57 protein-coding genes, 1 tRNA gene and 1 riboswitch (1 of these 59 only partly in view) are annotated in these 56,256 nt (G+C 69.7%); of the genes, 16 read left to right on the plus strand and 42 right to left on the minus strand.

Annotation, left to right across the window (positions count from 1 at the left end):
* Positions 1 to 572: 572 nt before the first annotated feature.
* The 8 genes from ACA511_RS37885 to ACA511_RS37920 form a co-directional block, all read right to left on the minus strand.
* On the minus strand, positions 573 to 929 hold the full coding sequence (locus ACA511_RS37885; RefSeq protein WP_375029560.1) for a hypothetical protein: 357 nt from the start codon (positions 927 to 929) through the stop codon (positions 573 to 575).
* Positions 930 to 990: 61 nt separating this feature from the next.
* Positions 991 to 1,578 (minus strand): phospholipid scramblase-related protein, encoded by a 588-nt coding sequence (locus ACA511_RS37890; RefSeq protein WP_375029561.1) that lies wholly within the window; start codon positions 1,576 to 1,578, stop codon positions 991 to 993.
* Positions 1,579 to 2,191: 613 nt separating this feature from the next.
* Positions 2,192 to 4,372, minus strand: coding sequence for a DUF4132 domain-containing protein (locus ACA511_RS37895; RefSeq protein WP_375029562.1), 2,181 nt, complete (start codon positions 4,370 to 4,372; stop codon positions 2,192 to 2,194).
* 145 nt (positions 4,373 to 4,517) lie between these two features.
* A complete protein-coding gene (gene groL / locus ACA511_RS37900) occupies positions 4,518 to 6,149 on the minus strand; it encodes a chaperonin GroEL (RefSeq protein ID WP_375029563.1) in 1,632 nt (543 codons plus the stop codon).
* 430 nt (positions 6,150 to 6,579) lie between these two features.
* Positions 6,580 to 6,987: a DUF5959 family protein gene (locus ACA511_RS37905; protein WP_375029564.1), complete on the minus strand. Its 408-nt coding sequence runs from the start codon at positions 6,985 to 6,987 to the stop codon at positions 6,580 to 6,582.
* 76 nt (positions 6,988 to 7,063) lie between these two features.
* Positions 7,064 to 7,339 carry a MoaD/ThiS family protein gene (locus tag ACA511_RS37910; RefSeq protein ID WP_375029565.1) on the minus strand — a complete coding sequence of 92 codons (276 nt, stop codon included), beginning with the start codon at positions 7,337 to 7,339 and terminating at the stop codon, positions 7,064 to 7,066.
* Between the two features lie 13 nt (positions 7,340 to 7,352).
* On the minus strand, positions 7,353 to 8,597 hold the full coding sequence (gene thrC, locus ACA511_RS37915) for a threonine synthase (protein WP_375029566.1): 1,245 nt from the start codon (positions 8,595 to 8,597) through the stop codon (positions 7,353 to 7,355).
* A gap of 16 nt (positions 8,598 to 8,613) precedes the next feature.
* Positions 8,614 to 8,755: riboswitch (SAM riboswitch) on the minus strand.
* Positions 8,756 to 8,872: 117 nt separating this feature from the next.
* Positions 8,873 to 9,811: a cation diffusion facilitator family transporter gene (locus tag ACA511_RS37920; protein ID WP_375029567.1), complete on the minus strand. Its 939-nt coding sequence runs from the start codon at positions 9,809 to 9,811 to the stop codon at positions 8,873 to 8,875.
* A 131-nt stretch (positions 9,812 to 9,942) separates the two neighbouring features.
* Between ACA511_RS37920 and ACA511_RS37925 the strand changes: the two genes are divergently transcribed.
* Positions 9,943 to 11,442: a trehalose-6-phosphate synthase gene (locus tag ACA511_RS37925; RefSeq protein ID WP_375029568.1), complete on the plus strand. Its 1,500-nt coding sequence runs from the start codon at positions 9,943 to 9,945 to the stop codon at positions 11,440 to 11,442.
* Positions 11,443 to 11,502: 60 nt separating this feature from the next.
* Here the strand turns inward: ACA511_RS37925 and ACA511_RS37930 are convergent, their stop codons facing one another.
* Positions 11,503 to 12,525, minus strand: coding sequence for a sulfotransferase (locus ACA511_RS37930; protein WP_375029569.1), 1,023 nt, complete (start codon positions 12,523 to 12,525; stop codon positions 11,503 to 11,505).
* An 85-nt stretch (positions 12,526 to 12,610) separates the two neighbouring features.
* Positions 12,611 to 13,162 carry an RNA polymerase sigma factor gene (locus ACA511_RS37935; protein WP_371946335.1) on the minus strand — a complete coding sequence of 184 codons (552 nt, stop codon included), beginning with the start codon at positions 13,160 to 13,162 and terminating at the stop codon, positions 12,611 to 12,613.
* On the opposite strand from ACA511_RS37935, the gene ACA511_RS37940 reads away from it, so the two are divergent.
* Positions 13,156 to 15,318, plus strand: coding sequence for a serine/threonine-protein kinase (locus tag ACA511_RS37940; protein ID WP_375029570.1), 2,163 nt, complete (start codon positions 13,156 to 13,158; stop codon positions 15,316 to 15,318). The genes ACA511_RS37935 and ACA511_RS37940 overlap by 7 nt on opposite strands.
* A gap of 460 nt (positions 15,319 to 15,778) precedes the next feature.
* Positions 15,779 to 16,384, plus strand: a complete 606-nt coding sequence (locus tag ACA511_RS37945) for a PadR family transcriptional regulator (protein WP_375029571.1) — start codon at positions 15,779 to 15,781, stop codon at positions 16,382 to 16,384.
* Positions 16,385 to 16,436: 52 nt separating this feature from the next.
* On the opposite strand, the gene ACA511_RS37950 is transcribed toward ACA511_RS37945, so the two are convergent.
* The 3 genes from ACA511_RS37950 to ACA511_RS37960 form a co-directional block, all read right to left on the minus strand.
* Entirely contained in the window at positions 16,437 to 17,600 is a 1,164-nt protein-coding gene (locus ACA511_RS37950; RefSeq protein WP_375029572.1) for a hypothetical protein, read from the minus strand.
* A gap of 181 nt (positions 17,601 to 17,781) precedes the next feature.
* Positions 17,782 to 18,603, minus strand: a complete 822-nt coding sequence (gene otsB, locus ACA511_RS37955; RefSeq protein WP_375029573.1) for a trehalose-phosphatase — start codon at positions 18,601 to 18,603, stop codon at positions 17,782 to 17,784.
* A gap of 19 nt (positions 18,604 to 18,622) precedes the next feature.
* Positions 18,623 to 18,961: a DUF3263 domain-containing protein gene (locus ACA511_RS37960; protein WP_375029574.1), complete on the minus strand. Its 339-nt coding sequence runs from the start codon at positions 18,959 to 18,961 to the stop codon at positions 18,623 to 18,625.
* Between the two features lie 323 nt (positions 18,962 to 19,284).
* Here ACA511_RS37960 and ACA511_RS37965 point away from each other — a divergent pair, with 323 nt between their 5' ends.
* Positions 19,285 to 19,899 (plus strand): MarR family winged helix-turn-helix transcriptional regulator, encoded by a 615-nt coding sequence (locus ACA511_RS37965; protein ID WP_375029575.1) that lies wholly within the window; start codon positions 19,285 to 19,287, stop codon positions 19,897 to 19,899.
* Between the two features lie 40 nt (positions 19,900 to 19,939).
* Here ACA511_RS37965 and ACA511_RS37970 read toward each other — a convergent pair whose 3' ends face one another.
* The 7 genes from ACA511_RS37970 to ACA511_RS38000 form a co-directional block, all read right to left on the minus strand.
* Positions 19,940 to 20,239, minus strand: coding sequence for an SHOCT domain-containing protein (locus ACA511_RS37970; protein WP_375029576.1), 300 nt, complete (start codon positions 20,237 to 20,239; stop codon positions 19,940 to 19,942).
* A 109-nt stretch (positions 20,240 to 20,348) separates the two neighbouring features.
* Complete coding sequence (locus tag ACA511_RS37975) at positions 20,349 to 22,457, minus strand: S8 family serine peptidase (RefSeq protein ID WP_375029577.1); 2,109 nt, start codon at positions 22,455 to 22,457, stop codon at positions 20,349 to 20,351.
* Between the two features lie 208 nt (positions 22,458 to 22,665).
* Positions 22,666 to 24,330, minus strand: coding sequence for a cation acetate symporter (locus tag ACA511_RS37980; protein ID WP_375029579.1), 1,665 nt, complete (start codon positions 24,328 to 24,330; stop codon positions 22,666 to 22,668).
* Entirely contained in the window at positions 24,327 to 24,614 is a 288-nt protein-coding gene (locus tag ACA511_RS37985) for a DUF485 domain-containing protein (RefSeq protein WP_375029580.1), read from the minus strand. The genes ACA511_RS37980 and ACA511_RS37985 overlap by 4 nt, the downstream gene beginning before the upstream one ends.
* A gap of 106 nt (positions 24,615 to 24,720) precedes the next feature.
* Complete coding sequence (locus tag ACA511_RS37990; protein WP_375029720.1) at positions 24,721 to 26,712, minus strand: TerD family protein; 1,992 nt, start codon at positions 26,710 to 26,712, stop codon at positions 24,721 to 24,723.
* A 199-nt stretch (positions 26,713 to 26,911) separates the two neighbouring features.
* Positions 26,912 to 27,196: a GlsB/YeaQ/YmgE family stress response membrane protein gene (locus ACA511_RS37995; protein WP_375029581.1), complete on the minus strand. Its 285-nt coding sequence runs from the start codon at positions 27,194 to 27,196 to the stop codon at positions 26,912 to 26,914.
* A 30-nt stretch (positions 27,197 to 27,226) separates the two neighbouring features.
* Positions 27,227 to 27,886 (minus strand): TetR/AcrR family transcriptional regulator, encoded by a 660-nt coding sequence (locus tag ACA511_RS38000; protein WP_375029582.1) that lies wholly within the window; start codon positions 27,884 to 27,886, stop codon positions 27,227 to 27,229.
* 184 nt (positions 27,887 to 28,070) lie between these two features.
* Between ACA511_RS38000 and ACA511_RS38005 the strand changes: the two genes are divergently transcribed.
* Positions 28,071 to 29,258, plus strand: a complete 1,188-nt coding sequence (locus ACA511_RS38005) for an FAD-binding oxidoreductase (protein ID WP_375029583.1) — start codon at positions 28,071 to 28,073, stop codon at positions 29,256 to 29,258.
* A 42-nt stretch (positions 29,259 to 29,300) separates the two neighbouring features.
* Positions 29,301 to 30,749, plus strand: coding sequence for a DHA2 family efflux MFS transporter permease subunit (locus ACA511_RS38010; protein WP_375029584.1), 1,449 nt, complete (start codon positions 29,301 to 29,303; stop codon positions 30,747 to 30,749).
* Between the two features lie 65 nt (positions 30,750 to 30,814).
* Here ACA511_RS38010 and ACA511_RS38015 read toward each other — a convergent pair whose 3' ends face one another.
* Positions 30,815 to 32,038 (minus strand): cytochrome P450, encoded by a 1,224-nt coding sequence (locus tag ACA511_RS38015; RefSeq protein ID WP_375029585.1) that lies wholly within the window; start codon positions 32,036 to 32,038, stop codon positions 30,815 to 30,817.
* A gap of 420 nt (positions 32,039 to 32,458) precedes the next feature.
* Entirely contained in the window at positions 32,459 to 33,001 is a 543-nt protein-coding gene (locus ACA511_RS38020) for a hypothetical protein (RefSeq protein WP_375029586.1), read from the minus strand.
* Positions 33,002 to 33,186: 185 nt separating this feature from the next.
* On the opposite strand from ACA511_RS38020, the gene ACA511_RS38025 reads away from it, so the two are divergent.
* Together ACA511_RS38025 and ACA511_RS38030 are read left to right on the plus strand one after the other, a co-directional pair.
* Complete coding sequence (locus ACA511_RS38025; RefSeq protein ID WP_375029587.1) at positions 33,187 to 34,062, plus strand: helix-turn-helix domain-containing protein; 876 nt, start codon at positions 33,187 to 33,189, stop codon at positions 34,060 to 34,062.
* A 59-nt stretch (positions 34,063 to 34,121) separates the two neighbouring features.
* Positions 34,122 to 34,194: transfer RNA gene (locus tag ACA511_RS38030), tRNA-Thr, on the plus strand.
* 69 nt (positions 34,195 to 34,263) lie between these two features.
* Here the strand turns inward: ACA511_RS38030 and xerC are convergent.
* From xerC to ACA511_RS38075, 9 genes are all read right to left on the minus strand, one after another.
* Positions 34,264 to 35,592, minus strand: a complete 1,329-nt coding sequence (xerC, locus tag ACA511_RS38035) for a tyrosine recombinase XerC (protein ID WP_375029588.1) — start codon at positions 35,590 to 35,592, stop codon at positions 34,264 to 34,266.
* A complete protein-coding gene (locus ACA511_RS38040) occupies positions 35,592 to 35,774 on the minus strand; it encodes a helix-turn-helix domain-containing protein (RefSeq protein WP_375029589.1) in 183 nt (60 codons plus the stop codon). The genes xerC and ACA511_RS38040 overlap by 1 nt, the downstream gene beginning before the upstream one ends.
* Positions 35,768 to 37,153: a replication initiator gene (locus tag ACA511_RS38045; RefSeq protein ID WP_375029590.1), complete on the minus strand. Its 1,386-nt coding sequence runs from the start codon at positions 37,151 to 37,153 to the stop codon at positions 35,768 to 35,770. Before ACA511_RS38045 ends, ACA511_RS38040 begins: the two co-directional genes overlap by 7 nt.
* Positions 37,154 to 37,275: 122 nt before the next feature.
* Complete coding sequence (locus ACA511_RS38050) at positions 37,276 to 37,431, minus strand: hypothetical protein (protein WP_375029591.1); 156 nt, start codon at positions 37,429 to 37,431, stop codon at positions 37,276 to 37,278.
* Positions 37,432 to 37,598: 167 nt separating this feature from the next.
* Positions 37,599 to 38,042, minus strand: coding sequence for a hypothetical protein (locus ACA511_RS38055; RefSeq protein ID WP_375029592.1), 444 nt, complete (start codon positions 38,040 to 38,042; stop codon positions 37,599 to 37,601).
* 19 nt (positions 38,043 to 38,061) lie between these two features.
* A complete protein-coding gene (locus ACA511_RS38060) occupies positions 38,062 to 38,895 on the minus strand; it encodes a DUF2637 domain-containing protein (RefSeq protein ID WP_375029593.1) in 834 nt (277 codons plus the stop codon).
* A complete protein-coding gene (locus ACA511_RS38065; RefSeq protein ID WP_375029594.1) occupies positions 38,892 to 39,089 on the minus strand; it encodes a hypothetical protein in 198 nt (65 codons plus the stop codon). The genes ACA511_RS38060 and ACA511_RS38065 overlap by 4 nt, the downstream gene beginning before the upstream one ends.
* A gap of 219 nt (positions 39,090 to 39,308) precedes the next feature.
* The gene (locus tag ACA511_RS38070) at positions 39,309 to 40,649 is read right to left on the minus strand and encodes an FtsK/SpoIIIE domain-containing protein (protein WP_375029596.1); all 1,341 of its coding nucleotides are present in this window, start codon (positions 40,647 to 40,649) and stop codon (positions 39,309 to 39,311) included.
* A 14-nt stretch (positions 40,650 to 40,663) separates the two neighbouring features.
* Entirely contained in the window at positions 40,664 to 41,041 is a 378-nt protein-coding gene (locus tag ACA511_RS38075) for a hypothetical protein (protein ID WP_375029597.1), read from the minus strand.
* A gap of 137 nt (positions 41,042 to 41,178) precedes the next feature.
* Between ACA511_RS38075 and ACA511_RS38080 the strand changes: the two genes are divergently transcribed.
* The 3 genes from ACA511_RS38080 (at position 41,179) to ACA511_RS38090 (ending at position 43,460) form a co-directional block, all read left to right on the plus strand.
* Positions 41,179 to 41,574, plus strand: coding sequence for a GntR family transcriptional regulator (locus ACA511_RS38080; protein ID WP_375029598.1), 396 nt, complete (start codon positions 41,179 to 41,181; stop codon positions 41,572 to 41,574).
* A 270-nt stretch (positions 41,575 to 41,844) separates the two neighbouring features.
* Complete coding sequence (locus ACA511_RS38085; protein ID WP_375029599.1) at positions 41,845 to 42,879, plus strand: AAA family ATPase; 1,035 nt, start codon at positions 41,845 to 41,847, stop codon at positions 42,877 to 42,879.
* Positions 42,876 to 43,460, plus strand: coding sequence for a guanylate kinase (locus tag ACA511_RS38090; RefSeq protein ID WP_375029600.1), 585 nt, complete (start codon positions 42,876 to 42,878; stop codon positions 43,458 to 43,460). Before ACA511_RS38085 ends, ACA511_RS38090 begins: the two co-directional genes overlap by 4 nt.
* Before the next feature lie 242 nt (positions 43,461 to 43,702).
* On the opposite strand, the gene ACA511_RS38095 is transcribed toward ACA511_RS38090, so the two are convergent.
* A complete protein-coding gene (locus tag ACA511_RS38095; RefSeq protein WP_375029601.1) occupies positions 43,703 to 44,041 on the minus strand; it encodes a hypothetical protein in 339 nt (112 codons plus the stop codon).
* A gap of 89 nt (positions 44,042 to 44,130) precedes the next feature.
* Positions 44,131 to 44,373 (minus strand): hypothetical protein, encoded by a 243-nt coding sequence (locus tag ACA511_RS38100; RefSeq protein ID WP_375029602.1) that lies wholly within the window; start codon positions 44,371 to 44,373, stop codon positions 44,131 to 44,133.
* 280 nt (positions 44,374 to 44,653) lie between these two features.
* Here ACA511_RS38100 and ACA511_RS38105 point away from each other — a divergent pair, with 280 nt between their 5' ends.
* The gene (locus ACA511_RS38105; protein ID WP_375029603.1) at positions 44,654 to 45,460 is read left to right on the plus strand and encodes an AAA family ATPase; all 807 of its coding nucleotides are present in this window, start codon (positions 44,654 to 44,656) and stop codon (positions 45,458 to 45,460) included.
* Positions 45,461 to 45,626: 166 nt separating this feature from the next.
* On the opposite strand, the gene ACA511_RS38110 is transcribed toward ACA511_RS38105, so the two are convergent.
* Together ACA511_RS38110 and ACA511_RS38115 are read right to left on the minus strand one after the other, a co-directional pair.
* Positions 45,627 to 45,875: a hypothetical protein gene (locus ACA511_RS38110; protein WP_375029604.1), complete on the minus strand. Its 249-nt coding sequence runs from the start codon at positions 45,873 to 45,875 to the stop codon at positions 45,627 to 45,629.
* A gap of 37 nt (positions 45,876 to 45,912) precedes the next feature.
* Positions 45,913 to 46,368, minus strand: coding sequence for a hypothetical protein (locus ACA511_RS38115; protein ID WP_375029605.1), 456 nt, complete (start codon positions 46,366 to 46,368; stop codon positions 45,913 to 45,915).
* Positions 46,369 to 47,395: 1,027 nt separating this feature from the next.
* On the opposite strand from ACA511_RS38115, the gene ACA511_RS38120 reads away from it, so the two are divergent.
* The 3 genes from ACA511_RS38120 (at position 47,396) to ACA511_RS38130 (ending at position 50,290) form a co-directional block, all read left to right on the plus strand.
* Positions 47,396 to 47,503 carry a transposase gene (locus ACA511_RS38120; protein WP_375029606.1) on the plus strand — a complete coding sequence of 36 codons (108 nt, stop codon included), beginning with the start codon at positions 47,396 to 47,398 and terminating at the stop codon, positions 47,501 to 47,503.
* Positions 47,504 to 47,953: 450 nt separating this feature from the next.
* Positions 47,954 to 48,907, plus strand: a complete 954-nt coding sequence (locus tag ACA511_RS38125; protein ID WP_375029607.1) for a hypothetical protein — start codon at positions 47,954 to 47,956, stop codon at positions 48,905 to 48,907.
* An 849-nt stretch (positions 48,908 to 49,756) separates the two neighbouring features.
* Complete coding sequence (locus ACA511_RS38130) at positions 49,757 to 50,290, plus strand: hypothetical protein (RefSeq protein ID WP_375029608.1); 534 nt, start codon at positions 49,757 to 49,759, stop codon at positions 50,288 to 50,290.
* 397 nt (positions 50,291 to 50,687) lie between these two features.
* Here ACA511_RS38130 and ACA511_RS38135 read toward each other — a convergent pair whose 3' ends face one another.
* The 7 genes from ACA511_RS38135 to ACA511_RS38165 form a co-directional block, all read right to left on the minus strand.
* On the minus strand, positions 50,688 to 50,936 hold the full coding sequence (locus ACA511_RS38135; RefSeq protein ID WP_375029609.1) for a tyrosine-type recombinase/integrase: 249 nt from the start codon (positions 50,934 to 50,936) through the stop codon (positions 50,688 to 50,690).
* A complete protein-coding gene (locus ACA511_RS38140) occupies positions 50,924 to 51,442 on the minus strand; it encodes a tyrosine-type recombinase/integrase (protein WP_375029610.1) in 519 nt (172 codons plus the stop codon). The genes ACA511_RS38135 and ACA511_RS38140 overlap by 13 nt, the downstream gene beginning before the upstream one ends.
* Before the next feature lie 83 nt (positions 51,443 to 51,525).
* Positions 51,526 to 52,368, minus strand: a complete 843-nt coding sequence (locus ACA511_RS38145) for a protein phosphatase 2C domain-containing protein (protein ID WP_375029611.1) — start codon at positions 52,366 to 52,368, stop codon at positions 51,526 to 51,528.
* Between the two features lie 10 nt (positions 52,369 to 52,378).
* Positions 52,379 to 53,224 (minus strand): sigma factor-like helix-turn-helix DNA-binding protein, encoded by an 846-nt coding sequence (locus ACA511_RS38150; protein WP_375029612.1) that lies wholly within the window; start codon positions 53,222 to 53,224, stop codon positions 52,379 to 52,381.
* 122 nt (positions 53,225 to 53,346) lie between these two features.
* Positions 53,347 to 53,757, minus strand: a complete 411-nt coding sequence (locus tag ACA511_RS38155; protein WP_375029613.1) for an ATP-binding protein — start codon at positions 53,755 to 53,757, stop codon at positions 53,347 to 53,349.
* 76 nt (positions 53,758 to 53,833) lie between these two features.
* On the minus strand, positions 53,834 to 54,619 hold the full coding sequence (locus ACA511_RS38160) for a helix-turn-helix domain-containing protein (RefSeq protein ID WP_375029614.1): 786 nt from the start codon (positions 54,617 to 54,619) through the stop codon (positions 53,834 to 53,836).
* Between the two features lie 92 nt (positions 54,620 to 54,711).
* A complete protein-coding gene (locus ACA511_RS38165; protein ID WP_375029615.1) occupies positions 54,712 to 55,305 on the minus strand; it encodes a hypothetical protein in 594 nt (197 codons plus the stop codon).
* Positions 55,306 to 55,448: 143 nt separating this feature from the next.
* On the opposite strand from ACA511_RS38165, the gene ACA511_RS38170 reads away from it, so the two are divergent.
* A protein-coding gene (locus tag ACA511_RS38170; RefSeq protein WP_375029616.1) for an HNH endonuclease family protein crosses the window boundary here: on the plus strand, positions 55,449 to 56,256 show its beginning. 854 nt of this gene lie beyond the right edge of the window; 808 of the gene's 1,662 nt are visible here — the first part of the coding sequence; its start codon is at positions 55,449 to 55,451; its stop codon lies beyond the right edge, outside the window.

Here is a 56,256-nt window from a genome sequence, read left to right on the forward strand (position 1 = left end):
ACCGAGCCGATAAAGGCACTGGCTTTTAACACGCTGTTGAGTTCTCAAGAAACGGACACCCACCGCGCTGGACCCGCTTTCGCGTTTCCCGCTCCGGGGCGACTCGCCTTACTTTATCGGATCCGGCCGGTCTGTCAATTTCGGCTTTTTCCGATAACGCCCTTCCGTTGCCGCTTCCGCGGCGCCTTCCGGGCGGTGGAGCTATTTCATCAGATCCAGCCGGATTGTCAAAACCGAGCCTTTTCCGACGCCACCACGGCACAGCGGACACGGCGAAGCCGCATCAACTGGTTCGTAGGTGGTTTCCCCTTGGAGCCGGCCGCCGTCAGGCGTCCCGCACCTCCGTGGGGCGAAGTGAACAGTATGCCCGGGACGCAGGAACGTCAAACCGGCTCGCGGGAACGGATCGCTTCTGTGCCGGCCGTCCGGTCGGCGTGGACATCGCGCAGCAAGGGTTCGACACCCGGTCTACCTTGGATTTCGTCCGAGTTCGTCCCACATCGTCAGACGCGGCAACCCATTTGCGGCCGCGAATGTTTCTTTTCGGCAACGGCGGGGCGGTCGGCAGAACCTCACGGCTTGGCCAGGTGGCCGCCGACGAAGAGAACCGCCTCGGCGAGCACCCACACGAAGGCCGCCACGGTCAGCAGCGCGTCCAATCGCTCGGGCCGGCGCCGGACGCTCTGCACGGTCCACGCGGCGACCGCGATGACCGCCGCCAGGACGGCGACGGGGGCCGACAGCCTTACCGCCTCGGCGAAGACGGCGCCGCAGCCCGGGTCGTGGCCATCGTCCTCACCGCAGAACGCGGCGTCGCCCCAGCCGCCGATCGCGGAGAAGAACCAGAGGACGGCCAGCACGAAGTTCGCGATCGTCGGAATGGCCGGCGAGATCCACCAGCCGTTCGAGCGTCCCGGCACGGCCTGCACGAACGGAACGTACCTCGGCCCGCGCGAGCCGGGAAGGCCCATCCGCAGGCCACGGCCGCGGTCAGGTGATCTCCTTGGACTCGTGGAGGTTCATGTCCATGACGATCGCCGTCATGACGGCCATGGTCCGCAGCGGCTCCGGGACGGGATCGGCAATCTCGATCACGTACTTGTCCGCCGTGGTCAGCAGGTGGGTGGCGAGCCCGGCCCACCTCTTGCGGACGTGCGCCACCTTGTCGCCGTCCGCGTCCTTCACCTGGAAGTTGGTCCGCGGCACATCGACGTCGACCGCGCCGATCAGGGTGCCGTCGTCGTCGTAGATGACGTACCGGCGCCCGACCCGTTCGGTCACGAACGATCCGACGCGCTCCCCGTCCGGCCGGAGGATCTCGGTGTACTCGCGCCCGCTCTGCTTGTCCACGATCAGCAGCGGCTCACCGTCCGGGGTGGACAGCATGACCGCCCGGGCGTCGAGATTCGACTTGCCGGGGAACAGGCCCCGCATCTCGGAACGGCCCTCGTCGTTCGTCTGCCCGGCGATGGCGAGGACGGTTCCCTCGTCGTCCATCACCTTGTACCGCGACTTCGCGAACGGGCCCCTGCGAGGCTGTTCGACCCTGAGCGTCGGGGAGCTGAACACTTCGGTCACGTGTTCTCCTGCCTCATCGGCCGCATGCGCGGACCGCATCACCGTTCATCGTGCCGGCACGACCGCGCGTTCGGCGCGGCACGCCGTCCAACCGGCGATCCTGCCAAGCCCGCGCCCGCAGGGGAAGCGTTTCCACCTGCGGGCGCGGACGCGATATTCGCACGGTTCCCGTTCCCGGCCCGCTGACCTGCGGCGGCGCGGCCTCGACGTGACCATGTGAGAGATAGTCATCTTTCGGCCGGGCATGTCGTGAACAGCGGCGGGGCCATGGCGCGGAGTTCGGTCCGGGTCGGTCGGTCTCCTTGCTCTCCTAACGGGCAGCATCGGGAGCTTGCGGCCAGAACGGCTGCCTTCTGGGTGGATTGGATGGCGGGCGTCGGCTTCGGAGGTGCTCAACCGGGTTCGCTTCGCGTGCTCCTTGTCCGGGACCGGCGGTGGCACTCCGTGCCTGTTCACGGCGTGGACGACCCGGTGGTTATCGGGAACTCCCCCGGCCACCTGCCAGAGGCGCGTGACGTCACGATCCTCCGGGGTCGCGACCCGGGGGAATTGAGCACTTCGTAAGCGTTCGTACTTCACTCCGTCTGGCCGTGGCGGCATCCCGGCGTCCGGGTCATGCCAGCCCGGAGAGATCGGCCAGGACCTCGGAGGCGACGATGGGATCGAGCACGTCCGCGGGCGGCCGCGTGAAGCGGACCTCGCGGAGCGTCTGCTCGGGGCGGGTGTCGACGGCGGCGACCGCGATACCGGGGACCAGTTCGACGACCAGGTCGCAGGGGACGTCCCGGAAGCGGTGGACGATCGAGTGCTGGACGCCGCCGTCCCCGACGGGTCCACGCTCCCAATCCCGTCCGAGAAGGGCGAGCAGCGCACCGACCGGAACGGTCGCGCCCTCGAAGCGCTCCAGGCGGCCGGTCTGCCGCTCGGGGCCGGTGAGCGCGTCCACGTGCCGTCCGAGCTGGGCGAACGGCTGGGCGATCTCGTAGTCGGCGAACACCGCCGACCATGCCGGCACCGCGGCGCCGAGATCGACCGGGTGCGGGAGCCCGATCCGGTCCGCCGCCCGCAGCGAAACCGGCGCGTCGTCGACGTCGGCGAACGTCCGGTCCTCGGCGAGCCGGAACGCCGTGTCGTCGCTCGTCCAGAGGAGCCTGCGGGCGATGTGCCACAGCAGCGGATGCTCGACGAAGTACCGCTGGAACTCGTCGGCGCTCCAGCGGCGTCCGGTCACCATGGAGCGTTCGAGCCGCCGGATCTGGTCGGCGGCGACGCCCCGGACCTCCTTCTTGAGCGTGGTGAAGCGCTCGTACGCGGCGGGCGCGAGTTCGGCGTCGTCCGCGGCGCCAGGCTTCGGGAGGGTTTTGCGGCGCCTCCCCGCCTCGTCGGCCACGTACGGTTTCAGCGCCTCGTCGAACCCGACCGTGAAGCGGCGCGGGCCGTAGTCGAGGACGAGCGTCCCGGCGGCGTCCAGGCCGAGGTCGGGGACGAGCCGGTCGGCGAGTTCAGCGGCCGTCAGACCGCGCGCCTCGGCCGCCATCGCCAGGCAGTCCTCCGCCGTGCGACGCCGGCCGGGGGCCTTCGCCCGCTGGGCGATGCGGCTCAACTGGACCAGCGCCGCGTCGGTGCCGATCACTCGCAGCACCTGGACGGCGTGCTTGTCGGTGCCGGGCGCCGGCCACCGGCCCTGCAGCAGTGCCCCGAGCCGCCGGACGGTCTCGTCGTCGGCCGTCCGGCAGAGCTGGTCGAGCACCCAGCCGCTGCGGGACGGCGCCCGCTCGGCGATCCAGCGGTCGAAGACCGCCCCGCCGAACGCGGCCAGCGACGCGCGGTCGCACCGGTCGAGCACCTCGTCCAGTCCGCGGTACATCGTCAGCGGGCCGTTCCAGCGGAGGCCCGGGGAGAGGACGAGCGCGCCGATCAGGTTCTCCACCGCCTCGGGCGGCAGCACGCGGCCGTCCCGCAGGCGGACCTCCGGCAGGGCGCCGCGGTCCAGCCACGGCGTCTTCGGCGGCCTGACCGGACTGGTCACCGGCGCCTTCGGCGTCTCACCGGCGAGGGCGTGCTCGATCGCCTCGGCGGCGGTGTCGCCGTGCCGCCGGGCCGCCTCCACCGTCGCGGGCAGGCCGTGCGCGTCCGCGATGAGCGACAGCGCCGCACGAGCCCGGTCCCGGGGGACGCGCCGCTCGCCCAGCGCGTTCGGCACCAGGAACGGCGCCGCCGCGATCCCGTGCCTGGCGAACCAGTCGCGGGCCTTGCCGTTCGCCGACTTCAGCCGGAGCCAGTCGGCCATCAGCAGGGCCACTTCGGCGTCGAGGAACGGCATCAGCGCCCATCCGCAGTGGTTCTCCTTCGCGCTCGGGAACACCGCGCGGCGGGCGTCCATCCCGAACCGCGCCGGGAGGACTCGCAGGATCGAGAAATCGGAGCGGCCGCTGAGAACCGGATGCCAATCGCGGAGCAGCGGCCGGACGATCTCCACGGGGGCGAGCCCGAACAGGGACGCCACGGACGACGCATGGGTGATCTTCCCGTCGCCGAACTCCCGGGCGACGCCGGGCCACCCCTCCGCCTCGTGGACATGTCTGAGCTCACCGGTGAGGTTGGGCCTGGCAGGGACCGACATCAGCCACTTCTCGCGTTCGCCGGGCTCCCAGGCGAGGCTCTGCTCCGCCGGCGGCTCAAGCCCGGGAACGAGCACGGCCTCCCGCTTCGCGGCCGCGGTCGCCTCGCGATGCGCGCGGGCGTCCCGTTCCCACGGCGGGTCGACCAGCAGCGGAGGCAGTTCGTCGCTCATCCTGAACCTTCCAGATCCGGGGGAATCGGGGATCTGACGCAGGTGTTCGAACGCAGGTTCACACGAACGGGGACTACCGGACGACGAAGCGGGGGCGGCCCCGAAGGACCGCCCCCGCCATGTGCCCGTTCGAGCTATGGACTCGTTAGAAGTCCATGCCGCCCATGCCGCCGGACGGGTCGCCCGCCGGGGCCGGGTTCTTCTCGGGCTTCTCGGCGATGACGGCCTCGGTGGTCAGGAACAGCGCGGCGATCGACGAAGCGTTCTGCAGCGCGGACCGGGTCACCTTGGCCGGGTCGAGGATGCCCGACTCGAACATGTTGACGTAGTCGCCGGTGGCGGCGTTCAGGCCCTCACCCGGCTTCAGGTTGCGGACCCGCTCCACCACGACGCCGCCCTCAAGGCCGGCGTTCACGGCGATCTGCTTCAGCGGCTCCTCCAGAGCGCGCTTGACGATGTTGGCACCGGTGGCCTCGTCGCCCGCGAGCTCCAGCTTGTCGAACGCCTTGGTGCCGGCCTGCAGCAGCGCCACGCCGCCACCGGGGACGATGCCCTCCTCGACCGCGGCCTTGGCGTTGCGGACGGCGTCCTCGATGCGGTGCTTGCGCTCCTTGAGCTCGACCTCCGTCGCGGCGCCGGCCTTGATGACCGCGACACCGCCCGCGAGCTTGGCCAGGCGCTCCTGGAGCTTCTCGCGGTCGTAGTCGGAGTCGGTGTTGTCGATCTCGGTGCGGATCTGGTTGACCCGTCCCGCGATCTCGTTGGCGTCACCGGCGCCGTCCACGATGGTGGTCTCGTCCTTGGTGATGACGACCTTGCGGGCGCGGCCCAGCATGTCGGTCGTGGTGTTCTCCAGCTTGAGACCCACGTCCTCGCTGATGACCTGGCCGCCGGTCAGCGTGGCGATGTCGCCCAGCATGGCCTTGCGGCGGTCGCCGAAGCCCGGGGCCTTCACGGCCACGGACTTGAAGATCCCGCGGATCTTGTTGACGACGAGCGTGGCCAGGGCCTCGCCCTCGACGTCCTCCGCGATGATCAGCAGCGGCTTGCCGGACTGCATGACGCCCTCGAGGACGGGCAGCAGGTCCTTGTTGGCCGACGCCTTGCTCTGAACGATCAGGATGTACGGGTCCTCGAGGACCGCCTCCATCCGCTCAGGGTCGGTCACGAAGTAGTGCGAGATGTAGCCCTTGTCGAAGCGCATCCCCTCGGTGAGCTCGAGCTCCAGACCGAAGGTCTGGCTCTCCTCGACCGTGATGACGCCTTCCTTGCCGACCTTGTCCATCGCCTCGGCGATCATCTCGCCGATCTGCGGGTCGCCCGCGGAGATGGACGCCGTGGAGGCGATCTGCTCCTTGGTCTCCACGTCCTTGGCGAGCTTGGACAGCTCCTCGCTCACCCGCTCGACCGCGGCCTCGATGCCGCGCTTCAGCGACATCGGGTTCGCGCCGGCGGCGACGTTGCGCAGGCCCTCGCGCACCAGCGCCTGGGCGAGCACGGTCGCGGTGGTGGTGCCGTCACCCGCGACGTCGTCGGTCTTCTTGGCTACTTCCTTGACGAGCTCCGCGCCGATCTTCTCCCACGGGTCCTCGAGCTCGATCTCCTTGGCGATCGACACACCGTCGTTGGTGATCGTGGGAGCGCCCCACTTCTTCTCCAGCACGACGTTGCGACCCTTCGGACCAAGGGTCACCTTTACGGCATCGGCCAGCTGGTTCATGCCGCGCTCGAGACCGCGGCGGGCCTCCTCGTCGAACGCGATCATCTTTGCAGCCATAGGCTCCAGTCCTCCCGGAACAAGGTGGCTTAGAAGGATCGAGCCGACGCCCGCGACGGACGGCCCCCGCCGACGACTGCCATTCCGCCGCCGGACTGAGGCCTCATCGCCCCGACCCAGACTGTGAAGTTGTCACTCTCCACAGTAGAGTGCCAACCGTTTTTTAGCACTCTACCCTGCCGAGTGCAAGCGCCACACATCCTCGCCGGGGGAAGGTTCACCTACCTGCACGGACCCGTTCCCACCTGCACCGGAACCTCGTTCGGCCCCTCATGGGCGTGTCGCCGCGATCCACCGTGCGTGATCGGGAGGTCAGGGTGCTGCTGGTCGGCGGCGGAGTCCCGGCCTTCTGCGCGTTCGTTCCGAGCGGTCTGGTGCCCGGCCGTCGATTCCCTCCGCGGCCGGGGGCGTTGGGCAGCCGGGTGCCGCGTTATTCGGGGAGTAGGGCTCGGGTGGCGGTCAGGCGTTCGCGGTGGGCTTCCAGCCAATCGTCGGCTACTTCGATGGTGAGTTCCACCGTCACGAGGAAGGAGTGCGAATCCACTACGGCGACATGCATGCGGTCGTTGTCGTCGATTTCCAGGTGGAGTTCGGCCGCGCGTTGGCCCTCTCGCCACGCGGCGCCGTCGTCGCCCTGGGCCAGGGAGTCGAGGACCTTCCCCCACGCGGTCAGGTCCTCGGCGTCCAGCCAGGTCTTGATGCCGCCGCTCACGAAGTAGCTGCCGACCTCGATGACGCCGGTGAGGCCGCCGGACTCCCGGCCCGTCACCCGCAGGACGACGCTGTTCCCCAGGTCGTCGGCGAGGTGGATCAGTTCGGACGCTTCATGATCTTCCACCCGCGTCATCGTAGACCCGGACGGCGGCCGCGAGCCCGGCCCCGGGGGCGCCGGGACCGGGCTCGCGGGAGGGTCATCAGCCGCCGGCCACGGCGGGGATGATGGAGATCTGGGCGCCGTCGGGGGTCGGGGTGTCCAGGCCGTCGGCGAAGCGGACGTCCTCGTCGCCGACGTAGACGTTCACGAAGCGGCGGATCTTGCCGGCGTCGTCCAGGATGCGGGCGGAGATGCCGGAGTGGCTCGCCTCCAGGTCGGCGACGACGGCGCGCAGGGTGGCGCCCTCGGCCTTCACCTCGGACTCACCGCCGGTGTAGGTCCGCAGGATCGTCGGGATGCGCACGGAAACGCTCATGGTGCTCCTTTTCTCAGGCGAGGCCGGCGGCGCGGAACGCCTCCAGGGACGGGGCGATGTTCGCGGACGGGGCGACGACCGGGGCGACGGCGTCCAGGGTCTTCAGGCCGTCCCCGGAGTTGATGATCACGGTCTCGGCGGACGGGTCGAGGGTGCCCGCGCCGATCAGCTTGCGGAGGGTCGCGACGGTGACGCCGCCGGCGGTCTCGCCGAAGATGCCCTCGGTGCGGGCGAGGAGGCGGATGCCCTCGACGACCTCGGTGTCGGTGACGTCCTCGACGGCGCCGTTCGTGCGGCGGGCGACGTCCAGGACGTAGGGGCCGTCGGCGGGGTTGCCGATGGCGAGGGACTTGGCGATCGTGTCGGGCTTCACCGGGCGGACGACGTCGTGGCCGGCCTTGAACGCGGCGGCGATCGGGTCGCAGCCGGCGGCCTGGGCGCCGAAGACGCGGTAGGGCCTGTCCTCGACCAGGCCGAGCTTGATCAGCTCCTGGAACGCCTTGTCGATCTTGGTGAGCTGGGAGCCGGACGCGACCGGCACGACGATCTGGTCGGGCAGCCGCCAGCCGAGCTGCTCGGCGATCTCGTAGCCGAGCGTCTTGGAGCCCTCCGCGTAGTACGGCCGGACGTTGACGTTGACGAACGCCCAGTCCTCCTGCTCGCCGGCGATCTCCGAGGCGAGCCGGTTGACGTCGTCGTAGTTGCCGTCGACCGTCACGAACGTCCCGCCGTACACGGCCGTCGTGATGATCTTCTGGGCTTCGAGGTCGGACGGGACGAACACCGCGCTGCGGATCCCGGCGCGGGCCGCGGCGGCGGCGACGGCGTTGGCGAGGTTCCCGGTGGACGGGCAGGCCAGCACCTTGAAGCCGAGTTCGCGGGCGGCGGCGAGCGCGACGGCGACGACGCGGTCCTTGAACGAGTGGGTCGGGTTGCCGCTGTCGTCCTTCACCCACAGGCTCTGCAGGCCGAGGCTCTCCGCGAGGTTGTCGGCGCGGACGAGGCGGGTCAGGCCGGGCTCGGTGTTGGGCGTGTCCGCCACGTTGGACGGGACGGGCAGCAGTCCCCGGTACCGCCAGATGTTGCGGGGCCCGGACTCGATCGCGGCCCGGGTGACGCCCTGGAAGTCGTAGGCGATCTCCAGGGGGCCGAAACATTCCGCACAGGCGTAGAAGGGACCGAGATCGCGGGTGGAGCCGCATTCGCGGCAGACGAGCGCGGTAGCCGGTCCGAGGTCTGTGGCAGGCGTGAGTGCCATGAGGGCGAGGCCTTTCTCCCCATCTTCCCTGCGCCACCTTGGTCGCAGGCCGGAGTTGGCACCATCTCCCGGCCGGCCTCGCAGGATCGCGAGCGCGCCATAGCCGGGTGGTTGCCGGGGCTTCGCAGGGCCGGTCCCTCCACCCCTCTGGATGAGCGGTATTCAGTTGTATAGAGCACGAGCGGTTTGAACTCGTATGCGTGACTTTACATGAACTGACCGGATGCGAGACAGCCGGGTCCACCGATTGAGACGTTACCCGGATGAGGGTCCGATCACGCGCGAGACTCCTCCCGGACGGCCCGCTGGGTGGGGTCGAGGAACACGTGCCGGACGATCGGCAGCCGCTCCCGGAGCCGCCGGTCGATCTCCCCGGCGACGTCTTCGGCCTGGTCGGCGCTGATGTCGTCGGAGAAGTGGACCTTGGCGGCGACGAGCAGCTGCTCGGGGCCGAAGTGCATGGTGAGCAGTTCGTCCACGCCGGTCACGCCGGGCGCGCCGACGATCTCCGCGCGGATCTCGCGCTGGGCGGCGGGGTCGGCGGCGCGCCCGATGAGCAGGACGGTGCTCTCCCTGCCGATCAGCAGCGCGAGCCCGACGAGGAGCAGGCCGATGAGGACGGACGCGAGCCCGTCCCAGAAGTCCGACCCGGTGACCTGCCGCAGCACGAGGCCGCCGGCGGCGAGCGCGAGGCCGATCATCGCGGCGCTGTCCTCGAACAGCGCGGTCTTGAACGTGAGGTCGGGCGACCTGCGGACGTGCTCCACGAGGTCGTGCTCGGATTCGCGGGTCTCCACGCGCGCCTGGTAGAAGGCGCGGATCCAGGACGTCCCCTCCAGGACGGCGGCGAGGGCGAGGACGGCGTAGGCGAGCCACACCGCCGTCCCGGCGCCGCCGTGGCCGGTCATGGTCAGGATGCCCTCGAAGATCGAGAACCCGGCGCCGGCCACGAAGATCCCGAACGCGGCGAACAGCGACCAGACGTACCGCTCGTTGCCGTATCCGAAGGGGTGGCGCTTGTCGGGGGGACGTTCGCTGCGCCGCAGCGAGGCGAACAGGAAGCTCTGGTTGAGGGTGTCGGCGATCGAGTGGGCGCCTTCGGCGAGCATCGCGCTGGATCCGGCCATCAGGCCCGCGACCAGTTTGGTGATCGCCAGAATGAAGTTGGCCGCACCCGCGACGAGCACGGTCTTCTTCGTCTCGGACCTGCTCATCCGAACCGGTTACCCGCCGCGCCCTCCGCTAACCCCGCCGCGTCCGGCCTCGGGCGCGGGCGCGGGCGGTCGTGGCGGAAACCACGCGGGTCACTGTGGAGCACCCCGGTCACAACTGAGACCCTGCCGGTATGAGCCAAGTGCTGGTGGCGTCCAACCGTGGCCCGGTGTCGTTCTCGCTGTCGGAGGACGGCGCGCTCGCCATGCGGCGCGGTGGAGGCGGACTGGTGTCGGGCCTGGCCGCCGTGACCGGCGCCCCACGGGATCCTGGGCCTCTCCGTCCGTCGGAGCCCGCGGGGGCGTCCGCGCAGTCCGGCCCTAGCCCGGACGTGCTGTGGGTGTGCGCGAGCCTCAGCGAGGCCGATCGGACGGCTGCCCGCCGGTCACCGGACGGTCGCATAGACCAGGCGGGTTACGACACCGGTGGCGCGGCGGTACGGATGCTCGATATCCCCGAGGCCACGTTCCAGCGTGCGTACAACGCGGTTGCCAACTCGACGCTGTGGTTCGTCCACCATCTGCTGTACGACACACCGCGCAGCCCGCATTTCGACGCTCGCGCACGGCGTGACTGGCAGTCCTATGAGGCGTACAACGCGGCCTTCGCGGACGCTCTGGCGCGGGACGCTTCGCAGGGCGCGAAGGCCGCGATCCAGGACTACCACCTGTCGCTGGCTCCGCGGATGCTCCGCGACCGGCGTCCGGACCTGAGAATCGTCCACTTCTCCCACACGCCTTGGGCGCCGCCGGAGTACTACGGGCTCCTGCCGGACGACATCGGCAGGCAGATCCTCCTGGGGATCCTCGGCGCCGACCACGCGGGGTTCCTCACCGAGCGGTGGGCTCTGGCGTTCCTCGACTGCTGCGAGCTGCTGCCGGGCGTCCGCGTCGACCGGGTGGCCCGAACCGTCACCTGCGCGGGGCACACGACGCGCGTGGGCGTCCACGGGCTCGGCGTCGACGAGACGGCGCTGCGCAAGCGCGCGGCACAGCAGGACGTCGTCGAGCGGGCGCGCGCGCTGCGGGAGCAGGTGGGCGACCGCCAGCTCATCGTCCGCATCGACCGCACGGAACTGTCGAAGAACATCGTGCGCGGGCTCGCCGCCTACCGCGAGATGCTCGTCAACCATCCCGAGTGGCGCGGACGCGTCGTGCACCTGGCGTTCGCCTACCCGTCCCGCTACGACCTGCCCGAATACCGCGAGTACACGGCGGCCGTCCAGCGGATGGCGGAGCAGATCACCGACGAGTTCGGCACCGCCGACTGGGATCCGCTGATCGTCCAGGTGAACGACGACTACCCGCGCTCCCTCGCCGCCTACGGGCTGGCGGACGTCCTGCTGGTCAACCCCATCCGGGACGGCATGAACCTCGTCGCGAAGGAGGGGCCGGTCCTGTCGGAGCAGGGCTGCGCGCTGGTGCTGTCGCGGGAGGCGGGGGCCGCGTCCGAACTGTCCGAGGACGCGCTGATGGTCAACCCGTTCGACGTGTCGCAGACGGCGGAGACCCTGCACCAGGCGCTGCTGATGCCGCGCACCGAGCGCGCCGAGCGCTGCGCCCGCCTCACCGCCGCCGCGACCGCCCTCCCCCCGCAGCGCTGGTTCGCCGACCAGCTGGCCGCCCTCGACTAGCCGGTCCCCGAAGGTGCGGAGCCGCCACCGGATTCTGGCGGTGGCGACAGGCCGCGGGCTTCACCTGCTGCTGGTGGACGGTTCCACGGCGAGGCGGCAGTCGACCGGGTTCGGCTCGTGGTGCTGCTTCCAGCGTTCGCGCAGCGCTTCCTTGCTGTGCGCCATGCGGCGGTGTGCGCTGATCCGGGTGAAGTGGGCGAGATGCGACGCGGGCGGCTTCGGCAGGCCGCTCGGCTCGTAGCCGTACTCGGCGAGCCGCTCGCCGAACGCGGCCTCCGCGAGGCTGATCTCCCACGGCTCCAGCCGCTCGGCCCACGATCCGATGCGGCCCGTCGTGACGGCGTCGTGCGTCCGGCCGTGCCACCGCTTGCGGGACGGGACGGTGCGCCGCGCGAGGCCCTCGGGGTGCGTCATCGCCGGGTCGAACTCCTCGCCGAGGAACCCGCAGAGCCGCGCCAGCTCGTCGGCGGGGTCGGCGACGAGCCGCTCGTACTGCAACTCGTAGTAGGTCTCGGGACCGAGGCGCTGGGCGAGCCGGCGGCCCTGGTCGATCGTCTCGCGCCAGACGGACACGGCGCGGTGGACGTCCCCGTCGTACCAGGGCATTTCGAGGAGCGAGGCGATGCAGTCCCGGCCGTCCCGGACGAGGTGGACGAACTGCGCGTCGGGGAACATCCGCAGCAGCGCGCCCGCGTGCCGGGAGTAGCTCGGACGCTTGTCGCCCCAGCGGGCCTTCCCGTGCTCGCGCGCGTAGGCGCGGAAGACGATGCCGATCGCGGAGCCCAGCGTGGGCGGCCCGGCGACGATCTCCTCGACGAGCTCGGCGGGGTCCAGGCCGAACTCCTTGACCTTGGTCGACCGGTCGCCGGTGATCCACTCCGCGAGCGCCCGCCTGTTCTTGCTCTCCGTGAGGTCACCGAACTCGCACCGCGCCGTATAGGCCGGCAGGACGAACTTCGTCTCCCCCGGGATCGCGAGACGCGGATGCGAGTGCAGCATCAGCCGCAGCAGGGTCGTCCCCGAACGGGCGCAGCCGAGAACGAAGATCGGGCGGGCGTGGCGGGAGGCCGGTCCTGGTGGCATGCCCCGATGCTGGTGCAGACCCCCAGGTCACGGCCCCCGTTCTTGACGCACTGTTACCGGTCGATGACGAACCTTTTGAGGCTCGTCAGGTGTAGGACTCGCCCAGCGTCTGCCTGACCTGCTTGCGCGCCTCGTGGATGCGGGACTTGACCGTGCCGAGCGGCAGCTTGAGCTGCTCGGCGATCTCCGCGTACTCCAGCTGGGACACGTCCCGCAGGACGAGGGCCTGGATGAGGTCCGGCTTGCGGGCCTCCAGGTCCTCCATGGCGTCGAGGATGTCGACCCGGGACCCGGCGATGACGCTCGTCCGGCGCGGGTCGGGGCGCTGCTGTGGAAGCTCGCCCGCCTGCTCGACCGAGCGCCGCTTCAGCGACCGGTACGTCGAGCGGGCCGAGTTGGAGACGACCACGTGCAGCCAGGTGCTGAACCTCGACCGGCCCTCGAACCGGTGGATGTTCCGCGCGACCTGGAGCAGCGCGTCCTGGCATGCCTCTTCGGCGTCCTGTCGGCAGGGCAGGAACCGCGAACTGTGCCGCAGCACGTCCGGCTCGATCTTGCGGAGGAGTTCGTTGAGGGCGCCCTGGTCGCCCTGGGCGGCCTTCACCGCCAGCTCCTCGGTCCTCTCGTCGAATGCCATGCCGCCTCAATGCTCGTTCGCGGGGCCACCCCGTTTGCTGGGATGATACGGGAGTGTCCTTCCCACCATCTGTAGGCCGTTACCGAATCGATCGCGTCCTGGGTTCGGGGGCGTTCGCCTCTGTGTGGCTGGGGCACGACGACGCACTGGAGTCGCAGGTCGCCATCAAGGTGCTGAACAGCAACCTGATCGACGACCTGGACGTGCGCAACCGCTTCCTCGAGGAGGCCAGGATCCTGCGGCGCGCCGACTCCGAGCGCCTCGTCCGGGTGCACGACATCGGCGAGCTGCCGGACGGCCGCCCGTACTTCGTCATGTCGTACGCCGACCTCGGAACGCTCGGCGACCGCATGCGCGAGCGGCCACTTCCGGTCAGCGAGGTCGTCGCCCTCGCCGAGCAGATCGCCTACGGCGTCGAGGTGATCAACACCCTCGGGGTGATCCACCGCGACCTCAAGCCGTCCAACGTGCTGTTCCAGTCGACGCCGGACGGCGGCGAGAAGCTGCTCATCGCCGACCTCGGCCTGGCCAAGGCCCTCGCGCACGCGTCCGGCGCGTTCACGCTGCCGGTCGGCACCCCCGGATACATGTCGCCGGAGCAGGCGCGGTTCGGCGGCGGGCTGGACGTCCGCGCCGACGTGTACGGGCTCGGCGCGCTGACGTACCACATGCTCACCGGGCGGGCCCCGGGCCCGGCGCCGGTCAAGTCGCCGCCGAGCGCGCTGCGCGAGGGCCTGCCCCCGGCGTTCGACCAGGTCATCATGCGTGCGCTGGAGGTCGAGCGGGAGAAGCGCTGGCCGACCGCGGAGGCGTTCGCGGAGGCGCTGTCCACGCTGCGCCCGACGACGGGCCCGCCCGCACCCACGCCGCAGCGCGCGGCTCCGGGCGCGGGCCCGGTGCCCGCTCCGGTGCCGCGGATCGACGCGGACGCGACCGTCCAGGACTTCTACCGCGACGGCTCCCCGGCGCGGCCGCCCGCTCCGGCTCCCGGCGCCCCGCCCGCCCCCGGTCAGCCCGCCCCCGGTCAGCCCGGCCCCGGGCAGGCCGGCCCCGGGCAGGCCGCCGCGGCGAACCAGGGCGCCGGCGGCCCGGCCGAGATGCGGACACGGTTCGACCAGGCGGCGGAGGACGACGTCCACACGTCCGAGATGCGCGTACCGCCGGGCCCCCAGGGCGCCGGGCACGCGACGATCGTGGACGACCCGGCCGGACGCGCCACCCCCTTCGGGCAGGGCGAAGGCCCCACGTCGCCCGACAACGGCAACGACCGCACGGTGTCGTACCAGGGTCCGCCGCAGGGCGGCGACAACAAGACCGCCGTGTTCCCGACCCAGCAGCCTCCCGCTCCGCAGGGCGGCGCACCCGTGCAGCCGATGGGCGGACCCTATGGCGGCCCGCCCCCGCCCACGGGGTTCCAGGCTCCGCCACCGGGGCCCGTCCAAGGCCAGGGGCAGCGGCCCGGCGGCAAGCAGGGTGGGCTGATGAGCCGCCTCAAAGGCGGCGGCACACCCGGCGGTCCTAGTGGCGGGCCCGGCGGCGGCGCGTCCAAGAAGTTCGTCACGCCGCTCGTCATCACCGTGGTCGTGCTCGCGGTCGCGCTCGTCGGCGGGCTGACCCTGGGCCTGCTGTTCTCCGGCGGCGACGGCAACGACAAGGACGGCAAGAAGACCCCGGCGATCCCCAAGGACTTCGTCGCCGTCTCCGACACCGCGGGCAAGATCAAGGCGGCGGTGCCGAAGGCATGGCCGAAGGGCCAGGAGCAGACGTGGACGCCGTCCGACGTCGCGCTCAACGACGCCCAGCCGCGCCCCGTCCTCCGCGCGACCCCCGACAAGGCCGCGTTCCTCGGCAACGGCAAGGCCCCCGGCGTATTCATCGGCGTGACCACGGACGTCCGCCCCGGCCAGCTGCCGCCGCCGAGCGTGGCCGGTCACCCGCAGTGCACCAAGGCCGCGCCCGAGAACTACACCACGCCGGACGGCGCCCTCAGCGGCACGATCACCCGCTACACCGCCTGCAAGCTCGGCACGCCGTCCGTCACCGAGATCGGCCTGAAGGACAAGGCGGGCAAGTTCGGCCTGTGGATCCGGGTCAAGGAGACCGACGACCGCAACGCCACCAAGGACATCCTCGACAGCCTGAAAGTAGCGCTTTAGCCCAGGGGGGCGACCCCCTGGAACCCCCGTCGCGACGCAGGCGATCCTCGCGCCGCCGTTGCGGTCTGTCTTGCCTGTGACGGTGTGTGTGGCGTCGCTGTGGTCGCCTGCGTCGGCGGGCATGCCCGCTGCGCTCGCTGGCGCTCGCTCCACGTGCCTGCCCGTGCGCGGTGGCTGAGGTCTGGTCCAAGAGCGCGAAGTCTGACTCGTCCAGGTGGGCCTATTCCCCACCGGCGACTCCACGATCAGGGAATGGTGGGGCGGCCCGGTCCTGGCCCGGGTCCCCACCCCCGCCGAAGCGATCTCCATCGCCGTGGACCGTATTCCCCGCCCGACTGGGGATGCCTGAGAACGATCCGTCACTGACTGTGAGCACGGTCGCGGACATCGTTGTTGCATCGCGAGCTGTTCCGATATATCGTTAATGCATCGCAACCGATCACTAGACAAGGAGACTGCGATGCACGACCACATGATGAGAAGGCGTGGCGGGGGCCCGGGGCCCGAGGAGCGGCGCGGACGGCGGGGCGACTCGTTCGGTCCGTGGGGGCCCGGCGGCCCCGGCTTCGGTCCCGGAGGGTTCGGGCCGGGGCACCGCGGACGCGGTGGGCGCGGCCGGCGGACCCGGCGCGGCAACGTCCGGGCGGCGCTGCTCGCCCTGCTCGCCGAGCGCCCCATGCACGGCTACGAGATGATCCAGGAGCTGGACGGCCGCACCGGTGGCGTCTGGCGGCCGAGCCCCGGTTCGGTCTACCCGACCCTCCAGATGCTGGAGGACGAGGGCAAGGTCGGCAGCGAGGAGCAGGGCGGCAAGCGCCTGTTCTCGCTCACCGACGCGGGCCGCGAGGAGGCGGCGGCGCAGACCGTCGTCCCCTGGGACGAGGTCACCGAGGCCGCCGGCGAGAACGTCCTGCGCGGACGCGAGGCCATCGGCCAGCTGATGGGAGCCCTCCACCAGGTGATGGCGGTCGGCAGCGAGGACCAGAAGGGACGCGCTCTGGACGTCGTCAACGACGCCCGCCGCCGCCTCTACGGGATCCTCGCCGACGACCCCGAAGCCGGGTGAACGCCCCCGACCGGAACCGCCGCAGCCTGGCAAGGCCGCGGCGGTTTCGCGTTCAGCGCGGGAAGGGCGCCTGCTTGGCGAGCTGGTCGGCCACGTAGAGCTGCTTCCACACGTAGAGGCCCATGTCCGACCGCTTGACGCCGTGCTCGACGGGGACGTCCACCGTGGCGCGCACCAGGAACGCCGAGTCCGGCGGCATGTACTTGTCGCCGCCGTCCCCCGAGACCAGTTCGCCGCCCGCGAGGCGCCGCACGACCTGGCTCTTGGTCGGCGGGGTGCACATGTCCTCGGGGACGCCGGCCTGCGGCATGCAGCGGCCCCGCGCGTCCGGCGCGATGAGGTTCCGCTTGAGGAACACGTCGCCGGGGAAGTCGAGCAGGACCCTCGCGCTCGTCGGGTTGCCGAGGATGTACTCGATGTAGGCGAACGACGCCCCGGACGGCGGCGAGGACTGGGACGTCGCCGCCACACCGTCGCTGACCCCGTCCGTCACCGCGGCGATCCGGTACCTGGCGCCGTCGGCGGTGCCCACCGTGATCGGCGCGCCGGCGTCGGGCAGTTCCACGTCGCCGCCCTGCCGCTGCTCACCGGTGGACGGCGCCGCGCCCGTCCCGCCGTCGTCGTCGTCGCCCGACCCCGGCGTCAGGATGAGACCGGCCGTGACCAGGCCGGCGAGGACGAGCACGCCCGCCGCGACGAGGCCGCTGCGGCGGCCCGCGCGGCGCCGCTCCCACCGCTCCCGCTCCCGTTCCCGCGAGCCGAGCCGGACCTGCACGCCGCTCGTCTCCCGGACCCCCATCGGCCCGGTCGTGGACGAGCGCTCCGCACGCCGCGAATAGGCGTCCTGCGCCTCGGGGACCCCGGCCCACTCCGCGTCGCCGACCTGCGCGCCGCCCCGGCCGCGGCCCGGCTCGGACGGGCCGGCGGGCGCGCCCGGCCGGGGTGGGCCGCCGGGCACGCGGAGGGTCTGCGGGAGGCCGCCGGGCTGCGGGAGGCCGGGTTCGGCGGGAGCCGGCGGGGGCGTGCCCCAGACGCTCGGCGGCGCCTCGGCGGCGGGCGGCGCCTGGACGATGGGACGGGTCGGCGCGCCCGGCGGGATCGGCGCCCCCGCCGGCCGGACGGGCGTGCCCTCCCGCGGTGTGGCCCTGGGAAAGCCGTGAGCGGGCGTGTCCCTGATGTCGCCTGGACGGCGCGGGACTCCCGGTTCGGTGTCCACGGTCAAGCCTCCCCATGTCCTCGCGCGGCTCCCCCGTGGACCGCACATACCGCAGTCCAGCATATTTTGGCGCAATTAGACTCTCAGTCCACACGCGCCCCCAGAGTCTGCGAGATCCGACAAATCCGGTTTGGAGTCTTGTCACTTCTCCGCTAACCCGGGGCGACCCGTGCCGTGCAGGTCAGGACCGATGGTCCACCAGGGAGCCGAGAAAGTCGACCACGCCGGCCGGGCCGTCGACCACCACGTCCGCCCGCTCGGCGAGCGCCGTGACCTCCGTGGACCCGCTGCACACCAGCACGCCCGGCACGCCCTCCGCGCGCAGCGCCTCGACGGCGCCGAACGCGGCCAGGTCGCCGAGGTCGTCCCCCGCGAACAGCACGGCGGACGGACGGCCGCCGAGGCCGTCGACGAAAGAGCGCAGCGCCTGCCCCTTGTCCATGCCGTGCGGGCGCAGTTCGAGGACGAGGCGTCCCGGTTCGACGGTGAGCCCGGTCCGCTCGGCGAGCGCGGCGATGATGCCCCGCAGCCGTTCGAGCGCGACCTCCGGCTCGGCGCAGCGTCGCGTGTGCACGGCGAGGGCCTGCCCCTTGTCCTCCACGAAGGTCTCGGGCGGGGCGCCCGCCGCCGCGAGGACGCCGGGCAGCTTCGCGCGCGCCTCGGCGACGCCCGGCGGCGGCTCGGGCGCGGTCAGCACGCCCGACTCCCAGCGTTCCAGGCCGTACTGCCCGAGGACGACGAGCCCGTCGATGCCCGCGAAGCCGCCGTACTCGACGGCCACGGCGGCGGGCCGGCCCGTGATGATCACCAGCGAGCGGACCAGCGGGGCCAGCCGGGCGAGCGCGGGGGCCGCGCCGGGATGGGCCCGGGCCGAGGCCGGATCGTCCACGATCGGCGCCAGCGTGCCGTCGAAGTCGAAGCCGAGCACGGCCCCGGCCGGGTTCCTGCGGATCGCGTCGAGGCCGCCGGCGCCGGCGGCCGTCACAGAACGGGGAGAAGTCACCTGGCCCAGTGTGGTCAGGTCACGGCCGGATGCCGAGTCGGCGCGCGGCGCGGCTGCGCTGCCGCTGTGACCGCATCCGGCGGAGGCGCTTGACGAGCATGGGGTCGCACTCGAGCGCCTCGGGTCGGTCGATCAGGAGGTTCAGGAGCTGGTAGTACCGCGTCGCCGACATGTCGAACAGCTCGCGGATGGCCTGCTCCTTGGCTCCGGCGTACTTCCACCACTGCCGCTCGAAGGCGAGGATCTGCCGTTCGCGCTCGGAGAGGTGGTCCGCCGGGAAGGCGGCGTCCTCGGCCCCGCCCTCCTCGGCGGGCACGCCGTCTTCGGTCAGGGGTCGCGGGGGTCGGCCATCGTCCATGCTTCCGTCCTGTGGGGGGACGTCACCGCGGGGGTCACCGGGGGCGTTCGCCGCTCGCATCAGGTCCCCTCTGTGGTTACTGATCCCGGGTCGTCCGGGTTCGGGCGGGTGCCATGCTACGCGTCCGAGCCGACAAGTTCCGGTGGTTCGACGGGAACGGGGCCGGTGGTTCAGTGCACCACATCCCGCTTCACCTGCGGCTCTTTCGCGCCGTGTGTCTCATCGCGAACGGCAGTCCCGGTGGCCTCGAAAATATGCACTCTACATGCGTTACAGTGGGGAGTTCGCACGTCCGGCGTCCGACCCGCGAACGGAGACCCTGCATGGCGACGGAGACCCCCGCCACGGGACGGACCGCCGAGCCGGACGCGCCGCCGCCGTCCGGGTCGCAGGGCGATCCCGCGCTCGCCGACATCGCGACGGCGCTGTTCCACCTGCGCCGCGTGTGGGCCAAGCCCGACCTCATGAAGCGGATCCGCGCCCAGACGTCCGCCGGGCCGGACGGACGGCCGCTGCAACTGTCCAACCTCATGGTGGTGAACGCCGTCGCCGCCCTCGCCGCCGCCGCCGAGCAGCCGGAGTGCGCCGCCCGGCCCTGCGAGGTGACGGTCGGCGCCGTCGCGGAACGGCTGGAGATCGACCCGTCCACCGCGAGCCGGCTGGTCGGGCACGCCATCGACGCCGGCCTGGTGTCGCGGCGCCCGTCCCCCGTCGACGCGCGCCGCGCCAACCTCGGGCTGACCGGGGCCGGACTGCGCGTCAAGCGGGTCGCCGACCGGTCCCGCCGCGCCTACCTCGACACCCTCATGACCGGCTGGGCGGCGGACGAGCGCGCCGAGTTCGCCCGGCTGCTCATCCGCTTCGCCGACGCCGCCGCCCGAGCACCGGAGTACTCGGACGGCATCGGCCGCATCTTCGAGGAAGCCGCCGCCGACTGACGCCGGACGGTGTCGACGCGGTCGGCCGGCGTCGAGGATGTCACTCCGTGTTGAGGGTGGACGTGCGCCTGAGGTACTCGTCCTCGTCGATCTCGCCGCGGGCGAAGCGCTCCGCGAGGAGCGAGCGCGCCTTGGCGAGGGGGTCGGCCGCCGCGGCCGCACCGGCCGCCGAGCCGCCGCCGCCGGTGCGCCGGCGGATCAGGTAGAACACGGCCCCCAGCACGGCCAGCCAGAACAGGCCGAAGGTGATCGGGAAGACCGGCCAGAAGGCGGGCGCGTCGCCGTCGTTCCAGCCGCCGGGGTGCATCGTCGCGGCCTGCGCCGCCAGTGTCGTCAACATGGTTCATCGACCCTTCCTGTGTGCGGATACGTCGATGTTCGGCGACGGGTACGGGGTGCCGCGTCGGCCGGCCGGAGGCACTCGCACTACGCCCGGCGGAGTACCGCGATCACCACCAGGGCGGCCGGTAGTCGTCGTCCTCGCCGGGGCGCACGTGCCGCGAGCGCCGCCCGCGCGGCTCGTCGTCGCCCTGGTCCCTCGGCGGGACGGGCCCGTGCGGCGGTTCGGCGTCGGCGGGACCGGGCGGCGGGCCGGCCGGGAACGCGCCCGCGGCCTCGTCGTCCGCCGGAGGTACGGGCGGGGGCGGCGGAGCGGCCGGCGGTTCCGGGGGTACCGCGGGGAGCGGAGCGGTTCCCGGTTCCTGCTCCTCCGGCAGGCCGAGGGCGCCCCGGCGGAACGCCTCCCAGTCGTCGTCGTCGAGCGCGTCGTCCGGGCCGGCGACGTGCCTGCCGTTGGCGCGGTGCCCGTTGTGCCCGTTGTGCGCGTCATGGCCGTTGAGCCCATTGAGCCCGTCGTGCCCGTTGCCCGGCGCGTGCCCGTTGCCGGACGCGTGCCCGTTCGTGCCGTTGGACGCGAACTCGCCGGGAACGAAAGGACGCATCTCGTGCTGCATCCCCGGGGTCTGCTTCGGCTCGATGGGCGGCGGCGGCAGCGGCAGCGGCGGCTCGTCGGCGAGACCGGGCCAGTCGTCCTCGGACCAGGGCGACGGGTCCGCCGGGCGCGCGTCCGCGGGGACGGGCGGTGGTTCCAGAGGCCCCTGGTACGCCTGCGTGTTCTGCCAGAGCGGCACGTTCACCGGCGCGATCCCGGCGTCGCCCGCGGGCGGGCCGGACGCGACCGAGGCGGGCTCGGGCACCGCGGCGGGCGCGGACGGCAGGCCGTAGTCGGGGACGGCGTCGCTCTCCTCGGCGTCCTCCTCCGGGCGGCGCCGCTGCCGCCAGCCGAGCACCAGCCCGAGGGCGACGAGCAGCCCCCCGCCGCCGAGGACGAGCGGCAGCAGGACGCCGGCGTCCCGGTCGGAGGACTCCGCGGCGGGCGCGGGCGCGGGCGCGGGGGACGGCGGCGGCGCCTCCACCGGCCCGCTGGACGTCTTGTTGATCTGGTGCGCGGCGTAGAGGGTGCGCAGCGCGTCGACCGTCCCGCGGCAGCCGGCCCAGCCGGTCGGGTGGCCGCGCCGGGCCGGGGAGCCCTGGATGAGCGCCTGCCTGACCTCGGCCGGGGTCAGCTTCGGATACCGGGACCGGACGAGCGCGGCGACCCCGGCGACCATCGCCGACGACGCGCTCGTGCCCGTCCCGACGACGTAGCCGTTGCTGGCGTCGGCGCTGACGATGTCGACGCCGGGGGCGCAGATGGCGGCGTTGGAGCGCCGGTTGCTGTCCTTCCAGAGGCGGAGCCGCTGGTCGAGGGCGCCGACGGCGATCACGCCCGGGTAGGCGGCGGGGAAGTTCTTGCGGTTGGCGCCGGACCCGTCGTTGCCCGCGGAGGCGATCAGCACGACGCCCTTCGCCAGCGCGTACTTGATCGCGCTCTCCTGGGACTTGGTGCCGTTGTAGAACTGCCGTCCGCCGCCGAGCGACATGTTGATGATGCCCGCGCCGTGGTCGACGGCGTAGCGGATGCCCTGCGCGACGGCGTCGTGCTCGCCGGCGCCGGTCTGCTCCCCGTTGTCGCGGCGCAGCGGGTCGTCGTTCTCCAGCGTGACGCGCACGGACAGGACGCGGCTGAGCGGCGCGACGCCCATCATCCCCTGCGCCAGCCCGGGGCCGTGCCCGTGCCCGGAGATGATGCTGGCCATCGACGTCCCGTGCAGGCCCCAGTAGCGGGTGCCGGGGCGCCGCACGCCGCCGGTGAGGTCGGGCCCGCCGATCACGTTGTCGGTGAGGTCGGGGTGGTTCTGGTCGACGCCGGTGTCGAGGACGGCGACGGTGACGCCGCGGCCCTTGGTGTACTTCCACGCCTTCTGGGTGCGCAGGGTCTTCAGGTGCCACTCGCGCGAGCGGATCTGGTCGGTCGGCGCGCCGACGAGCGCCCCGGCCGCCGCGCCGCGCACGGCCTGCCGCCGCACCGGCTCACCGCCGCTGATGATCGCCGCCGGCACGGCCACGGCGGCGCCGAGCGTGAGGACGGTGAGGACCGCGGTCGTCCGGGCGCCGAGCCGCTGCGGGGAGAGGGCCGGTCGGGTACGCCCCGGACGGCGTCGACCGGCTTCGGACACGCCGCCGCACCTCCCTCCGGCACACCGCCGCACTCCACGGCGGGTGACATTCTGCCACGCGAACCACCCCCTGCCCGGGCACTCGGCACATTAGGGCACGGCCCTGGACAGTATGGATCTTCCCTCCCGCCCTTCCCGGCGGGGCGTCCGATACTCATCGGTAACCGATGGACGGACTGAATGCTAACCGGCCCGCACCCGGCGGGCGTCAGTGGGAGCCCGCTCCCGTGAGCGCCCGGACGGACAGATCGTCGTAGCGTTCGGCGTCGGCCTCGTCCCGGCCGAGGAGGGTTCCGGCGGCCGCGCACGCGAACCCGATCGGGATCGACACGAGGCCCGGGTTCTCCAGCGGGAACACGTGGAAGTCGACGCCCGCGGGGAACAGCGACAGGCTCTCGCCCGTCACCGGGTCGACCTTCCCCGACACGACGGGCGAGAAGAACACCAGCACCAGCGAGCTGGCCAGGCCGCCGTAGATGCCGGCGACGACCCCGGCCGAGTTGAACCGCCGCCAGAACAGCGCCAGCACGATCGCCGGGACGTTCGCCGCCGCCGCCATCGCGAACGCCAGCGCGACCAGGAACGCCACGTTCAGGTTGCGCGCCACCACCGCGAGGACGATCGCCAGCGCGCCGACCAGGAACGACGCGAACCGCGCGACCGCCACCTCCTGCGACTCGCGCGGGCGGCCGAGCATCAGCACCTGGCCGAAGTAGTCGTGCGCGAGCGACGTCGACGACGCCAGCACGAGCCCCGACACGACCGCGAGGATCGTCGCGAACGCCACCGCGCCGATGAACGCCAGCAGGACGTCCCCGCCGAGGCGCCCGCCCACGTGCTCGCCCACGGCGCGGGCGAGCTGCGGCGCGGCGGTGTTGCCGGACGGGTCCTGCGCGACGATCGCCTGCCGCCCGACGAGGGCGGCCGCGCCGAAGCCGAGCGCGAGCGTCATCAGGTAGAAGACGCCGACGAGGCCGATCGCCCAGGACACCGACGTCCGCGCGGCGCGCCCGTCCGGGACGGCGAAGAACCGGCTGACGATGTGCGGCAGCCCGGCGGTGCCGAGCACCAGCGCGAGCGCCAGGCTGATGAAGTCGAGCTTGTTCACGATCGTCTGGTACGCGTCGCCGGGGACGTCGCGCCCGTAGCGCTCGCCGGGGCGCAGGAACGCCTCGCCCTTCCCGCTCGCGTCGGCGGCCGAGCCGAGCAGCGCGCTGAGGTCGAACCCGAACCTGCCGAGCACGAGCGCGGTCAGCACGACCGCCCCCGCCATCAGCAGGACGGACTTGATGATCTGCACCCAGGTCGTCGCCTTCATCCCGCCGAACGCCACGTAGAAGATCATCAGTGCGCCCACGACGACGATCGTGACGGTCTGCGCGGTGCCGGCGTCCATGCCGAGGAACCGCTCGCCCCGGTGGATGCCGAGCAGCAGCGACACCAGCGCCCCGGCGCCGACCATCTGTGCGAGCAGGTAGAACACCGACACCGTGACGGTGGACACGGCGGCGGCCCGCCGCACCGGCGCCTGCCGCCGCACCCGCCGCGCCAGGACGTCCCCCATCGTGAACCGGCCCGCGTTGCGCACCATCTCGACCAGCAGCAGCGCGAGCAGCCACGCCACCAGGAAGCCGATCGAGTACAGGAACCCGTCGTAGCCGTTCAGCGCGATGATCCCGGCGATGCCGAGGAAGGACGCCGCCGACATGTAGTCGCCGGCGAGCGCGACCCCGTTCTGCGCGCCGGTGAACGTCCGGCCGCCCGCGTAGAAGTCGTCGGCGCCCCGCGTGTTCGCCCGCGCCCGGATCGTGATGGCGAGCGTGATCAGGATGAACGCGACGAAGAGGCCGAACGTCAGCGTCCGTCCGGTCACCTCAGCTCACCGGCCAGCGGGTCCAGCCGCCGCCGCGCGTAGGCCGCGTATCCGCCGGCGAGCGCGAACGTCGAGGCGAACTGCAGCAGGCCGAGCAGCAGCGCGACGTTGACGTGCCCGGCGACCGGCCGCGCCATGAACCCGCGGGCGAACGCGGACAACCCGACATAAATGAAGTACCACCCGATAAAGACGGTCGCGATCACCATCGCCGCCCGCCGGAACCGCCTTCTGAGCAGCAGAAACCTCTCTTGCGCCGCCATCGGCGCAAGCCCCCCGACCATCTGGCCTCCCCATGACCCGTCGTGACTCTCCGCATCGATCCGAATGCACTATGAGATCAAAGAATCACGTACGACAAGACCCGTTTGACGAGATGCGAACCAATGCCTAGGCGGCCTCGGTTCGGACCGCCTGGAGCACCTGCTGGTGGAATCGGTCGACCGCGACGTCCACGCTGCGGACGAACCCCGTCTCGTCCGTCCCGCGCTTGGCGCCCATGCCGGTCGGCAGCGTCAGCCGGAAGGAGGCGACCTCCCCGGCCCCGGGCACGAGCAGCCCCGGTTCGCTCCGCAGGTTCTTCAGCAGGTCGCACGGCCCGCGGTCCCGCCCGTCCGCCAGCGCCTCCACGCGCAGCTCCTGCGGCGCCTCGCCCAGCCGCCGCAGCAGCCACTGCACCCGGGTCAGCGAACGCGCCCGGACGGCCGCCGGTATCTCCACGCTCGTCTCGATCTGCCCGGTCCGGAGGTCGGCCTCGACCCGGACGGGGCCCGCCGCGTCCGGCATCCGGATCTCGGCGCCCATCCGCCCCGATTCGAGCAGGGACGCCACCACCTCCGCCCGCCGGACGGCGGCGCCCGACCTCCTGCGGCGCGTCACCGGCGCGACGTTCAGCCCGGTCTCCCCGCTCAGCCGCAGGCACAGCTGCCGGACGAGCTTCTCCCAGCTCTCCGCCACCCGCTCCGCATGGCGGTCGCCGGCACGCAGCGTGCCCGCCGTGATCGCGTTGCGGAGCGGCACCCACGAGGCCCCCATGTCCTGGAACCCCTGGCACCCCGCGTTGTCGTGCCGCAGGTAGTGCAGCAGCTCGCCGAGCATCCACGCGTGGACGGGACTGGCGAGCCCGTGGTGATGGCACAGCATGTGGGCCTCGTGGGCGACCTCCGCCCAGGACAGGTGCCGCATCGCCGCCTTGCGCAACCGCCGCTTGTCGACCGTCAGGGGGTGCTCGCCGTCCAGCGCCAGGTCGTTCGACAGCGTGATCACGGTCTCGTAGCCGTTCCGCGCGGCGACCTCCAGGTACGCCTCCACCTGGTCGCGCTTGAGCGGGCTGCCGCCGGTCTTCGTCTCGACCAGGGCCGTCCAGATCCGCCCGGCCCGCGCGACCCGGATCGCCCCGTCCGGGCGGACCCTGGTGTCGCCGTGCTTGAACGACGTCTCCACGAACGCCTGCACGGTGCCCGCCGGCGCGCCGAACCGGGCGGTGAGGCGCCGCCCGAACTCCGGCACCTGCGTCATCACCGCCAGCAGCGTCGAGGTCGCCCGCGCCTCCCGCTCGTGCTCGCGGGCCAGGCCCGCGACCGAGAACAGCCGCGCGCCCTGCCAGGACGGGTGGTCGGCGAGGTCCGCCTTGGCCGCCTTCGGCAGCGTGCTGCGCTTCTTCGCCGTCCGGACGCGGCCCGGCGGCCGCTTCCCGCCGTCCTCTGGACGTGTCTCCCGCACGGCCTCCGACTCCGCCGGTGGACGCTGCTCCCCGGCGGCGTCCTCGGTCTTTACGCTCGCGTCCAGGGCGTACTCGTCGTTCTCGTCGTTCTCGGGGTTCTCCGGGTTCTCGGGGTTCTCGCCCGCGTCCTCGACGTCGATGCCGAAGTCGGCGGCGAGCCCCGCGAGGCCCGACTCGTACCCCTGCCCGACCGCCCGGAACTTCCAGCCGTCGCCCCGCCGGTACAGCTCGCCGAAGACGAACGCGGTCTCCGTCCCCGCGTCGGCGATGTCGAAGCCCAGCAGCGCCGCGCCGGTGCTGTCGTAGAGCGTCAGGCCGAGATCGTCGAGGTCGCCGAACGTGGCCCCCGCGTACCGGCTGGCCGTGACGACGACGCGTTCGACGTCCGCCGGGAGGGCCGCGAGGTCGAGCATGATGCGGTCCTCGCTGCCGCCGCCGGTCGGCGTCTTCCCCAGCAGCTGGACGGACCCGTCCGAGGTGGCCGGCTGGTTGTAGAAGATGAAGTCGCCGTCGTCGCGGACCTTGCCGGACGCGCCCGCCAGCAGCGCCGCCACGTCCGCCTCCCCGCTGCCGGACGGGTCGGACCACCGCAGCGCCACGGTGACCGGCCCCCGCGCCTCGGTCAGTTCCGCCAGTTCGGCGTTGGCTCCCTTGGGCATCTGCTGCACGCGCCACTCCCCGTGGCGACCGGACATTCGTCGTCGGCCACCGCGACCGTCCGTCGCGGCCGGGAGCTGGCCCAGCCCGAGCATTCCACCAGCGTGCGCGCGGCTCGGCGCGCTCACGCTGAAATGGCGGGGTCCGGCCACGGAAAGTGAAGAGGCTGGCACTCAGTGAGAGGGCATGCTACGGGCGCGGTCAGCGCGGGACGCGGCGGTGTCTGCGGCGTGCACGGAAGCTCGCGACGAGGGCGACGCCGATCATCGCGAGACCGACCTGGAAGACCAGTTCGATCCAGTCGATCCCGGAGGTCGTGGCCACGCCGACCTTCTGCGCGATCGCCGTTCCGATGATCGCGGCGACGATGCCGACGATCACGGTCAGGATGACGCCGATCGGCTGGCGGCCGGGCAGCAGCAGCCGGCCCAGCGCCCCGATGATCGCGCCGATGACGATCGCTGTGATGAGCCCCGTAATGTTCATGCCGTCCCTGTGCCCACTTCGGACGGCCCCTCACCTGGGCTGATGCCCTCCCATGGTGTCCAGGTCGCCGAAGGTCAGCGCCGGGCCGCCGAGCGCGCCGGGCCGGGTTGCGGAGGCCCGCAGGCCGTCGATCAGGAGATCGAGATGCCGGTGCGCCAGTTCCTCGCCGAGCTCCCTGGGCAGCGGGCCGGGCAGCGGGCGGGACAGCCGGACGAGCAGCATCCCGACGTCGCCGTGGGTGACGTCCGGGCGCAGGTCGCCCTCGCTCTGCGCCTTGGCGATGAGGGCCTGCATGACGGCGACGCCGTCGGCGCGGACAGCGGCGATCTCCTCGTCCTCGAACGGGATCTCCTCCAGGAGGACGGGGAAGACGGCGCCGATACGGACGTCCAGAACGCGGTGCATGTAGCGGACGAGGGCGGCGAACGCCGTCGGCTCCTCGTCCCGCGCGCGCTTGACCTCGTCGGTGGTGCGCTCTAGGGCGTCCAATGCGACGGCTCTGGTCAGGGCCTCCCTGTCGGGGAACCGCCGGTAGAGCGTCGCGATGCCGGTGCCCGCGCGCTTCGAGATCTCCTCCAGCGGGGCGCCGGGCCCCTGCTCGACGAAGACCTCTCCGGCCGCGGCGAGGATCCGCCTGCGGTTGTCGCGCGCGTCGGCCCGCAGCGGACGCTCCTTCGGCTTCTGCCCCATGGCCCCGAGCCTAGCAAGCATGTGGAGGAACTCCCTCCAATTCCTTTTAGTCACGAATCTTGACTATCAAGAATCGTGACCATAGCGTGAGCCGCGGAAAGGTTCGCATCTAAGTGGAGACAAATCCTCCACACAGTGCTACGGTGCGAATAAGTGGAGAGAAAACCTCCGGAAGGATGCGACCATGAACACCTCGACCACCGCCCGGCCGACGACCACCCGGCCGACGACCACCGGGCCGCTGACCGTCGACGCCGCCGGGCCGGCGGACGTCCGCGCCGCGATCCTCACGTCCCGCGCGCTGGGGCTGCCGCTGACCGTCCAGGCCACCGGGCACGGCACGGTCGTCCCGCCGGACGAGGGGCTGCTGCTGAAGACGTCCCGCATGTCCGGCGTGCTCGTCGACCCGTCCCGCCGCATCGCCCGCGCCGGGGCCGGCGCCCGCTGGAGCGAGGTCATCGCGGCCGCCGCGCCGCTCGGGCTCGCCCCGCTGTCCGGCTCGCACGCGTCCGTCGGCGTCACCGGCTACACGCTCGGCGGCGGCGTCGGCCCGCTGTCCCGCCGGTACGGGTTCGCCGCCGACCACCTGCTGCGCGCCCGGATCGTCACCGCCGACGGCCGCCGCCTGACCGCCGACGCCGACCACCACCCCGACCTGTTCTGGGCGCTGCGCGGCGGCGGCGGCGGCAACTTCGGCGTCGTGACGTCGCTGGAGTTCCGGCTCCACCCGGTCTCGTCGGTCTACGCCGGGGTAGCGCTGTTCCCGGTCGAGCGGGCCGCCGACGTGCTCACCCGGTTCCGGGACGAGTCGGACGCGCGCCCGGACGAGCTGTCCGTCTCGGTGGCGCTGGCGAACCACGACGTCCACGGCCGGGTCGTCGCCGTCCGCGCCGTCTACGCCGGTTCCGCCGCGGACGGCGCGCGGGCGCTGCGCTCACTGCTCGAAGCCGGCGGGCCGCCCGTCCACGACGGCTTCCGGACGATGCCGTACGCCGAGACCGAGTCGCTGGGCGGCACCGCGCCCCACCACTTCCACCTCTACGCCGACCTCCCCGACGCGCTGATCGCCGCGATCACCGCCTGCGACGCGTCCGGGATCGAACTGAGGCAGTGGGGCGGCGCGATGGCCCGCCCCGCGCCGGACGCGGGCCCCGTCGGGCACCGGGACGTCCCCTTCTCGCTCACGATCGACGGCCCCGACGACGCCCTCGCGCCGTACGCGACCGGCGGGTCGTTCCTGAACTTCCTGCACGACCCGTCCAGGACGGCCACCGCCTACACCCCCGGCGACCTGCGGCGGCTGCGCGAGGTCAAGCGCGCCTACGACCCGCAGAACGTGTTCCACCGCAACCACAACATCCGGCCCGCCTGACGCCGGCCCGCCTGAAAATGCGAGGAATGCGAGGAAACTGTCATGACCACGCTCACCGCCCAGGCGGCCCCCGCGCGGGGGCTCGACCGCAGGCTCGTCACGCTCGGCGTCGTGGTGGTGCTCGGCGCCATCATGTCGATCATCGACGCGACCGCCGTCAACGTCGCCACCCGCACGCTCGCCGCGGACTTCGGCGCCTCGATCGCGTCCGTCCAGTGGGTGCTGACCGGGTACATGCTGGGCCTCGCGGCCGTCATCCCGGTCACCGGCTGGGCCACCGAGCGGTTCGGGGCCCGCCGCGTCTGGCTCACCGCGCTGCTGCTGTTCCTGGCCGGCTCCGCACTGTCCGGCCTCGCCTGGTCGATGCCCGCCCTGATCGCGTTCCGGGTCGTGCAGGGCGCCGGCGGCGGCATGATCATCCCGGTGGCGCAGACGATCCTCGCGCAGGCCGCCGGACCGTCCCGGATGGGACGCGTCATGGGCTTCATCGGGCTGCCCATGCTGCTCGGCTCCGTCGCCGGCCCGATCGTCGGCGGGCTGATCATCTCCACGGCCGGCTGGCGCTGGATCTTCCTCGCCAACCTGCCGCTGGGCGCGGTCGCCGTCGTCGCCGCGCTGCGCCTGCTGCCCCGCTCTGCCACCCGTCCCGCCTCGCTGGACGTCCGCGGGCTGCTCCTGCTGTGCGGCGGCGTGACCCTGTTCGTCTACGGCACCGCCGAGGCCGGACGTCCCGGCGGGCTCGGCGAGCCCCGCACCTGGGCGATCATCGGGGCCGCCGCGGCGCTGCTCGCGCTGTACGTCCCGCACGCGCGGCACCGCTCCGCGCTGATCGACATCGCGCTCTTCCGGCACCGCGGCTTCGCCGCCGCGGCCGTCACCAACGTCGTCGTCGCCGTCGCCCTGTTCGGCGTCCTCGTCCTGCTGCCGCTGTACTGGCAGGTCGTCCGCGGCCACGGCGCCCTGGCCACGGGCCTCCTCCTCTCGCCCCAGGCGCTGGGCGCCGCCGTCGCCATGCCCCTGGCCGGACGCCTCACCGACCGCCTCGGCGCCGGCGTCGTCGTCCCGGCGGGGGTGCTGCTGGGCCTCATCGGAACCGCCGCGTACACCCAACTCGGCGCGGACACACCCGTGGCCGTGCTCGCCTCGGCCCTCTTCGTGCTCGGCCTCGGCCTGGGCGCGACGATCATGCCGTCGATGGCGGCCGCCTACCAGGCGCTGCCGCCGCAGCTCATCCCCCGCGCGACCAGCGCCATCAACACGCTGCAGCGCATGGGCGCGTCGGTCGGGACCACCGCGCTGGCCGTGATCCTGCAGCGCGAGATCAGCGCCCAGGCCCCCGGCGTCGCCGCCCTCGGCCCCCTTCCCGACGCGGCGCGCACCGCCGTGGCGCCCGAACTGGCGGTCGCCTTCGGCCACGCCTTCTGGATCGCGCTGGCCATCGCCGTCGCCGCCCTGCTCCCGGCGCTCCTGCTGCCCCGCACCAAGGCGTGACCGGGCCCAGGGTCCCGGGCCTGCACGCCAGGCCCGGGGCTCGCCGGCCGCTCAAGCCCGACGCGCTATCGGCGGGAGACGCGCATGGGCACCGCCCCGGCCGGGCGGTAGGTGATCTCCGCCCGGCTCGGCACGTTCACACCCGGCACCAGATCCAGCCGATGCGTGCGGCTGATCGCCGCCAGCACGAGCACCGCCTCCAGCATCGCGAAACCGGCGCCGACGCAGATACGCCGTCCGCCCCCGAACGGCAGATACGCGTATCGAGGACGCTGCTGGTCGCCCATGAACCGCTCCGGTCGGAAGCCCTCCGGATTGGGCCAGACATCCGCGTTCCGATGAATCAGATAAGGGGGGACGGCAATGGTCGACCCCGCCGGAATCTCCGCCCCGGCGACGTCATCGTCCTCGACGGCGTCGCGTTCGATCGTCCACGCGGGCGGATAAAGGCGCATCGCCTCCGAGAGGACGGCCTTCGTCCACGGCAGCCGATCCGCGTCCTCGGCCCTCGGCTCCCGGCCGCCGAGAACGTCGTCGACCTCGGCCTCAAGCCTTTCCCTGGCCGCCGGATACCTGGAGAGCAGCATCAGCGTCCACGCCAGCGAAGCCGCGGTCGTCTCGTGCCCGGCCAGCAAAAGCGTCAGGACCTCGTCCCGCAGCTCCTCCGCGTCGAGTTCCCCCCGCTCCTTGAGCAGATTCAGCAATTCCCCGCCGTCCGAACCGCCGACGACGTGCTGCACCATCCCGTCCAGATGCGCCAGCGCACCCCCGAGCCCGGGCACCCGCCGGTAAAAGCCGCGCTTGGCGGTCGCGCCGGGCAGGAACGTCCCGATCATCGCGCCCCGCTGGAGCGCCTCCAGCGCCCGCCCGGTCCGCCGCGCCTCCCCGGCGAGCCCGCTCCCGAAAAGCGCCCGCCCGACAATGTCCAGCGTGAGTTTCCGCAACTCCCCCGCCGCGTCGAGCGTCACCCCGTCCGGCCACCGCTCGACGCCCTGCACGGCCGCCTCCACCATTCGCGGCGCGAACCCGACGACGTGCCGCTGCGAGAACACCGGCTGCACCAGCCGCCGATGCCGCCGCCACGTATCCCCCTCGCTGGTGAGCAGCCCGTCCCCGAGAATCGCCCGCAACGGCCGATACGTAAACGCCTTCACATAGTTGTCCTGGTTCGCCACCAGCACCCGCTCGGCGTGCTCTGGCCGCGACAACAGAAAGAACGCCCGATCCCGTCCGAACGGCACGCGCACCGCGTCCCCGTACCGCCGGGCGAGCCCGGCATACGTCGCCATCGGGTCCCGTGCCATCCGTCCCCACCACCGCAGAGCCTCGAAACTCCCCGGCCCGGCAACCCCCAAAGCACTCATACCCCCACCGTAAACCGAGGGCCACGTCCGCCCACTCCCCCCACGCAAACTCTCAGCGGCGCAAGATGGGCCGCATCCGGCCGACTCAGCCGATCCGCAGCACCCCGATTCGCCGTGACCGGCGTCCTCGTCGCCGCCTTCCTTGCGCAGTTCCTCTGGAGCACCTGGGGCTCCCTGCCCCCGCACGCTGACGATGGCCGCCATGCGCGCCCGCCCCTCCGCGCAACCACGGGAAGTCGCGGCCGAATGTCCACCGGCTGCCGTTCGCGTGCGGCCACCGCGCGTGGCGCCGCCCCGAGCCCGAGCTCGGGGCGGCAGCACTCGGCTACCCCGCGCGCTGAGCGGCTACGCCTTCTTCGTCTCCCAGTACTTCCAGCCTTCCTTGGAAGTCGGAACGTTGGCGTAGAAGGCGTCCAGGAACTGGTCCTTGCAATTCCCGCGGGTGCGGTACTTCTCGAGCAGCACCTTGTACCCGATCACGCGGTAGCGGATGTGCCCGTACCGCTTCTTGCTGATCGTGTGCTCGTACCAGTGCCCCACCGTCACGGTGTTGGTCCTGGTCGCCGACTTGGACACATTGGCCTTGACCGTGGCCCACACCGCCCCGATGGACGCCTCGGCGCCGGCCTCCACCGTCGCGGACTTGGCCCACGAACGGTCGACCTTCCCGGTGACCTTGCCGCCCTTGCCGTCCACGAAATGCGTGCCCGGCACCCAGTAGTTGACCTGCTTTTTCGACTTGACCTTGTAGTAGACGTCGGGCGGGCACGCCTTCGCCGACTTGACCGGGGCGGCGGCCGACGCGTCGGCCGCCACGGCCGGCGCGGCGCTCGCGACGAGCGCCGCCGCGGTGACCAGGCCGAGCCCGATCGCATGGAACCGTGTCATCTGCACTCCTTCGTGTCCGGCGCGGGAAAGCCGAAGTGCTTTCCAGCTGCGTGCCGCAATGACGGAAATCCCGAGCTGGGCCATCGCGGCCGGCGTCACGCATTCAAGCCGCCCTGATCATGAGGTTGCACCCATTCGAGCGTTCGGGATGGACCCGAACGCCGTCGTACTGCCACACTCTGCGCGTGAACGAAGACGACGCCGGACCGGACCTTTCCGACGTGGCCACCGAGGAGCAGTTCGTCGTGGCGCTGCGAAGACTTCGGGAACGCAGCGGCCTGACTTACAAGGACATCGAGCGGCGCACCTCAGCCGAGGGCGGATTCCCGCTGCCCGCGTCCACACTCGCCACCGCCCTGCACCGGAACACCGTCCCCCGCCGCGAGATCGTGGCGACGCTGGTCCAGGTATGCGGCGGCGACGCGGCCCCGTGGCTGACGACCCGGGAACGCCTCCTGCACCCGATGCCGTCCGCCGCCCCCGAAAGCCCCCCGGAACCACCGGACGACGCCGACCCGACGCCCCCTCGCCGCCTTCCGACGAAGAACATCGCCGCGGCCCTGGCGGTGTGCGCGATCGCCATCGGCGTCGTCCTCCTCCGGTCGTTCCAGAGCCCGGACGACCGTCCCCAGCCACCGCAGGCCCTCCCCGCCTCGGATTCGACGCTCGAACTCGGCGGGCTCTGCCTCTCCGAGCGGCAGAACGACCAGACCGGACTCGTCTTCCTCGCGCACTGCGACCAGAGCTTCCCGCCACGCCGCCTCACGCGACACGGGACGTTCTGGCGCGTCACCACGCAGCACCCCGAGTACGGCCCGGGCTGCATGGGAATCGTCGACGCCTCGTTCAAACCAGGCGCGCCCCTGTCCGACGACACCTGCGACCGCACCCAACCCGACCGCTTCACCCTCCGGAAGGTCACCGGCGGGATCCAGCTACGCCCCCAAGACCGCGATCTCTGCGTCGGCGTGCAAGGAAAGCCCGCCGTCCGCGCCCCGGTGCTCCAACTCCCCTGCGACGAGCGCGCCCCCGGCCAGCTCTTCACCATCCCCGCCCACTAGACCGCACCCCCACTCCCAAGCGAGCACCCGCCGAGTCGACTACGATGCGGGACGAGCCCGCCGGCGTAGCTCAATTGGCAGAGCATCTGTCTTGTAAACAGAAGGTTAGGGGTTCAAGTCCCCTCGCCGGCTCCCAGCTCAAAGGCCCCCTCCGTCGCCGGAGAGGGCCCTTTTGCTAACGGGTACAGCAGCGAAGTACAGCTACGCGGACTCCTCGCCACTGTCGTCGCCTGACCCCAGGTGTTCGCCGAGCCGCTTGAGCGCCGCCCTGGTCTGCTCGCTTGGAACCTCGGTGTAGATCTCCATGGTCAGGCTGATCTTGCTGTGCCGAAGAATCTGCATCGCGACCCGAGGGTGGACGTCCAGCGCGGCCAGCAGCTTGCCGCAGGTGTGCCGGGTGTCGTGAACCCGGATGACCTTGACGCCAGCAGCCGCACAGCGCGACTCGAAAGCGCGATTGACATTGCGCGGCTCGATCGGACGGCCCGTCCTGGTCGTGAAAACGAGATCGCTTTCGTTCCAGTCATCGCACGCCTCACGCTCTGCCTTCTGCTGTGTCTCGCGGAGCTGCAACGCAGCCGTACAGAGCGAGGGCAGCGGTAGGACGTCCGTAGAGCCGTCCGTCTTGGTCCGCTCCTTGTGAATCAGCCGGGAGCCGACGCGCTGTAGCTGCCAGCCGATGCTGAGTTCCTCGGTCGCGAAGTCGACATCGGCCCACCGCAGGCCGAAGACCTCGCCCTTGCGCATGCCCATGAGCAGGATCAGGACCCACGCGGCATACAGCGGGTCATTGCTTTCGCGCGTGTGCTCCAGGAACCGACGCGCCTCCTCTACCGTCCAGGTGGACGACTTACGAGCGCGCTTGCGGGCCGCCGGCACCTTGGCCAGACTCGCGACGTTGCGCGCGAGGATCTCTTCCGTCATGGCGTGGTTGAGGGCGTTCCGCAGCGTGTTGCGCGCGAGCGTGATCGTCCGCCGACTCGGGAAGTCCTGGCAGCACTCCCCGACCGCGCAGCACCGCCGCCGCTTGCGAGCGTCCTTGTGCTCCACGGGCCGCTTCGCATCCTTGCCCTGTGCGCAGCACTGACAAGCACCGGGAAGCTTGTTCAGCCAGGTCTGGACGTCCCGGACGGTCAGCCGGTCGAGCCGTTTCTTCCCCAGGCCGGGGACGATGTGAAGGCGGCTCATCAGCTCATAGTTCGAGTAGGTGTTGGGCTCCCGGTTGGGCTCGACCACGTCGCGCAGCCAGTACGCCAGGTACGTCTCAACGGTGGGCACGGAGGTAGCGACCGGGCGCTGAGCCGCTGTGCTGAGGAGCTTGACGTACTTGCCGTGGACGATGTCGCGCGTCTTGCCGTAGACGTACTTGCGCTTGCGCTCCCCGGTGGGAGTGGTCACCCAGGCGTAAGCCGCGTACCCGTTCCGGTAGGGGTAGATCGAGCCTTCCCCGTTGGCTCGACTGCGCCGGGCGCCCTTGCGCTTCTTGCCGTCATCCGGCTCATCAGGGGTAGCGACTGCGGTTCTCGGCATCAGGCGGCCTCTTCCATGAGCTTGTCGAGGTACTCGGCGAGGGCGTTGGCGGGGACGAGGCGGCGGCGGCCGATCTTGACCGTTCGGAGCTGGTTGGAGCGGATGAGGTTGTAGAGCGTCCAGCGGCTCACGCGGAGCCGTTCGGCCGCTTCATCGACGGTCAGAACCAGGTCGGTCAACACGTGCTCCCTAGTGGCGAGGTGGACGGGTCGAGAGGTGGCAAGGGCTTGCCGGTAAGGGCAGCGGTGAGCAGCGCTTCGCCGGGTGTCATGCCTTGGCCGAGGTAGCGCCAGTGGGCGATGATGAGGACTTGGTCGTCGTCGAAGGGCAGCCGACCAGTCGTGATCTCGTCAGCGTGTTCGCTCCGGTTGTGCTCAATGCGCGCCGCGCGCAGCGCGCCGAGGGTGGTGGAGTACCGCCGGGATTTGGTGGAGAAGTGGCCGCGGAAGCCGAGCATGTGAGCCCACTCGGCCAGCCGCAGCCCGGCGTAGTCCTCGATCGCACCCAGGCGCAGGCACTCGGCGATGAGCCGCCGAGCGTGGCCACTCACGGGCAGGTCGGCCAGGTCATCAGTCGGCCTGATGCGCCGGTCGAGGGTGCCGACGCACTCAGCCGCCTTGGTGGCGTACTTGGCGATGTAGCCCGCGACCGCCGTATCTGTCAGTTCCCCCGTGGTGGTGATCGGGCGAACGTCGATCTGTGAGCCCCACACGTGCTCTTTGGCCGGGACATCACCGGCCGCCGGAGTCGACACCGTGACCGCGCCCGCCGCGTGGTCCACGGCCGCGTTGAGTAGGTCGAGGGTGGCCCAGGCGGGCGGGGGTGCGTCGGGGCCGCCGGGTCCGTCGAAGCGGATGACGGCGTGGAAGTGCACCAGGCCGCGCCGCTGGTACTCGGCGACCTTGGCGAACGACACCGTCAGAACGTCCCGCAGGTCGGGCACCCGCAGCCCGGCCGACCGGGCGACGTAGCGCCGGAAGGCCAGGGTGAACCGCCGCCACAGTTCGGGAGCGTGGGCGTTCCACAGGACGGCCCCGGTGTAGTCGAAGCAGTCGCCGCAGATCGGTTGCCCGAGTCGAGGGTCACCGTCGGAGTGACGGGCGGTGCAGGAGACGGGTCGCCCGTGTGGGCATGTCCCGCCGCCGCGCCGGGGACGGCAGGCCACCACGCCCCCGCTCTTGCCGGTGCGGCGGGTGTGGACTGGGCCGAAGGAGGGCGCGGTGAGGGTGACGAACGCGGCCGGGTGGGTGGACACCGTCGCCGGGACGCCTTTGCCTCCGACCAGGCCGGCGCGGACGAGTTGGTAGGTGTCGGCGCGGTAGGTCTCGGCGCAGGACGGGCAGCGGGAGGCGCGGCGGGTTTTGCAGGCCACCCGCAGGGCCCCGCCCGGCTCCTGTGCGGTGGAGTAGTGGTGCAGGATCTCGCCGGTCTGCGGGTCCAGGTGGGTGACGCGGCCGCGCAGATGGACCGGTTGAGCACAACCCCCGGTGGAGTGGGCGCGGCGTGCCCAGGCGCGGAAGTCGGCCCGGTTGTACCGGTTGGCCATGTCACGGGCTGCCACTCCGGTGATGACGGGTGCCGGGTCGGGCATGATGGGGCGGGTCCTCTTCATCCATGTGTGGGTGGTGGGGATGGCCCGGCGTGGCCGCGTGTGCTTGCCGGCGACTGCGGCCACGCCGGGGGCTAGAAGGCGGTGGTGAACCGCGCGAGGGCATCAGCGACCAGGGCCAGGCCGCCGACGATGGCGCGCACGGCGTGCGCGGCGTTCTCGGGCTGTCGCACGAGGAACAGGCCCAGAACGAGCCAGAAGCAGACGAAGGCGCAGCGGCGCAGGAACATCGAGACGCCCCTTCAGTGGGTGTGGCCGTGGCCGTTGCAGTCGGAGCAGGTGGAGCCGTCGGAGGCGACCCCGCCCCCGCCGCATGTCCCACACGCCCAGCCGACGACCGGGCCGACGAGCCGGACGAGCGTGGGGAGCGGTCGCGGGTGGCCGGTAGCGGTGTGCATCAGGCGGCCCGCCCGTTGTCGCTGGCGTTCTGGTCGTCGTCCTGGTGGGTGTCGGGGACGATGTTGTTTCGGTAGCTGTCGCGGGCGCGGTACTCGCGGTGGCGCTGTTCGGGGATGTGGACGACGCTGTAAGTGATGCGGCCGAAGGTGCGGGTGGCGGTGTAGTGCCCGCCCCGGCGGGTGTCGTCGTCGACGTCGACGCCCAGCAGCGCGGCCAGCTGGTCGACGCGCGCGGCGGCCGAAGCGTCGTCCATGTTGCGGACGGTGATGATCAGGTCGTGTCCGTACTCGCTGACCGGGACGGCCGGGTTGGTCTCCAGGAAGTCGGCCAGGGCGCGCAGGCCGGTGATGGTCTGGTGCCGGGCGAACAGGTCACCGGGCACGATCGGGCCGGCCTTGCCGGTCTGGCCGCTCATGCCGACGTGAACGCTGTGGCTGGTCATTGCGGGTTCCTCCAGTAGGTCAGGCGAGGGACGCGGTTTCGGTGCGGAGCTGGCGGAGCAGGTCGGAGGCGAGCTGATTGGAGACGCCGAGGCGTGCGCGCAGCGCGTCACGGGTGATGGGCCGCCCGTGCTCGCTCTGGTGCTCGACGGCGACGCGGCGCGCGAACTCGACCAGCGGCCCCGCCGGACCCGACGAAGACGAGGCGGACGGCGTCGAGGCGGAGTGTTCGGCAGGGACGGGGATGGATGTCTGGCCGTCCCGCTCGTCCCCGCCCCGCTCGGTGGTGTCGTGCTGGACGGCGGGGACGGCGGCGGCGGCCGTGGGGCGCTCGTCCTCCCACACCACCCACGGCGACGAGGCCGAGGACGGGACGGACGAGCCAGCCGCCGAAGGGGACGGGGACGGCGTCGAGGACGGGGACGGGCGGCCGAAGAAGTCCGGGACCGGCGAGGGGCGAGCCGCCGGAGCGGGGCCGGCCTTGCGGCGTTCGAGCATGGAGACCGCGACCAGGAAGGCGCCCGCCGGGGTGCCCGCGGTGATCCAGCCCCACACCGACGGGTCGGCCTGCGCCAGGTTCGCCGCCAGCGACAGCAGCACACCGCCGACCAAGACGACGGTCGGCCACGACAGCCGCCCCGTCTCACGCCCGGTGTTCTTGTCCCGCTGGCGCTCTCCGGCCGCCATGACGCATGTCAGGTCGATGCACACCGCGATGGCCCAGGCCATCCAGCCGCGTTGGCCGTGTTCGGTGGCGGTGTCGCGGATGTGGGTGAACGACCCCGCCGCCGCGATCCCCGCCAGCACCACCACCGGGCCGGAGTCGGCGACCGTGCCGAGGATGCGGCGGGTCATGCCGCCCGCCGCACGTCGACCAGGCCCAGCAGCGCGGCCAGTTCGGCGTCACACCAGTGGCTGTCGGCCCAGTCGTCGACCTCGCCGCCCGAGGAGGAGGCGAACGAGTCGGCGCAGCGCTGGCAGCGGGCCAGGTGCAGGGAGCGGAACTCGTCACACTCGACGCCGACCGGCCACACGTCCCAGGACGACACCGACGGTGGCCGGGACGGACCCGAGGACGACGAGCCGGACGCCGAGGACGGGGACGAAGGGGACGGGACGGCGACGAACCGAGGACGAGGACGGGGACCAAGGACACGGACGCGGGCAACCATCAGGCGACCTCCAGGAGACGGTTTCGGGCATGGGTCGGGTAGGGACGCGGCGCGATCAGGGCTCACGCCAAGCCGGAAGAAGGAGAAGAGGGCCGGTTAGGCGGCCGGGTCGACGGCGGGGACCGAGCCGATCAGCGCGTCCCAGTCCGGGGTCAGGTGCGCGTACTCACGGGCCGCCTGCTCGGCCTCATGCTCGGGGACGTAGACCGACCGGGCTCGGTGCCAAGAACCGTCTTGACCGGCCACTACGCATACGCCGGGCGTCTCGGCGGGGATGGCGCGGGCGGCATCCAGGGCGGCGGGGTCGAGGTCGCCGAGGGTCATGTTGGCGGTTTCGGGGTCGTTGACGCGGTGGCACACGCGCCCGGAGAGTTGGGCGCGTAGGGCGGTGACGCCGGGTCCGAGGTCGGAGCCGATGCGCTGCCCGCACACGATCAGGTGCACGGCGAACGCGCGGCCGAGCTGGGCCAGGCGCAGCAGCGCGGTAGCCGTCCGCGACACCTCCTCTTTCTCGGACTTGTCGGCCATCAGGAACAGTTCGGCGACCTCGTCCACCAGGACCACGACCGGGACCGGCCGCAGGTGTTCGGGCAGGGTCCAGACGTTGCGGGCACCGTGCGCGCGGCAGGTGGCCATGCGGTTCTCTACCTCGCCGACCAGATCGGACAGCAGGTCGACTGACTCTTTGCGGGTGGTGGCCAGCGCCGACAGGCGCGGCGCGTACGGGGTGAACTCGACCCCGCCTTTGAGGTCGAAGCCGACCAGGGCGACCGGTTGCGGAGCCAGGCCCTTGATGAGGGCGTTGGCGAGGTTGGACTTGCCGGACTGTGTCGCTCCGGCGTTGAGCCAGTGCGGCACGGTGCGCAGGTCGATCAGCCAGTCACGGCCGTTCTCCAGCTTTCCCGGCCTCACCGTGAGGAGTTCGCCGGTTTCGGGTTCGGTGACCACGTCGACCAGCGGGTCACGCATCGTGGCCCACAGGGTGACGTAGCCGGGCCGGACGTCGACCACCCGTACTGAGTGGACGCGCCAGGCGTGGGCGATCCCCTCCGCAGCCTTTTCGTAGTCGGCGGGGACTTGCCCGTCGTGCAGCCGCAGGCGCATGCGCCAGCCGAGCCGGGTGGGCCGCAGGATGCCCAGGCGGGGAGCGTGCTCGACGTCGACCCGCCGCACCCGCCGCTTGTGCTCGACCACGGTTGCGGCGTTGCGGGACGCCGGGCCGACGACCGGGATGGCGTCGAGGGTGAGGCGGAACCTCCGCCGGTTGCGGGTGAGCTTGCAGCCGGAGGCGACGTGATGCCACGACAGGTACACCAGGCACGCGCGGAGCGGGAAGCCGATGGCGTACCAGAAGGAGGCTGGGTGGTATCGGCGCCAGGCCCAGAGCCCGGCCGCCGCAGCGGCCAGGACCCCGAGCACCCAGAGCAGGTCACTCATGACCGGGCCGCCGCTCAGGCCACGCCCGCCGCAGCGGACGCATCCGACGCGGAGACCGACGACGGCGAGACGGCCGACACGGGCGCGATCCGCTCGGCGCGGTAGGCCACACCCCAGCGCTTCTCCCCGCCCAACACCGCCTCCCACGGGAACGCGACCAGGCCGACCGGCGTGACGACCTCCCCGATCGTCACCGCCTGGTCGCCGACCACGGCGACGTTGAGCAGGTCCACCCGCCCCGACGCGTCGGCGGCCGACAACCCGACCGTGAACACCGTCTGGCCGTTGCGGTCGGTCTTCACCTCCCCCGTGTCCTGATTGACCAGCTTGGGACGCGGCGGCGACACGCACACGAACGTCAGCGCCGACACGTCCACCGGGATGTTGCGCATGGAGAACCTCCGAGGTTCATCGAACTACTTAGACAACATAGTCGACTTAGACAGCCAAGCTGTCAAGGCCGCCATGGTTTTCTTGGCGGGTCGGGTGTGCTGAACTTGAGTCGGAGCCCCCGACGGAAGGCAGATGAGTGGTCGAGAGGACCGGACGGCCCGGATACCTGCAGATAGCCGATGACCTGCGGAAACAGATCCGGGACGGGCGACTCGCCGCCGGGCAGGCCCTACCGTCGACGGCCCGGCTCCGCGAGGAGTACGAGGTGTCCGCCGGGGTCGTGAAGGCCGCCGTCAGCGTGTTGCGAACCGAAGGCGCGGTCATCGGCCAGCAGGGCAAGGGCGTGTTCGTCCGCGACCAGGCCGACGCCCGCCCGCCCAGTGAGGCCGCGCCGGCGACCGACGAGGACGACGTGACGATGAAGCAGCTCACGGAAGTACTCGCCGCCGTCCGTGATCTCGGGGAGCGCGTTGCCCGGATCGAACGGTCCGTCTTTCCAGAGCCTCCGCAAGCTGGTCAGTCCGGCAAATGAGCTCGTCCAGCTCCGCAAGGATCAGCTCCAACTGTTCCCGCGCGGTTCGCCCCTGCTCGCCTTCACCCGCCACCGGTGACCGCCTCCCGCCATGATCCGTTCTCTCGTTCGGCACACCGATATTTCAGTGCAGGAGACGCCGCCAGCCCATCACTAATGCATCATCGGGTTCTTTCACGTCCGTTTATACGTCCGCTTTCACACCCCCATGGCAGACGCTCGGGACATGCGCATATGTGCCGACATCTGCGGCGAAACGGAAGGCCACGAATGACCACGACCAAGCAGCGTCCCGGTTGGCAGCCCACCAGACTGCGCGAACGCCGAGAGACTCACGGGCTGAGTCTTGAGGCCGCCGGAGACAAGTTGCGCAGGGTCGCCGAGCGAGGCGGGCTCAGGGTCGCGGCGAACTTCCAGACGCTTTGGGGACACGAGAGCGGCAGCATGTACCCAGGCCCGCACTACCGCCGCGCCTACTGCCTCCTGTACGAGGCCAGCGAGCCCGAACTGGGCTTTCGTCTCCCGCTCCCTGGCGAGCAGACCGGAGACCTGACGCTCCCACTCCCCGCCCCGCTCAGCCCCGCCGCCACCGAGGACGCCGCCAGCACCATCACGCAGGGGCTCGACCGCGTCTCGGACCAGACCCAGGACCGCGACCCCACCGCCGGCGACGCGCTCAAAGCCCGAGTCGTCAGCGCCTGGCGAGGCCGCGCCATGAGCGGTGCCATCGGCACGACCACACTCGTCCTGGTCGGAGGCTACGCCGGATCAGGCAAGACCGAGTTCGCACGCTTTCTCGGCGACGTGTCCGGGTGGGCATTCCTGGACAAGGACTCGATCACCCGCCGCCTCACCGAACGCCTACTACTCTCCCTCGACGGCGACCCGCACGACCGGCACACCGACCTCTACCTGAAAGAAGTCAGGCCCCTCGAATACAAATGCCTTATGGACACCGCTAACGACAACATCGATTGCGGCATATCCACCATTCTCGCCGCCCCGTTCATCGCCGAACTCAACGACGAAGCGTGGCTAGGACGCCTCACCAACCGCTGCAAGGCCAAGGGCGTAGACGTCGCCGTGATCTGGGTCCGGTGCGACGTCGACTCGATGCGCGAGTACATCGAGTTCCGCGACGCCCCCCGCGATGCGTGGAAGCTCGCCAACTGGGATGAGTACGCCAGCACGATCGACACCCAGCACAGCCCGCCCGGCGTTCACCTCACCGTCGACAACCGGCTAGGCGCGGCGATCAGCATCGCCGACCAGACGCGGGAGGCGTTGCGTAGGGTCCTGACATGAGCCGTCCCGGCGTGATCCTCTACGGCCCGCCCACCAGCGGCAAGGACACCGTCACCGCCGAGTTGGCACGCCAGGACGACCGGTACGCCCTCCTGCCCAAGCTCAAAGTCGGCACCGGCCGCAGCGCCGGATACCGCTACGTCACGTCCGACAAGCTGGACGAGCTACGCGCCGCCAGCCGACTGGTCGTCGAGACCCACCGCTACGGCAACGTCTACGCCGTTGACCGCGACGACATCGCCGCCCTGATCGAGGCCGATAAGGTCCCGATCGTCCACATCGGCAACCTCGCCGACCTCCAGCGCCTACGCGCCGCCGCCCCGCTCGACTGGACGGCCGCCCTCCTCTGGATTCCCCGAGCAGTCTGCGCCGACCGGTCCAAGCACCGCGGAGACGTCGACACACCCAAGCGCCTCCAGGCATGGGACGAGACGCGCAGCGACCTCCAGACCGCGACAGCGCCCGTGTTCCATCTCGTCATCCATACCGACCAGGCCGACCCTGCCGAGACCGCCCGCCGCATCCTCGCAGCAGTGCACACCGGCCCCGGACAGCCCGAACCCGTACCCGAACTCGAATAGTGATGACCGCGCGGCAGGGTCCTACGGCACCCCACCGCTCCCCCTGCCGCGCGGCCATCAAGGCCATGGCCACCCGTCGGGACGCGTGATGGCCATGACCAGTTCTCGTATCGACACCGCTTCCACCAGGCGCCACCCGCCGTCACCGTGCACGAGCGCCCAATAGGTCCGGGTGTGGGGCCCCAGCCAGCACGGGACGCCGAAGCGTGCGGCGATCTCGTCCAGGGCCGCCCCGGTGTCCATCAGGGCCCGTCCGTCCCCCAGGACCAGCCCGTCGCCGACACCCACCGATCCAGCGCCGTCATCACCCGCGAGACCGCCAGCTCGGTATTGGAGCAGGGCGCGAGCAGTTCTCCGGTACTGGACCGGTACCACCAACCGCCGTCCCCGGCGGCAACGATGACGCTGTCGCCCAGGCCCGTAACCCCGGGGAAGTGCACCAGCAGCAGGGGCCGGGTTTCGGCGTACCGGCGATCCACCCGCCACCCGCGCCGCTCCAGCGCCCGCGCGAGCCGGTTCAGTTGCCGCCGCGCGGTGGACGGCCGAGGCGACGCGACGAGTGCATCCGGGGGGATAGGCACCCGCCGCGCCGCCTCAGCCTCCCCCAGGGCCGCCCCACCCAGCGCGCGGGCGGCCCCTTCCGGTGATGGCGGGGGAGTCCAGACCACCATCACCAGGCCCTTTTCAACACCGGACGGCCCGCGATGGCACGCTCCTGCAGCAGCGCCTCACGCAGCGCCGCCGAGTCCGACCGGATCACCGTCGCGTCGACACCGGCCGCCGGGTCATGAAGCGTCGCGACCCAGTCGCCCGGACGCCCGTCCCAGCGTCGAGCCCGCCAAATCCGATGCCCGGTGAACTCTTCCCGGAGCTGGCGAAGCGCCGGCTCCTCGATCTGCGCACGCGTTTCCATCGCGGGGTGTCCTCAGGGGGTGGTGGACGAGCCGGATCGGCCCGTGCGGCATGTCGTCAACCGCCACGCCAGCGTCTCGCCGTCCCGCGATTTACAAAGGAGCCTGACAAGGGGCCAGCAGGGGGCCAGACTTGCTCACAGGAGGTAGCCGCCCATGACGACCGAGGCAAGACGAGCATTCGGCGCATATCTGGCACGCTTACGAGGCAGCAGAAGCCAACGCGCCCTAGCTGCCCAACTCTGCGACCTCGCCGGGTCTGACACGATCACCCGACACGAGGTGTCCCGCTGGGAACGCGGACTACGCATCCCCGACGACTGGTTGCCGTACCTCGCCCGCGCCCACAACGTCCCCCTCCCCGTCCTGGAACGCATGGCAGCCCAGGCCCACGGACGCGACCCCGACCAGGACGGCACCCCGTTCGACCTCTCGGCTTTCTTCCCCGGAGCCGACGCCCTCAAGACCCGACTCGCGAACGCCTGGCACGGCCGCGCCGTCGCCAACGCCGGCGGCAACCCCGTCTTGGTCCTGGTCGGCGGCTACGCCGGGTCCGGCAAGACCGAGTTCGCCCGGTTCCTCTCCGACCTGTCCGGATGGGCGTTCCTGGACAAGGACGCCCTCACCCGCCGCATGACCGAACGCCTACTGATCTCCATCGGAGCCGACCAGCACGACCGCCACACCGGCCTCTACCGCGACGAGGTCCGCCCGTCCGAGTACCGGTGCCTCATGAGCGCCGCCTACGGCAACATCGACTGCGGCGTATCGATCATCCTCGCCGCCCCCTTCATCACCGAACTCAGCAACCCGAACTGGCTCCCACGCCTCACCCACCGCTGCCGGGCCAAGGGCGTGGACGTGACCTCCATCTGGGTCCACAGCGACCTGGACACCATGCATGAGTACATCGAGCAACGCGACGCCCCACGCGACGGCTGGAAGCTAGCCAACTGGGACGAGTACACCGCCGGCCTCAACACCGAAGACCCACCAAAGGCCGCACACCTCACCATCGACAACCGCCTAGGCGCAGCCGTAAGCCTCGCCGACCAAACCCGCAGAGCTCTAACCAGACTCATGCCATAACCACAGGTCAGCAGCCTCCCGGCCGTGCCCGATGAGAACTTTCTCTACGTCTTCAAGGGCGCCGCTACGCGTCGCCAGCGGCCCGCTCGGCTCGGCGGGCGTGCGGCCTCTTCGGGCCGGTCCCGCCGAGCCGAGCGGGCGCAATCTCATGGAAAGACGGAGGGGGTCAACTGATCTCTCTGCGCTTGCTGCGCCGGGAAGGCTTAACCTCTTCCTGCTCCTCGGGTCGGCCGAGGTCGGCCACAACCGTCAGCAACTCCGTAAGCTCACTCAATACGCGCTGCGCATGCTTCTGCTCACACTCAGGAAGCCGAAGCGCCCTGTGGTACAGGAAGCCGACCCAGGTGACGAGAAGAACCACCGCCAACATCGCGCCGCCCGCCAGGATGGCCGCAGCCATGGGGAGTATGGACATGCCGAACAGACCCTCCTTGGGTCTAGTCCGTGCTGCGCTACTCCACGGAACTGTTCGACGAGCCACGTACGCGCTGAGAGGTGTTCTGTTGTGTACCCCATGATGCCACAGCCTCGGAGGTCATTGCAGCCGCGATGTTCCAGGGAAGCTCATCTTGATCATCTGGAGTGAAGTTGGCATCACCAACATTCACCACGCGCGCGGGGTAAACCAATCCTTTCTCTTTATAGCCACCCGCCATGTGCTCGCCGGTCGCATATTCCATTGCCAGCGGGTCTATTGCGTAGGTGGCTCGACACTTTCGGCAACTAGCTAGAGGGCCAAAAGGGTATGCTGTAGTTACCTGTTCTCTTGTGTAACTTTTATAAGCATTGAGCGGCTCATTTAGTCTATATACATCATCAGGGAAGGTTCTGGACCCATTGCCGGTGTCGACGAAATCGGCCGACATGCTCGATGTCTCAAAGGTGAGATCATCAAGTTCTTCGCTCACCTGCTGCGGTGTATACCTTTCACCAGCATGCCAAACCCAAAATTCATTCCGAACTGGATAGACTGCCGCAAGAAGTCTTCCGTCATTTGGACACCGAGCCTCTACTATCCTTCGAAGCTTCTTCCTGCTCCTTTGAAGATATCTACGCACTTCGTTTCTTCGTCGATCCGGGGTCAGCATTTTATATCCCCCCGCTGGCGCTCATATCAGCCTCCATGGTGTGGCTTGCCAAGAGTGGCTAATTCCATAGTGAAGGGCTGTCGCGTATCGAGGATTGGCGTCAGAAGACACTACCCTACCAGGTGCGATAATGGTGGCGGCGCGCGATCTATTTGCAATGCTCATCCCTGATGAATGACGCATGGCTGAGTACTCGATGAGATAAGTTAGGCGACATCTTGGGCAACTGGAAAATTCACCCTTTAGGGCACGGTCCACTTTTCTGATCTCGGTCAACGAGGACTCTTCATAGTATTTCTTTATGAGTGCCTGGCTTCCTAGGTTAACGACGCCTTGGGAGTCGTAGGTACTCCTTACTGGAGAACAGAATGATTCCCCTTCAACTGCGCCCAGCGTCATCTCCCATGCCTCTTGTTGAGAGAATCCATCTTCAGTGAGCGACTCAAACTCGGCTGCAGCATTTGCGTGTGATTCTCGCTGGGCTTCCTCTGGAGTTAGACGTTGGCCGCAATGCCACAGCCAGATGCCGTCCCTCATATGGTAGGTGGCCCCTAGAAGCCGAAAATCCTTCGCGCACCTCGCTTCAGCAAGAGCACGAAATGATCGACGATCCGCTGAAAGTAGACGCTGAACCTCTTCATGGCGGGCTACCCACTCTTCTGCGTTGCCTTCCATCCTCATAGTCTCCCGCACTACGTCAGCCTTGGTAGACGATTCGTGGATACGCCGTGGCCGAGGATGAGAGCGTCCCAGACGTATCATCTGTCACTCTGACATCAGCGCTTCAGCGGGTACGAGGCCAGTTGGTGACTGCTTGCCGTGCGTGGCTCGCTAGTACTGCAGGGCGTTGGGCAAGACCGCCAACTGCCAGGCCATGCCGAGTGGTCATTTGGTCACCGACGCCGCCTCGTGCCCGCTGAACTGGCGACTGTTCCTCTCCGAGGGCCTGGGATGAGCGGACGGTGCCGCGCGAGTGGCTGCCCAGTTCGCACGGCGCCGACCGTCCCCCCGACCCGGCCGATGCTGGGGGATGTGCCCAAGTGGCCGCTGGCGATCGACATGCTCGATGAACTGTGTGCTGGGCCGGCTACGGCCACCGCGGGAGGTTCCGGCTGGCGCTGACACCACGCTGCTGCCAGTCGCCACCCAGCGCACCGCTCTGGCCCGCCGGCCGATGGGGCGGCCATCAGTGCCGCGCTACCGAAGAGTCAAGCCCTCCTGGCCTTATGGGCCGGACGCTGTCCCACCTGCGACAACAAGCCCACGTCGGCCACCAGCCCGGCCCTCACGTAACCAGCCCTACTAGGTTGGTAGCCCAGGGGGTGGGAGATGTGGCTAGCTGCCCAGTACGACAGCCGGGACAAATGGCATGCCATCGTTCGAGGAAGTAACTACTCTTTGCATGGTGACCACCGTCAACCGTGAACTCCTCCTCGACTCGGCCTTGGACTTCGCTAACCGAGCACTCAAGGCGTACACCGAAAACGACACCAGAGTGATCCTTGTAAACGCTGCCATTAGCTTGGAGCATCTGAGTAAGGCATACCTCTGCAACATGAACCCGGCGCTCTTGGTGGAGTTGCGTAACGGGTCATGGGACTCTTTGCTACATCTGACGGGGCACGGAGACAAGGCAGCGAAAAAGTTTCCCCGGACAATTAGCGCCCGGGAAGCGGTCGAACGCCTAAAGAAGGTTATTCCCGACTTTACGACTCCAGAACGGATCAACGATCTCATCAACGTTCGGGACGGTGTCGTGCATACCGGCTTCCTGGACGAGAAGGCGACTAGAGAGATTCTGGTCGCCGCTCTGCGTGTTAGCAACGAACTGTTCGAGGCGCTCTCCGTTCCGGAACACGTGCGCTGGGGACGCCATAATGAGTTGGTGGATTCGCTGATTTCTCAATCCCTCAATGAGATACAGCGTGATGTCAAGCATCGGATGGCTGCTGCCAAGCTCAGAATCGAAGAGATCCTAGCGCGAATCCCCGAGTACGAGCGAGGCTCCGTGATGCTCGCACGGCAAACACAGGCCATTAGGGTAATTATGGAATCGGAGAGGATGGCTGCAGTTACCTGTCCCGTATGTGGCGAGGAGAACGCCAATTACATCGGGCAAGTGCATTACGAGCCGGACGAAGACGTGGAATTTGATGGTGAGGGCGGATACATCACAACCGTCATGGGAGTCACCGCCTACCTGAAGGTGAGTCGATTCGTGTGTGGATGTTGCGAACTCCGGTTGGAGAACCGCGACGAATTGGAGGCTGCAGGACTCGAGAGCGAGCTCGTCTCGCACGCGGATGACATCAGAATCGCCGACGACCCCGAAACCGAATGGTGGAAGCCCGCCGACTGAAAGACTGCGCTCCAGAGCATTGCAGATCAGAAGGCCTATCCACCGCGAGAATATTCACCACACCATCTCACCGTTCGTACGGCTGAGCCCGCCGCTCTCATCCAGCGCCGCGTGAGCGTAGATGGTCGTGTGCTAGGTCCCCGATATCACATCGAGGGGATCATGCCGTGTGCTGGGCTCAGAGGGCTGAGCGTGGGCGAAGCGGGGGCCTCGCGGCCCCCAGCCCCCCGCGGGCCGGAGGGCACGCCCGCGCGACTCCGTCTGTCACACCGTCTCGCCGTTCGCGCGGGCGCACCCTCCGGAACGGGTGCGGGTGCTAACGGCGGTGCTAACAACGGGGTCAGATGATCTCGGACGGGTGTGGACGTGCGGGACGTCGCGGCCCTTGGTCAGGGGACTTGTGGGGACACCGCTGGACGGTCCTGATCTCGCTTGTAAACAGAAGGTTAGGGGTTCAAGTCCCCTCGCCGGCTCCCACGTCAGCCCCCTGTTTCGATCTTGAACGGGGGTTTTTCAGGCCCGGAACCGGTCCGATTGCGACCAAGTTGCGACCAGTCCACTACCACCCCAGCGTTGGACGGTCTTCGGCGTCCTTGCCGGGCATCAGCCGCATGACCCGTTCTGCGGCTTCCGTGTGCGTCCCGGGCCGCACATGGGTGTAGAGGGTCTTCGGTGGTCCGGACGGTGAGGCGCCGGGGCTGGGGAGGGGTAGCCGGTTCGGTCTCGCTGCGCCGGTGCGTGCGGCAGACTGAACGATGCAGCAGAGCCTTGGGGCCGTTTCCGGACAGAACTTCTTGAGAAGAGCGGAACCGGCACCAATCCTCATAGGCATGCGGAACAATGACACGCATGAGCATCGAGGCACCTGTCTGGGCATCTATTATCACTGCTGGATCAGCATTGATTGTCGGCGCCGTAACATATTTTACGCAACGCTATTTAGCGCATGTGCGAATCCGGGTTGATTCTGAGCTAAAACTGCTCGACATTGACTTGAAACATTTCGAAGCTCTCCTTGAACAGTGCATCAACGCTGCCAACTCCGCAAATCGATACATCTTGACGTCGCCGCATATGGATGTTGCAAATTGGGAAGAGCGTAAAGAATTTATTCTTCCTATAGTAGACTCTCTTGGGCCTGCGCGAGCCGAACTGGAAGCGTTGGGGGAATTTGAGGGCAAGGTTCTCGTTAAAGAAGCATTAAATTCTCTCGAAAGGGTGCTGTCGGCGCACTATGCGGGAATCCAAGAGTTAAACGTGGCCTGGAAGCCGGGTCTGCTCGCTGATGCCATCTTTGCCGTGAGTCGTGCCCGGCGGTCCCGTCTTGATGAGGTTGGCGGGCCTCTGCGCAAGAATCCAAGGAGGTTCTTGCGGGAACGCTAAATCTTGCCAGTGTCGACCCTGTTGGTTGGACGTGCGCGGCGGGCGTCTCGCGCCCCCAGCCCCGCGAGCGGGGGCGCACGTCGGGGGTACGATCTGTCGCAGATTGGTCGCCGTTCGGGCGAACGAGCATCCCGGACCGATCGGCACGGAAGCTCACGTCACCGGCTAGAGAGCCGAGAAGTACAGCACGGAAGTACCGCAACAGAGGCTTACGACTGCTGGCACCGGCGACCAGCCACACATGGTTCTACCTGCGGTGAAGATGGCGGTCTTGGACTGGCCGGTTTCTTGTAAACAGAAGGTTAGGGGTTCAAGTCCCCTCGCCGGCTCCCAGCTCAAAGCCCCCTTGCGATCATCACAAGGGGGCTTTTGCTAACGGGCTTGCTAACAGCAGGGTCTACGCCGCACCGTCGATCCTGTCGGCGAAGATCGTGGCCGCTTCGGCGAGCTGCTCGTTCACTACGTGGGCGTAGACGCGGAGCGTGATGGCCGGGTCAGCGTGCCCGAGCCGCGCCGCCACGACGTGGACGGGGACGCCCGCCAGGAGCAGAGTCGTCGCGTGGACGTGGCGGAGGTCGTGAAGCCGAGCGTGCGGGAGAGGCTCGACGCCGTCCATCCCGTTGTGCTCTTTGATCAGCGTCGCCATAAGCGAAGAGACCGTATCCGGATGCACCGGCTCACCCATCCCGTCGCGAATACGTGGCCGTCGTCCGTGCCCTTCCAGAACTCCCCCGCTTCGAGATTGTCGGCGAGCTTGCGCTTCCGGTGGGCCTTGAGGACGCCGACCGTGCCGGGGTCGATGCTGACGACGCGAGACCGGCCGCTCTTGGTCGTCCCCTCGATCCGCTCGCCGGCGACGAACCCGACCGAGCCCTTGATCTGGATCGATGCGCCGTCGAGGTCGACGTCTCGGCACCGCAGGTTGAGCAGCTCACCGCGACGAGCACCGGTGTACGCGGCCAGGCGGAAGAACGCCGACAGCCGATGCCCGTCCGCAGTGAGTAGGAAGGCCCGGAGCTGCTCCGGCGTCCAGACCTTCCCCGGTTCATCGCGATGGAGCCGGGGCCGCTTCGCCCGCTCCGTGGGGTTGGACGCGATCAGCTCATCAACGCGGACGGCGTTACCGAACGCCTTCCGAAGCACCGAGTGCACGTGTGCGACCGTCCGAGGCGAGAGGCCCTTGCCGTGCCGTCCGCCGGTGGTAACGAGGTCGCGGTAAAGCTGTCTAGGGGGGTCTACAAATTGGGTGAAGCCAGGTCCTGCACAGCCCAGTAGACGGCGCTCGCATCATCGGACGCCTTGCCCCGAGGCCAGCGCATCCCGTCCGGATCGGTCGATTCAGCCTCGCGCGTCCGTGCGACCAGTTCGCCCGGACCGGCCTTCCGCAGGACACCGAGCAAGTCAGGCCATGTCATCAACTGGAACCGGTCGACCAGCCGGCTAGCGCCGTCGCTGAGCAACGCAACCGCGTCCAGCTCAGCGAGCGGTATCGACCCGGTCAGCGCCTGATCCGCCGCTTCCGGCTTTGTGCTTGCCACCCAGAAGCCGCCGGACTGATTGCGGTATGAGGCGAGCCGTTCGACGCGACTCCGCAAGAGGCCCGTGTGCTCGTCACTGCCAACGGGAGAGTGGCCGTCCGGTTCGTCCAACCGCGCGATCACTTCGGCCAGCCGATCATCGGTGATGACGGTCGGTCCCCGGTCGAGCCGGTCGAGGACGAGAACGGAGTCCGAGAGCACCAGGTGTTCAAGCCGACCGTCACCGACCCTTGCCAGCGCCACAGTTGCCGAGGGCGAGCCAGGGTGCCCAAGGTCGCATGTCGTCGCGTGCAGGGCGTTGACGCGTTCGATGCTCACCGCAAGCGCCTCGTCCAGGCCCAGGGCGACGTCACTGGCAGCGGCGAGCAGGAGCCCGCCGAGGTTGCGCGCGTACCAGGAGACCGAATGCGCACACCCGGACTCGACGCCCGCCGGAGCGCCAGCCCCGTCGACCACGAGCAGCAGCCCAGGTGCCGCCGCCGCGAAGTCCTCGTTGTCCCGCTCAGGACGTCCCGGTTCGCTGGCGATCAGCACACGCATACGTTCCTCGTCAGGTCGGCGCCTCGTCATGCCGGTAGATCGGGGTCAGCAGCTCCGTCCGCACCGGCTCATGCGTGTCCGGGTCGTACTCGGTACCGACCACGACCGAGAACCGGTCACCGCCGACTTGCCCCCACAGACTGCCGATATCCGTGGTCAGCAGATGCACCACGCCCAACGACCCCTCCGGGTGCACACCCGCAATCGCGATGAAGCTGCCGTTTCCGTCGGGCCGGGGCAGCCGCCCGAGGTATCCGATGTCGTAGGGCCGAGGCGGGTCGTCCTCCTGCCCCGACCGGTGCTCGTCGCCGGTCCGGGTGTCGCGCAGCAGCCATCCGGCCTGGTCCCGCTCCCATTCCAGGACCGGATCCTTGTCGTACGCCTCACGCATCGCAGGCGACATCCGAGGCCCGCAGATCACCAGCAGACCAGGCCGGTTGAGATCAATCCCCCCGTCGATCCCCACGTGATCAGAGTTCACCGCTAGGCCGAACGTACGAGCCAACTCCTCCACACGTTGCCCGGTCTTGAGGTCGTCCAGCGCGACATACGTCCGATCGCTGGCAGGGTCAGGCCGCAGCGGAGTCACCACGGTGACCTCACCCGAGCCAAGGAACGCTCCCTCAGGGGCCGGTCCCGTGTGCCGGATCTGATGGATGCGCCCGCGGCTCAGCCCCGCCGCTTGCGCGATCTGCGCGTACGACATCCCTTGCGCATACAGGTCTTGAATCAGTCGCCGCCGGAGCCGCGCCAGTTCGGTGACCTCCTGCTGGGCCTCTGCCAGGCGCTCAGTCGCCGCGCGAAGCAGTTCGTACGGGTCATCGATCTGCGCGATGCGCTCCAACTCGCCTGGCATGACACCCCCTCCGGCTTCTACCAGGGAGTCTAGGACTCTAGACACTGTGCCGGAAAGCTCATGGCCCGTCGAAGAGCTGACGGCGCGTAAGCGTCGCCGACGGCGCGGTATCGGGGGTCCGCTCACACCGCTGCGCCGACGACGTCCGCCCAGACCCGACGGCCGACCCGTACGGGTTCGCTGCCCCATGCCTTGGAGACGGCCTCCACGATGAACAGCCCACGCCCGGAAACGGCGTCCGGACCGCTCGGTTCCTCGTTCACCGCCGGTTGCGTCAGGGCTCCCATGTCGACCACGGCCACCCGGACATGCCCGTCTTGCAACTCCAGTTCGAGGACGTAGCTCCCGCCGTCCTCCCCGCTCGCCGTGTGCTCCACGGCGTTCGTGCACAGCTCACTCACGACCAGTTCGACCAGCCCGGCGACCTCGTCCGGAACACGGTCGGCGATGAAGGCCCGCCCGAAGGCTCTGGCTTGACTGATCGAATCGCGTCGGCCCGCGAACAGTCGAGACAAGCGCGTCACGTCGACCACCACCCGCGCGTCTAGGGGGCTAAACACCCCGAGGGAGACGCAGCGTATGACAGATCTAGGGGACTATTCAACACGCTCAGTGAATAGAGCTTAGAACTTTTTGCAGATCACGGCCCGCCCGTTCCACCAGCCGCCGCGCCTCGTCCCCGAACACGGCCGCCCGTTCGAACCCCTCGAAGATCTCCACGTACGCCCGTACCTCGTCCGCATCGGTCAGGGTCAGCTCACGCGTGAACGTCTCCACTGACACGGCCGCGTCGTCGTACACCGAGAACCCATGCAGCGGCACACGAGGTACCCCCGCCCCAGGCACGACCCCGAACCGCACGTTCGCGAGCCCCGACACCTCCACCAGCCGCGCGAGCTGCCTCGCCATGCACTCACCCGACCCCGGCCACGTCCGCAAGGCAGCCTCAGTCATCACGACTACGAACCGCCGCCCCTCGTCCTCCAACACCGAGGACCCGTCGACAACCGCCCCAACCTCAGCCGCATAGTCCGCCGTCCGCAACAACCGAGGCACCACCACGGCCTCAAACGCCCGCACAACCCGAGCCCCCGCAAGCAGCTCCACCCCAGACCCGTCCCGGAAAGACACCCCAGCATCAACCCGACGGGATGTCTCCGCATAAGCCTCACGAACCAGCCCCAACAGCCGCTCGGCTTCAGCCGGCCCCACATCAAGAGCCCCGACCAACCGCGCCACCACCTCCGGGTCAGCGACCCGCCGCCCAGTCTCCACCCGAGACACCGTCGGCTGAGGAACCCCAGCCCGAGCCGCCAACCCCACCCCAGACAGCCCGGCAGCAGTTCGCAGCCGCCGCAACTCCCGCCCGATCTCCTGCAGCCGCTCAGCACCCATAACCGAGCGTTCTACCACCCCGGAAGATCACCCACAGCCACGCCATCAAGACGCGGCTAAGGAGACAAGCGCGCCACGGCCCAAGGCAGCCGTCACGAGTGCATCGTGGCTGGCGGACGCCACTCCATCGTTCGCTCATACCGAGCCAGCGCCTCCCGGAGATCTACCAAGAGTGCTTGCTCAGCCGCATCTCTGTCGGGGCGAAGCACGTCCAATCTGGCCTGTTGTTCCCGATGATCTGATAGGGCCGCGATCTCTGCCAGAGCCTCGACGAGCCCTGAGGCTCGATAGCGAGCCCATGCGTCCTCGATCGCGGAGCAGCACTCGACACGCTCCGACATGACCTCCGCGAACTCCAGCGGCGGCATGTGAGGCTTGCCGACTTGCAGAGTCCAAAGGTTCGACCGAGCAGAGGCAGTGATCAACAGCCCGACGACCTCGACCACGAGGCTTCCGAACCGCCCACAGTCGAGGATGTTGAGCGCAACCTCCAGCACCGGTCCCCGCTCAGGCGCGACATATCCGACCATCACCTCACCCTGACAGGAGATCAGCAGGTCAGCCAGCCGGATGAGAACTTTCTCTTCGTCTTCAAGGGCGCCCGCTACGCGGCCGCCGCCGGTCGGTCCGGGCCGGGCATGCGGCCTCTCCGGGCCGACCCGCCCCAGCCGACCGGCTTCGGCCATTTAGAGGCTTGCACGTGCCAACTTGCCCGGACATCGATACATCTTCTAGACGGAGGTGGCACGCCTGCTAGTGGGCTGCCGGGCGGGCCTCCTTGCCAGTCGTTACGGCAGATCTTGCCCCAGACCACAGGAAGGGAGGGGATGTGGCCGCACCCCTCGTAAACATGGACGCACTTATCCCACGAGAAGATTTCGAGGCAGCAACTACGGAACCTTCAACTCAACCGTCAATTCTAAGCACTACCATGAAAATTACTGACCTCGGTCCAGACAGTCTGATTTATAATGTCCTGCGTAAGCCAGATTTCCAGCGCGAAACAGCTAACTGGTCACCTGAAAAAGTCGCCGAACTTGTGAGTAGCTTTCTGGAGGGCGACCTCATCCCTTCGGTGATCCTGTGGCGTTCAACCATCAGTGGAAACATATTCGTAATTGACGGAGCGCATCGCCTTAGCGCGCTCATCGCATGGGTTCATGACGATTATGGCGACAAGCATGCTTCAATGCGTTTCTTCGATAACAACATTCCCGAGGAGCAGAAGAGAGCGGCTCAGGCTACCCGTGAATTAATTCGGGATAGCGTGGGTTCTTACAGTGAACTCAGTCTTGCCCTCCGAAACTCCGACACGACTCCCAAGGATCGGCTTAGGCTGGCACGGAACCTCAGTGCTTTTGCCATCCACCTTCAATGGGTGGCAGGTGAAGCCGAGAAGGCAGAAAGCTCATTTTTCAAGATAAATCAGCAGGCAACGCCGATCGACGAGACAGAACTAAGCATGATCAAGGCTCGCCGTAAGCCAAACGCCTTGGCGGCCCGCGCATTCATTCGGGCCGGAACAGGGCACAAGTACTGGTCGGCGTTCGAGAGTTCGGTGCAGTCTGAAATCGAGAAACTGGCGAAAGAGGTATACGATCTCATTTTCAAGCCAGATCTCGATTCACAGATCAAGA

Origin of the sequence: Actinomadura sp. GTD37, from assembly GCF_041951365.1 — a bacterium.
Lineage (GTDB): Bacteria > Actinomycetota > Actinomycetes > Streptosporangiales > Streptosporangiaceae > Spirillospora.

Bases quoted from the DNA above. Each gene is read 5' to 3' on its own strand.
- ACA511_RS37940 (WP_375029570.1), top strand. From the start codon at position 13,156: ATGCCATGCCGCCTCAATGCTCGTTCGCGGGGCCACCCCGTTTGCTGG.
- ACA511_RS37985 (WP_375029580.1), bottom strand. From the start codon at position 24,614: ATGGTCGGGGGGCTTGCGCCGATGGCGGCGCAAGAGAGGTTTCTGCTG.
- ACA511_RS37995 (WP_375029581.1), bottom strand. From the start codon at position 27,196: ATGAACATTACGGGGCTCATCACAGCGATCGTCATCGGCGCGATCATC.
- ACA511_RS38055 (WP_375029592.1), bottom strand. From the start codon at position 38,042: ATGACCAGCCACAGCGTTCACGTCGGCATGAGCGGCCAGACCGGCAAG.
- ACA511_RS38135 (WP_375029609.1), bottom strand. From the start codon at position 50,936: ATGGCGACGCTGATCAAAGAGCACAACGGGATGGACGGCGTCGAGCCT.
- ACA511_RS37945 (WP_375029571.1), top strand. From the start codon at position 15,779: ATGCACGACCACATGATGAGAAGGCGTGGCGGGGGCCCGGGGCCCGAG.
- ACA511_RS38000 (WP_375029582.1), bottom strand. From the start codon at position 27,886: ATGGGGCAGAAGCCGAAGGAGCGTCCGCTGCGGGCCGACGCGCGCGAC.
- ACA511_RS38070 (WP_375029596.1), bottom strand. From the start codon at position 40,649: ATGAGTGACCTGCTCTGGGTGCTCGGGGTCCTGGCCGCTGCGGCGGCC.
- ACA511_RS37910 (WP_375029565.1), bottom strand. From the start codon at position 7,339: ATGAGCGTTTCCGTGCGCATCCCGACGATCCTGCGGACCTACACCGGC.
- ACA511_RS38090 (WP_375029600.1), top strand. From the start codon at position 42,876: ATGAGCCGTCCCGGCGTGATCCTCTACGGCCCGCCCACCAGCGGCAAG.
- ACA511_RS38100 (WP_375029602.1), bottom strand. From the start codon at position 44,373: ATGGAAACGCGTGCGCAGATCGAGGAGCCGGCGCTTCGCCAGCTCCGG.
- ACA511_RS38150 (WP_375029612.1), bottom strand. From the start codon at position 53,224: ATGCCAGGCGAGTTGGAGCGCATCGCGCAGATCGATGACCCGTACGAA.
- groL (WP_375029563.1), bottom strand. From the start codon at position 6,149: ATGGCTGCAAAGATGATCGCGTTCGACGAGGAGGCCCGCCGCGGTCTC.
- ACA511_RS38005 (WP_375029583.1), top strand. From the start codon at position 28,071: ATGAACACCTCGACCACCGCCCGGCCGACGACCACCCGGCCGACGACC.
- ACA511_RS37895 (WP_375029562.1), bottom strand. From the start codon at position 4,372: ATGAGCGACGAACTGCCTCCGCTGCTGGTCGACCCGCCGTGGGAACGG.
- ACA511_RS38075 (WP_375029597.1), bottom strand. From the start codon at position 41,041: ATGCGCAACATCCCGGTGGACGTGTCGGCGCTGACGTTCGTGTGCGTG.
- ACA511_RS37970 (WP_375029576.1), bottom strand. From the start codon at position 20,239: ATGTTGACGACACTGGCGGCGCAGGCCGCGACGATGCACCCCGGCGGC.
- ACA511_RS38085 (WP_375029599.1), top strand. From the start codon at position 41,845: ATGACCACGACCAAGCAGCGTCCCGGTTGGCAGCCCACCAGACTGCGC.
- ACA511_RS38110 (WP_375029604.1), bottom strand. From the start codon at position 45,875: ATGTCCATACTCCCCATGGCTGCGGCCATCCTGGCGGGCGGCGCGATG.
- ACA511_RS37930 (WP_375029569.1), bottom strand. From the start codon at position 12,525: ATGCCACCAGGACCGGCCTCCCGCCACGCCCGCCCGATCTTCGTTCTC.
- ACA511_RS38010 (WP_375029584.1), top strand. From the start codon at position 29,301: ATGACCACGCTCACCGCCCAGGCGGCCCCCGCGCGGGGGCTCGACCGC.
- xerC (WP_375029588.1), bottom strand. From the start codon at position 35,592: ATGCCGAGAACCGCAGTCGCTACCCCTGATGAGCCGGATGACGGCAAG.
- ACA511_RS38060 (WP_375029593.1), bottom strand. From the start codon at position 38,895: ATGACCCGCCGCATCCTCGGCACGGTCGCCGACTCCGGCCCGGTGGTG.
- ACA511_RS37920 (WP_375029567.1), bottom strand. From the start codon at position 9,811: ATGAGCAGGTCCGAGACGAAGAAGACCGTGCTCGTCGCGGGTGCGGCC.
- ACA511_RS37965 (WP_375029575.1), top strand. From the start codon at position 19,285: ATGGCGACGGAGACCCCCGCCACGGGACGGACCGCCGAGCCGGACGCG.
- ACA511_RS37925 (WP_375029568.1), top strand. From the start codon at position 9,943: ATGAGCCAAGTGCTGGTGGCGTCCAACCGTGGCCCGGTGTCGTTCTCG.
- ACA511_RS37960 (WP_375029574.1), bottom strand. From the start codon at position 18,961: ATGGACGATGGCCGACCCCCGCGACCCCTGACCGAAGACGGCGTGCCC.
- ACA511_RS38050 (WP_375029591.1), bottom strand. From the start codon at position 37,431: ATGTTCCTGCGCCGCTGCGCCTTCGTCTGCTTCTGGCTCGTTCTGGGC.
- ACA511_RS38020 (WP_375029586.1), bottom strand. From the start codon at position 33,001: ATGACACGGTTCCATGCGATCGGGCTCGGCCTGGTCACCGCGGCGGCG.
- ACA511_RS38130 (WP_375029608.1), top strand. From the start codon at position 49,757: ATGAGCATCGAGGCACCTGTCTGGGCATCTATTATCACTGCTGGATCA.
- ACA511_RS37990 (WP_375029720.1), bottom strand. From the start codon at position 26,712: ATGCCCAAGGGAGCCAACGCCGAACTGGCGGAACTGACCGAGGCGCGG.
- ACA511_RS38145 (WP_375029611.1), bottom strand. From the start codon at position 52,368: ATGCGTGTGCTGATCGCCAGCGAACCGGGACGTCCTGAGCGGGACAAC.
- thrC (WP_375029566.1), bottom strand. From the start codon at position 8,597: ATGGCACTCACGCCTGCCACAGACCTCGGACCGGCTACCGCGCTCGTC.
- ACA511_RS38165 (WP_375029615.1), bottom strand. From the start codon at position 55,305: ATGGCCGAAGCCGGTCGGCTGGGGCGGGTCGGCCCGGAGAGGCCGCAT.
- ACA511_RS38160 (WP_375029614.1), bottom strand. From the start codon at position 54,619: ATGGGTGCTGAGCGGCTGCAGGAGATCGGGCGGGAGTTGCGGCGGCTG.
- ACA511_RS37935 (WP_371946335.1), bottom strand. From the start codon at position 13,162: ATGGCATTCGACGAGAGGACCGAGGAGCTGGCGGTGAAGGCCGCCCAG.
- ACA511_RS38015 (WP_375029585.1), bottom strand. From the start codon at position 32,038: ATGGCGACGTATGCCGGGCTCGCCCGGCGGTACGGGGACGCGGTGCGC.